Source organism: Glycomyces harbinensis (assembly GCF_900101745.1).
Lineage (GTDB): Bacteria > Actinomycetota > Actinomycetes > Mycobacteriales > Micromonosporaceae > Glycomyces > Glycomyces harbinensis.
Genome location: NZ_FNAD01000022.1, coordinates 1 through 56,540 on the forward strand (window position 1 = coordinate 1; position 56,540 = coordinate 56,540).

Below are 56,540 nucleotides of genomic sequence, written 5' to 3' on the forward strand. Positions count from 1 at the left end.
GGGGGGTGAGGGGGTTCCGGCGGCTCGGGCGGGTGCGGGGGGTGCGGAGGGTGGGGAGGATGCGGCGGATTCGGGGGGTGCGGCGGGTGCGGAGGGTCCGGGGGGTTGGGCGCGTCGGGTTCGGGCGGTTCGGGATAGCCCGGGTACGTCGGATAGGTCGGGTCGTCGGGATATCCGTGGCCGCGCTCGGCCTCGGTCCCCTGCGCGGTGTCGGTGCCGCCGTCGAAGGCCAGCGCGAGCGCGGGCAGCACCGTGAGCGTCACGGCCGCGATGACCAGGGCCAAAAGGCGCCTCATGAGGCCCCCATACCCGTTTCAAGGTGTTCATTAGGATTCACGGTGATTATTCTGCTTTACGAAGTTTGGTGAAATCAATGGCCATTTGGTGGCAAGGGTTGCTCTTCGCTCTCGTGGTGGTCGCGGCGGCCAGCGTCGTCGTGGCGCTGCTCCAGCGTTTCGCTCCGCCGACGACCCGGGGGCACAACAACGAGCTCGGCACGACGCTGTTCGAGCTGCTGACGGTCCTGTACGCGATCGTGCTGGCATTCGTGCTGATCACGGCGTGGGAGGACAAGAACGAGGCCGGGCACGTGACCTACAAGGAGGCGAACGAGCTGGTCGACGTCTACTGGTCGGCCGCGGCGCTCGAACCCGACCAGCGCGACGACGTGCGCGCGGCGGTGCGGGCCTACACCGACGAGGTGATCGCGGTCGAGTGGCCCGCGATGCGCGACCAGGACCCGATCACCTCGGAGGGCCTGATGCTGCTCGACGCGATGCGGGCGCCGGTCGCGGCGGTGCAGACCGACGAGGACGCGGTCCAGGCGCGCCTGGACACCACGCGGGACGGCGTCCTGTCGGTCGAGGAGTACCGCACGGAGCGGCTCTTCCAGGCGCAGCGCGGGCTGGGGCCGGTCATGTGGACCGTGCTGGTGCCCGGGGCGCTCCTGGTGTTCGCGGTGATGCTCACGCTAGGCACGCCGACCCGCAAGTACCAGTACGTGCTGGTGGGGCTCATCTCCGGGATGGTCGCCCTGATGCTGTTCGCGGCGTACCAGCTCGAGTACCCGTACAGCCGCAGCGGGGCCACCGACCCGGCCGCCTACGAGGCGGCGATCGACCGGTTCGACGTGATCGATGAGCAGTATACGCATTGATGACCCGTCTGGGTGAAATTTTCGATTTCGTCCCCATAACGAGTTAACATGCTAGATGAGATATAACCGCCTCAACGTGAGGAAGTGTGCAACATGACCGATGCCGTTGTCGAAAGCACTCCCGCAGTACCTGAGCAGGCCGCGAACGGGCAGCACCCCGCCACCAGCCTCAGCACCGCCGCAGCGCGGAACCTCGCCACCACCACCAAGTCCGTCCCGCAGATGCAGGAGATCACCTCCCGGTGGCTCCTGCGGGTCCTGCCGTGGGTCCAGACACAGGGCGGCGCCTACCGCGTCAACCGGCGCCTGACGCACACCGTGGGAGACGGCCGGGTCGAGTTCACCACCGAGGGCGACGCCGTGCGCGTCATCCCGACCGAGCTGGGCGAGATCGCGCAGCTGCGCGGGATCGACGACGAGGAGGTGCTGTCCGCGCTCGCCGACCGCTTCGAGCAGCGCGAGGTCGGCGCCGGGGAGCGCATCGCCGAAGAGGGCCGCCCGGTCGACGGGATCCACCTCATCGCCCACGGCCGCGCCGAGCAGTTCGGCTCCGGCCCGTTCGGGGACCAGTCCTCGCTCGGCCGCCTGGTCGACGGCGACCACTTCGGCGAGGAGCTCCTCACCGAGGACGCGCCGACCTGGGACCACGACGTCATCGCCGCGACCCCGATCACCGTCCTCACCCTCCCGGCCGCCGCGGCGGCCGAGCTGGTCGACCGCATCCCGGCGCTCGCCGCGCACCTGGAGCGGTACAAGGCGGGCCGGTCGGCGAAGGCCAACAAGCACGGCGAGGCCGCCATCGCCATCTCGGCGGGCCACACCGGCGAACCGGACCTGCCGACCACGTTCGTCGACTACGACCTGGCGCCGCGCGAGTACGAGCTCTCCGTGGCGCAGACGGTCCTGCGGGTCCACACCCGCGTCGCCGACCTCTACAACCAACCGATGAACCAGATGGAGCAGCAGCTGCGGCTCACCGTGGAGGCCCTTCGCGAACAGCAGGAGGACCAGCTGCTGAACAACCGCGAGTTCGGGCTCCTGCACAACGCGGCGCTGAGCCAGCGCATCCCGACCCGCTCGGGCGCGCCCACGCCCGACGACCTGGACGACCTGCTGAGCCGCCGCCGCGACACGCAGTTCATGCTCGCCCACCCGAAGGCGATCGCCGCGTTCGGACGCGAGCTGAACAAGCGCGGCCTGTACCCGACGCCGACGCTCGTCGAGGGCCGCGAGGTCCCCGCCTGGCGCGGCGTCCCGATCCTGCCGTGCAACAAGATCCCGATCAGCTCGGCGCGCACGACTTCGATCATCGCCATGCGGACCGGCGAGGACAACCAGGGCGTCGTCGGCCTGCGCCAGGTCGGGCTGCCCGACGAGTACGAGCCGGGCCTTTCGGTGCGGTTCATGGGGATCGACGAGAAGGCCGTCATGTCCTACCTGGTCAGCGCCTACTACTCGGTCGCGGTCCTGGTCCCCGACGCGCTCGGCGTCCTCGAGCACGTCGAGATCGGCCGCTAGGCCCCGAGGCTCCGGGGCGGCCGCGAACGCACCACCGCGGCCGCCCCGGACCCGTACGACGCGCCCATCGATGCCGTTCCCTCCGAACGACCTGCCGCCCAGGGAGGCCCCATGACCGTGCTGACCGACCGCTTCAGTGCCAACCACACCGCCGAACGCGACGCCATCGACGCCGGGCTGCGGAACGCCGCGGCCAGGCTCCCCGCCCCCGCCGCGCGGATCGCGGCCTACCACTTCGGATGGACCGACGAGGCGGGCGAACCCGCGCACGCCAGCTCGGGCAAGGCCCTGCGCCCGCTGCTGACGCTCCTGGCGGCGAAGACCGTCTCGGGCGACTGGCGCTCGGCCGTCCCGGCCGCCGTCGCGGTCGAGCTGGTCCACAACTTCTCCCTCATCCACGACGACATCATCGACCGCGACTGCCTGCGGCGACACCGCCCGACCGCGTGGAAGGTCTACGGGGTCAACGACGCGATCCTCGTCGGCGACGCCCTGCACGCGCTCGCGTTCGAGGTGATCGCCGAGGCCGGCGGCGACCGGGCACCGGCCGCCACGGGCCTGCTCGCCCAGACCGTGCGGGCCCTCATCGAGGGGCAGCTCGCCGACACCCGCTTCGAGGAGCGCGACCATGTCGCGCTCGACGAGTGCGTGGCCATGTCGGAGGCCAAGACCGCCTCGCTCATGGGCTGCGCGACCGCGCTCGGGGCCCTGTTCGGCGGCGGCACGCCGCAGCAGGTCGACGCCCTGCGGGACTTCGGGTGCCGCCTCGGGCTGGCCTTCCAGCACGTGGACGACCTGCTCGGGATCTGGGGCGACCCGGACGTCACCGGCAAGGCCGTCTACTCGGACCTGCGCAACCGCAAGAAGTCGCTGCCGGTGACCGCCGCGCTCGGCTCGGGCCGCCGGGAGGCGGCCGAGCTCGCGAGCCTCTACGGCGCCGCCGGGCAGTTGAGCGACGCCGAACTGCACCGGGCCGCCGAACTCGTGGAGGCCTGCGGCGGCAGGGAGGCGAGCCAGAGCGCGGCCGCGTCCCTCACCGAGGCGGCCGCCGGCGTCCTCATGGCGCAGCGCCTCCGGGGCGAAGCGGTCGAGGAGCTCACCAGTCTGGCCGCGAGCACGGTCGGCCGGGTCTGGTGACCGCGGTCCGCCGGGTGCTCCTGCCCGCGCCGCGGTCGTTCTGCGCCGGGGTGGAGCGGGCGATCGAGATCGTGGAGCGGCTCCTGGAGCAGCACGGCCCGCCCGTGTACGTGCGCAACCAGATCGTCCACAACACCCATGTGGTGGCCGACCTGGAGTCGCGGGGCGCGGTGTTCATCGCGGAGCTGGACGAGGTCCCCGAGCACGCCGTGGTGGTCTTCAGCGCCCACGGGGTGGCCCCGGCGGTCGAACGCGAAGCGGCCGAGCGGGGCCTGGACGCGGTCGACGCGACCTGCCCGCTGGTGGCGAAGGTCCACGCCGAGGCGAAGCGGGCGGCCGACGCGGGGGACACGGTGATCCTCATCGGGCACGAGGGCCACGAGGAGGTCGTCGGAACGCTGGGGGTCGCGCCCGAGCGGACGGTGCTCGTCGAGAGCGCCGCGGCCGTGCCGGCCTTGGAGGTCGACGACGCCGCGAAGGTCACGTACCTGAGCCAGACCACGCTGTCGGTGACCGAGGTGGAGCAGATCGCCGGGGCGCTGAAGGACCGCTTTCCGAACATCAAGGGGCAAGGCGCCGAAGACATCTGCTACGCCACCAGCAACCGCCAGGCGGCGGTCGCCGCGGTGGTGGCGGAGGCGGACCTGGTCCTGGTGGTGGGCTCGGCGAACTCCTCGAACTCGAACCGCCTGGTGGAGCTGGCGGCCGAGGCGGGCGTGGCGGCCCACCTGATCGAGGACGCCGGGCAGATCGAGCCGGCGTGGATCGAGGGCGCGCGGACGATAGCGGTGACGGCCGGGGCGTCGGCGCCGCCGGCGCTGGTGGACGAGGTCGTGGCCGCGATCGGTGCGACGGGCCCGGTCGAGGTCGTGGAGCGGCCGGTGACCGAGGAGACGCAGGAGTTCCTGCTCCCCCAGCGGCTCCGGTCAGACGATCGGCGAAGGCTCGGATCGGCCGGCGCCCGCGACGAGTGAAGGGCCGGCGGTCGAGGTGCACCGTGCCGCGGTCCTCGTCCTGAAGGCTCGAGCCGCGGCGATCGGATCATCGCTGGTGAAACCGCACGGGGCCCGGCCGCGCATGGCGCGGCCGGGCTTTCCGGTTTCCTGAGTGTGGCTTACGGGTTGTGGAACTGAAGCTCGGGCCATGCGTCGCTCGGGCCGCACAGGATCGGTTCGCGGTCGCCCCTCAGGTGCTGGTCCACGAAGGCGGTCACGAGGGACCGGGAGATCTCGTTGCTGCGGAAGCCGTCGAGTTCGTCCTGGTTGAGTCCGGCCTGCTCGCCGAGCGGTCCGAAGTCGGTCATGGAGCTGTGGGTGGTCCCGTCGACGGTGATCCAGCGCTTCCAGTCGTCGAGGCGCTTCCAGGCCTTGGACCAGGTCTTGTCGTCGCCGGGCTGGCCGTGGACTTCGGCGCCGACCATCATGAAGGGCCGGTCGAGCTTGTGCGGGTCGAGGGCGAAGAAGGTGCCGTCGAGGTTGAAGCCGGCGTCGAAGCGGTCGTCGTCGGCCATGACCCGGTGGCTGCCGGCGCCGCCGATCGAGTGGCCGCCGACGGCGATGCGGTCCTCGTCCACGCCGAGGCCCTCGGGTGCGGGAGTGTCGTCGCCGGTGAGCCGGTCGACCACGAAGGACAGGTCCTCGGAGCGGTTCGGCACCAGGGTCTCGGTGTCGAGGTCCTCCTGAGTGCAGGTGAGGCATTCGGTGGTGCGGCCGTCGGGGAAGGTGATGGGCGCTTCGTAGTTGTGGCCGACCGCGGCCACCGCGTAGCCGCGGCTGGCCAGCTCCTCGCCGAGTCCGGTGAGCGTGGCGCGTGGGAACGAGAATCCGGGAGACAGGACCACGAGCGGCAGGTCGCCGGCGTCGGCGAGCGGTTCGGCGCCGGTCACCGAGTTCGTCTCGACCGAGGCGAGGAGTTCGCCGGGCAGTTGCAGCTGGGCGCCGAAGAGCGCGCCTTCCTCGGGGGTCATGTACGGGGCGGTCGCGCCCTCGGTCTGGCCGGTCGGGTACCACATGGTGACCATGAGCTCCCGGTCCTCTTCGGGGACCCACACGTCGGCGCGGTCCTCGTCGACGAGGCGGAACTGGGTGGTGCCGGTGGCGTACTCGCCGCCCGGTTCGGGGACCGCCAGCGCGGCGGTCTCCTGCGGGTCGGCGGTCTCGGCCGTGGCGGCGTCGAGGGTGAAGGCTCCTGTCCCCGCGGCGAGTGCCGCTGCGGTCGTTCCCAGGAGCGCGTTTCGCATCGAGCGTCTCAAGGATGCTTCCTATCCGGTGGGAGGTGGCGCGGGCCCGAATCGGGCCCGCTCCTCCACGGTAGGTGCGCGGGGTCCTTGTCCCCCTGGGTAATTCGACCAGAGTGGGTAGGTCTTTCTACCGATCTTTCGGGCCCGCCGGCCCTGAAGGCCTAGGGGGCGGGGGCGATCTTGACGGCGCAGACCTTGAACTCGGGCATGCGGCTGATCGGGTCGAGCACGTCGGAGACGGCGGCGTTGACGTTGGCCGCGCCGGGGAAGTGGAACGGGCTGAACACCGTGTCGGGGCGGATGTCGGCGGTGAGGCGGGCGGGGGCGGTGTAGGAGCCGCGGCGGGAGGTGATGCGGACGCGGTCGCCTTCGCCGATGCCGTGGCGCACGGCGGTGTCGGGGTGGATCTGGAGGAACTGCTCGCTGTCGGGGGTGTCGCCGAGGGCGTCGATGAGGCGGGTCTGCGCGCCGGACTGGTACTGGGTGAGGACCCGGCCGGTGGTGAGGTAGAGCGGGTAGACGCTGTCGCGGCGTTCGGCGGGGTGGCGGTGGTCGACGGCGCAGAAGCGGGCGCGGCCGTCGGGGGTGGGGAACGTGAGGTCGGCGAACATGCGGGGCGTGCCGTCGTGGCCGGGACCGGGTACGGGCCACTGGAAGGTGCGCTCTTCGAGGCGGTCGTAGGTGATCCCGGAGTAGTCGGCCTTGCCGCCCGCGGAGGCGCGGCCGAGTTCTTCGAAGATCGCCTCGGGGTCGGTGTCGTAGGTGCCGGGGGCGTCGAGGCGGTCGGCGAGCTCCTTCATGATCCACAGGTCGGAGCGGACGCCGTCGGGGGCGGGGCGCAGGGTGCGGCGGCGGATGACGCGTCCTTCGAGGTCGGTCATGGTGCCGTCCTCTTCGGCCCACTGGGTGACGGGGAGGACGACCTCGGCGAGGCGGGCGGTCTCGGACATGACGAAGTCGAAGGAGACGAGGCAGTCGAGGTCCTTGAGGCGGTCGGCGACGCGGGCGGCGCGGGGTGCGGAGACGACCGGGTTGGAGCCGAGGACGAACAGCATCTTGACCTCGTCGCCGCATTTGCGCAGCAGTTCGACCGCGGAGACGCCGGGACCGGGCAGGGTCTCGGGGTCGACGCCCCAGACGGCGGCGACGTACTCGCGGGCGGCCGGGTCGGCGATCAGGCGGTAGCCGGGGAGCTGGTCGGCCTTCTGGCCGTGCTCGCGCCCGCCCTGGCCGTTGCCCTGGCCGGTGAGGCAGCCGTACCCGGAGGAGGGCCGGCCGGGTAGGCCCAGGGCGAGGGCGAGGTTGATCCAGGAGGTCACGGTGTCGACGCCGTTGGCGTGCTGCTCGGAGCCGCGCGCGGTGAGGATGACGGTGCGCTTGGGCCTCGGCGGTGCTTGCGAGCCGGAATGCGGCACGGCGATGAGGCGGGCGGCGGCGTAGAGGTCGGGGACGCTGACGCCGGTGATGCGCTCGACGAACGCGGGCCAGTAGCCGGCGGCGGTCTGGCGGGCCTCGTCGAAACCGGTGGTGTGCGCGTCGATGTAGTCGTGGTCGAGGTGGCCCTGCTCGATCGCGATGTGCAGGAGGCCGTTGGCGAGCGCAAGGTCGGTGCCGGGCGCGGTCTGGAGGTGCAGCTGGGCGGCCTGGGCGGTGGCGGTGCGGCGGGGGTCGACGACGATGAGTTCGGCGTTCCGGAGGAACCGCATGAACGGCGGCATGGTCTCGGCGGGGTTGGCGCCGACGAGGACGACGACCTCGGCGTCCAGCAGGTCCTCTTTGGGGAAGGGGAGGCCGCGGTCGATGCCGAAGGAGCGGTTGAGGGCGCCGGCGGCCGAGGACATGCAGAAGCGGCCGTTGTAGTCGATGTGCTTGCTGCCGAGGGCGAGCCGGGTCCATTTGCCGAGCTGGTAGACCTTCTCGTTGGTGAGGCCGCCGCCGCCGAAGACGCCGACGGCGTCCTTGCCGTGGGCGGACTGGACGGCCTTGACCTTCGCGGCGACGTGGTCGAGCGCCTCGTCCCAGGAGACGGGTTCGCCGCGCAGGAGCGGGCCGGTGAGGCGCTGCGGGTGGTCGAGCAGGTCGGGCGCGGTCCAGCCCTTCTTGCACATGCCGCCGCCGCGGGGGGAGGCGGTGACCTTGCCGTCGGTGTCCTCTTCGAGCCGCATGCCGCACTGCAGGGCGCAGTAAGGGCAGTGGGTGTCGGCGGTCCGCAGGATCGGCAGCGCGGCGCGCGAGGGGTCGGGCGCGGCGGAGCCGTCGGAGTCCGGGGAAGCGAGCGCAGCGAGCGGCTGGGCGGGGCGACGGGTGCTGGCCATGCGGCGAGTGTGCCCACGGGTCGTTTCGTCGGCACGTGGGGCATGTTTCCGGGATGCTAAGTGGCCCGCAATCGCGCCGGGGCGGCGATTGCGGGCCGGAAGAGCGACACTGCTCGATCGATATGCGGGCGGCGGGTTCAGACCTTCGCGTAGGCGAGGCTGGGGGCCTGGTCCACGAAGACCTTGCGCTGGTAGAACCACCAGTTGAGGGCCAGGAAGACCACGTAGCCGCCGAGGAAGACGTACATGGCGATGACGACCGAGCCGGTCTGCTCGTTGGAGATCCGGAAGCCCTGGTTGATGAGGAACCCGCCGAAGGCGCCGATCGCCGAGATCCAGCCGAGCGCGGCGGCGGTGAGCTTCTTGGCCTGCAAGACCTCGGCCTCAGAGGTCTCGCGTCCGGCAGTCGCGGTGGCCTCGGCCTGGAAGATCGCCGGGATGGACCGGTAGGTCGAGCCGTTGGCGACCCCGCTCATGAGGAACAGGACCATGAACGAGACGAAGAACAGCGCGAACGAGCCCGTGTCGATGCCCGCGATGGCGCCGAGGACGCCGGCCCCCATGAGGATGAACGAGAGGCTCGTGATGGGCGCACCGGCCCACTTGTCGGCGAGCCAGCCGCCGAACGGGCGCGAGATCGAGCCGACCAGGGGGCCGAGCGCGGCCAGCCACAGGGAGCTGAACTCGGGGAACTCGATCTTGATGACCAGCGGGAACGCGAAGGAGTAGCCGATGAACGACCCGAACGTCCCGATGTAGAGGACGCTCATGATCCAGGTGTGCTTGCGCGCCAGCGCCGGGACCTGCTCGCGGATCCGGGTGCGCGAGACCGACAGGTTGTCCATGTAGCGCCAGGCCATGACCGCGGCGAAGAGCGCCAGGAGCATCCACAGCAGCGGGACGTTGTGCAGCCAGATGTCCGCGCCCGCCTCGTTGACGCCCTGGGAGGCGCCGAGGACGCCGACGGCGATCACGAACGGGCCGACGAACTGGACGGCCGGGACACCGATGTTGCCGCCCGCGGCGTTGACGCCGAGGGCCGTGCCGCGGTACCGCTCCGGATAGAAGAAGGAGATGTTCGCCATCGAGGAGGCGAAGTTGCCGCCGCCGAAGCCGGCCGCGACCCCCGCGACGATGAACAGCCAGTACGGGGTGCCCGGCGTCATCAGGCAGTAGGCCAGCAGCGTGGTCGGGATGACCAGGAGCGCGGCGGAGATGATGGTCCAGTTGCGTCCGCCGAAGACCGCGACGGCGGCGGTGTAGGGGATGCGCAGGAACGAGCCGACCAGGTTCGGCACCGCCGTCAGCCAGAACAGCTGGCTGACGGTGAACTCGAACCCGGCGGCGGCCAGATAGGGGGTGATGATGCTGAACATGACCCAGACGGAGAAGCCCAGGTGTTCGGCGAGCACCGACCACAGGAGGTTGCGCCTGGCGACCTTGCGGCCGGTGGACTTCCAGAAGGCCTCGTCGTCGGGTCGCCAGTCGGTGATCCAGCCCTTGCGTCCGGGGGCGGTGCCGGTCGGTTGCGTCAGTGTCGCTGTCATGGCCCCACATTCGGGCAGCGGCATTGCCTGGAGGTGCGGCACCTGTGCCGGGGCCGTGAAGTTCGGCTCACGGTCCTGTTACGGAGGGTGTGAAAGCGGCGCGGGCGCGTACGCCAGCAGGCCGAGAACCCGGTCACATCGCGCGATGGCCTAGCGTTAGCGGCTATGGACGCCGCCATCGAGGTCGCCGACCTCCGCAAGACCTACCGCGGCCGCAGGACCGGTGAGGTCCGCGCGGTCGACGGCGTGAGCTTCCGCGTCGAACGCGGCGAGTTCTTCGGCATCCTCGGCCCCAACGGGGCCGGGAAGACCACCACCCTCGAGATCGTCGAGGGCCTGCGCCGGCCCGACTCCGGGACCGTGCGCCTGCTCGGGCGGTCCCCGTGGCCGCACTCCCCCGAGCTCACCGGCCGCGTCGGCGTGCAGCTCCAGGCCTCCGCGTTCTTCGAGTTCCTCTCCGCCGAAGAGCAGATCGAGACGTTCGCCGAGCTCTACGGCGCGTCGAAGACCCGCGGCGCGGAGATGCTCGAACTCGTCGGCCTCGCCGAGCACGCGAACGTGCGCTGCGAGAAGCTCTCCGGCGGCCAGCAGCAGCGCCTGTCCATCGCCTGCGCCCTCGTCGGCGACCCCGAGCTGGTGTTCCTCGACGAGCCCACCGCCGCCCTCGACCCGCAGGCGCGGCGCAACCTCTGGGACCTCATGCGCGCGATCAACGCCGAAGGCCGCACCGTCGTGCTCACCACGCACTACATGGAGGAGGCCGAGGCGCTCTGCGACCGGGTGGCGATCATGGACGCCGGGAAGATCCGCGCCGTCGACTCCCCCGCCGGGTTCGTCAAGGGCCTCGACGCGCCCACGCGCGTCACCGTCGCGGCCGGGCAGCTCACCGGCGAGCGCATCGACGAGCTCGCGGCGGGCGAGGCGGTCAGCGCCGACGAGACCACCGTCGTCTTCGAGACCCGCGACCCGCGGAAGCTCCTGACGGCCCTGGCGTCCGACGGGGCCCTGGAGGGCCTGGCGGTGCGCACGGCGAACCTCGAGGACGTGTTCCTCCACGTGACCGGACGGGAATGGCGCGCATGAGCCTCGACACCGAGACGATCCCCGACACCGCGCCGCCGAAGGGCCGGGCGTTCCTGAGCCTGTTCAAGGCCCTGGGCCGCGGCTGGCTGCGCGACCGCAGCCAGGTGTTCTTCACGATCCTGCTGCCGCTGATGTTCATGGTCCTGCTGTCGAGCGTGTTCGGCTCCACCGGCGACTCGGCCTCGCGGATCCTCGCCGTGGGCGACGTCCCGGTGCTCGAGGGCGCCGACGCCGACGACTTCGACGTGGCCTCGGCGCCCGACCTGGACAAGGCGCTGGCGCTGCTGCGCGAGGGCGAGGCGGACGCCGCAGTCGTCCAGGACGGCGACACGGTGCTCGTCTACCCGTCGCCGACGAGCTCGACCTCGGGTGCGATCGCGGCGGGGAACCTCTCGGCGCTGGTCGACGACGTGAACGTCGAGGTCCTCTCGGCGGCGGCCCCGGGCGAGCCGGTGCTCCGAACCGAGGTCGAGGAGGCCGACGGCGGCTCGCTCAGGCCCATCCAGTACCTGGCGCCGGGCATCCTGGCCTGGGGGATCGCGATCTCGGGCGTGTTCGGGGCGGCCGGCACGATCGTGGACTGGAAGCGGGACAAGCTCCTGCGGCGCCTGCGGTTGACGCCGGCGTCGGTGTCGACGTTCCTGGGCGCGAAGGTCTCGGTGAACCTGGTGGTCGCGATCGCGCAGACCGCGGTGTTCCTGGCGGTGGCGGCCCTGGGGTTCGGGCTGGAGCTGTCGGCGTGGACGTGGTTCGCGGCGCCGCTGGTGCTGCTGGGGACGCTCGCGTTCCTGGCGATCGGGGTGGTCATCGGCGGCATCGCCAAGACCAGTCCGGGCGCGGCGGGCCTGAGCAACCTGGTGACGATGCCGATGGCCTTCATCTCGGGCGCGTTCTTCCCCCTGGCCCTGTCGCCGGAGTGGGTGCAGACGCTGTCGTACCTGTCCCCGATGCGGTACCTGAACGAGGCCTTGCAGTCGGTGGTGGTCTACGGGGAGCCGCCGACGGCGGTCCTGCCGCAGATCGGCTTCCTCGCGGTCTTCGCCGCGGTGGTCGCCCTGATCTCGTGGAAGACCTTCAAGTTCGACGAGTTGTGAGCGAAGCTCACTGAGCTTGCGCCGCTTGGGTTGTCGGACCCCGCGTGTACTATTGCGCCAGGGGTCACTTAAGGGGTATATATCACGATAAATGCGGAAATAGGCGCCTTTGGCTATCGCCTGGTGCCGCTCAGTTCGCCTTGAGGACCGCGTCGTAGACGTCCCTTCGGCTCACGCCGTAGCGGACCGCCACCTCCTTCATCGCCGTCTTGCGCTCGGTTCCGGCCGCCTCCAGGGCGGCCACCGCCGCGGCCATCGCCTCCGGGGTCGCCTCGCTCGCGTCCGGGCCCGTCCAGCCCGAGACGACGAGCGTGATCTCGCCTCGCGGCGGGTCGGCCTCGGCGCCCTCGGCCAGCGCGCCCAGGCCGCCGCGCCGGACCTCCTCGTGGGTCTTGGTCAGTTCCCGGCACAGCGCCGCGGGCCGGTCCTCGCCGAGCACCGAGGCCATGGCGCGCAGCGTGTCCGCGACGCGGCGCGGCGACTCGAAGAACACCATGGTGCGCCGCTCCTCGGCGAGCTCGGTGAACAATCGGCGGCGCTCGCCGTCCTTGCGGGGCGCGAAGCCCTCGAAGCAGAACCGGTCGCACGGCATCCCCGACAGCGCCAGCGCCGTCGTCACCGCGCTCGCGCCCGGCGCGCAGGTGACCGCGATCCCGGCGTCGACGGCGGCCCTGACCAGCCGGAATCCGGGATCCGACACCGACGGCATGCCCCCGTCGGTGATGACGGCGACCCGCTTTCCGTCGTACAATTGTTCGAGAAGGGTCGCCGTTTTCCCGCTCTCGTTCGCCTCGAAATACGACGTGATCGCAGCTGTTGGAACGACTCCGAGTTCGCTCAAGAGCCGGCGGAGCCGCCGGGTATCCTCTGCGGCGATGACGTCGGCCCGGGCCAGCTCGGCACGGAGCCGAGACGAGGCGTCCTCTGGATTTCCCAGCGGCGCACCGAGAAGCACCAAAACGCCTGTTGATGATGTCGACACCCGGCCAGTATCCCCCACCGCCTCCGGCGGTGAACCGGCTCGGTGAACGCGCCGCGACGGGCCGCACATGCAGGATGCCGATCCATGCTGTCGGGTACCGGACATTGACCTTACGCGTGAGCGAACGGTAACGGATACTCGTAGTCACAACACAGGCGACATAACGCCAGCCGCCTCACGGCGACGCTTGCAAGCCGTAAATCTGTCGAGCCCTCTGAACCAAGTGGAGGCCGCCTTGTCCGTGATACTCAGAGTTGGAGCGGGAATCGCCGCTCTCATCCTCGGTTACCTCGTTCTCGGATTCATAGCGGACCATTGGGCCTGGTTCGCGTCGGTGGCGATCCTGTTGGGGGGCACGACCCTCGCGGGTTGGTTCCTGTTCCGCAGCCGCGGCCACGAGCACCGGGACCGGGCCCTGACCGCCGAGCGGCACGCGCTCATGCGCGACGTCGACAGGATGAACATCCCCGACTTCGACGTGATGATCGGCCGCCTGCTGGTCGGCCTGGACGCCAAGCGCGTCAAGAAGTTCGGGCACCGCAAGAACGACCTGGGCTGCAACTACGTGGTCACCTTCTCCAACGGCAAGCGGATCATCGTGCGCGCCAAGAAGGACGACCGCGCGATGCGCAGCCGCAACGGCAACCGGCACGTCCAGATCCTCGGCGGCGAGATCAAGCCGCGCTGGGACTGCGACGCGGGCGTGCTCATCACCAACGCCAACCTGCACTGGATGCACCACGCCTCCCGCAACGAGGCGGTGGCCGCGCAGCTGGGCGTCCTCATCGTCGACCGGATCCGCCTGGCGGAGTGGATCGAGACCGGCGAGGCTCCCGTCGAGCTGCGTCCGGTCCGCGCCGCGATCCCGGCGAGCAGCGCGACGGCCGTGCAGTGAGCGGCATGAAGTGGTGAAAGGCGCGGTGCCGGGAGCGGCACCGCGCGGTGAGACTCCGCCGCGCCGGGAGGCAGCGCTCCGCGGCGCGGCGACACGACCGCGGCCCCGGGCTCTGAGCCCGGGGCCGCGGTCGTGTCCGGGAGGTCAGGAGGCGGCGAGGGTCGCCGTGGTCTCCTGCTCCTGCTCGTCCCTGGAGTAGGTGATGGCGATCTCGGTGCCCGAGGCGGTGCCCTGGACGGCGGCGACCACTTCGGAGGCGCTGGTGATCGGCTCGCCGTTGACGGCGGTGATGATGTCGCCCTCCTGGAGCCCGGCGGTCTCGGCGGGCGAGCCGCCTTCGACGCTGAGGACCATGGCCCCGTTGCCGTCGGTGTCGGCCACCGAGACGCCGAGGTAGCCCTGCTCGACCGAGCCGTTCTCGATGAGCTGCTCGACCGTGTTCTGCACGGTGTTGGACGGGATCGCGAAGCCCAGGCCGATCGAGCCCGAGTCGGTGGTCGCGATCGCGGTGTTGATGCCGATGAGCTCCCCGTTGCCGTTGACGAGCGCGCCCCCGGAGTTGCCGGAGTTGATGGCCGCGTCGGTCTGGAGGAGCCCGGTGAGGGTCTGGCCCTGCTGCTGGCCCATGCCCTGGGACTCCTCGCCGGCGACGGTCATGGACCGGTCGAGGGCCGAGACGATGCCGGTGGTCACGGTGCCTTCCAGGCCCAGCGGGGAGCCGATGGCGAGGGCCGCGTCGCCCACCTGGATGCCGTCGGAGTCGCCGAAGGCGATCGGCGTCAGGTCGTCGACGCCGGAGACCTGGATGACGGCGAGGTCCTGGGTGTAGTCGGTGGCGATGATCTCGGCTCCGGCGGTGGTGCCGTCGGAGAAGCGGACCTCGACCGACTGCGCGCCGTCGACCACGTGGTTGTTGGTGACGATGTAGCCGTCGTCGGAGTAGACCACGCCCGAGCCCTCGGCGGAGTCGGTCACGATGGTGACCACCGAGGGGCTGACCTTGTTGACGATGTCGGTGTAGGTCATGCCGTCGCCGGCGTCCATCGAGACGGACTCCACGACGGTGGTCCCGCCGCCCGAGTCGTTGAGGAACCATCCGGCGATGCCGCCCGCGCCGCCGGCGGCGAGTGCCAGGACGAGCGCCCCGGCGACGAGCTTGCCGCGGCCCCGCGGCGCGACGGGCACGCCGGGCTGCTGGTACATCGGGGGGACGGGCGGCCCGGCGGGAGGCCAGCCGGGGGCGGTCCCGGGCGCGGCCATCTGCGGGACGCCGTGGGGGGCGTGCGCCCCCTGGAGGACGCGGGTCTGCTCGGTCGGCGCGGCCGCGGGAGCGACGGGCCCGGCGTGGTTCGGGAGTCCGGAGGGGCCGGCGGGCGGTCCGGCGGGCTGCGGTGCGGCGGGGTGGGCGGCCGGGGCGCCGTGGCCGACGACGGCCGTGTCGCCGGGGCTCACCGGGGGCAGGCTCGACTCGCCCGCCACGGGCAGGTTCGGTTCGGCCAGGAGGTCCGGCTGCTCGGCCGGCGGGGCGGTCTCAGGGGCGGAAGGCCCTTCAGGGCCCTGCGGTGCGGTCCCCTCGGGGGCCTTCTCAGTGCTGCTCATGTACGCAGCATGCAGGTCGCAGCTCTCGGCCCGCTGCGAAAACGCCTTAAAACCCTTTAATGAACCGAGGCGGGCCCAGGCCCGGGCGCACTGGTCAGACGGGTCGGACCTGCGCGGCGGCGCCGGGGAGGCCCCGCTTTGGACCGGCGCTTCCTTAGAGAAGCCACAAGACGTCCCGGCGCTCATTCGGCCGGCGGCTCGGCGGTCGGCTCGGCGGTCAGCCGCACCGTGAACTCGGTGCCCTCGCCGGGCTCGGACGCGACCTGGACGGTCCCGCCGTGGGCCTTGACGATGGCCGCGACGATCGCGAGGCCGAGCCCCGACCCGGAGTGCACGACCGCGTCGGAGCGGAAGAACCGCTCGAAGACCCGCTCGGCGGTCGCGGGCTCCATGCCGGGCCCGTCGTCGGTGACCGTGGCGCGCACCGTCTCGCCCTCGGCGGCGATCTCGACGCTGACGCGCGTGCCCGCGGGCGTGTGCCGGACGGCGTTCGACAGGAGGTTGTCGAGGACCTGGCGCATGCGGGCCCGGTCGGCCGCGACGACCGTGGAGCCGCCGGGCACGTACGCGAAGCTGAACTCGTGGTCCTCGGACATGACCGCGTGGGCCGCGACGGCCTCGTGGCCGAGCACGGCGAGGTCGACCGGTTCGGTCTCCACCGGCCGCTCCTGCCCCAGCCGCGCCAGGTGCAGCAGGTCCCCCACGAGCAGGCCCATGCGCTTGGCGGCCTCCTCGATCTGCCCGATGTAGTGCTGGCGGTCGGCCTCGGGCATCTGCGGGTTGGTGCGCACCAGCTCGGCGTACCCGCGCACGCTCGTCAGCGGGGTCCGCAGCTCGTGCGAGGCGTCGGCGATGAACTCCCGCATCCGCTCCTCGGAGTCGTGCGCGCGCTCCTCGGAGTACTCGCGGGCCCTGATCGAGCCCTCGATCTTGGTGAGCATCGAGTTGATGGCCCAGCCGACGCGCCCGACCTCGGTGTTCGGGTCGTGGTCGGGGACGCGCCGCGAGTAGTTCCCGGCCGCGATCATCGCCGCGGTGTTCTCGATCTGGCGCAGCGGCGACAGGCTCGCGCGCACCAGGCCCACGCCGATCGCCGCGAGGCCGGCCAGGACGCCCGCGCCGATGAGCAGGTCGACCCACACCAGGCCGGCGACGGTCTTGTCGAAGTGCGCGAGCTTGTAGGAGAGCACGTAGTAGGCGTCGGCCTGGAGGTTGTGCTCCTCGGGGTCGTACTCGGGGTCGCCGGTGCCGACCTCGGTGCCGCGCACGCCCAGCACCCGCCAGCGCGTGGTGCCGTCCTCGCCGAGCGCGGTGAAGGCCTCGCCGTCGGCGGCCTCGAGGTCGTCGTAGTCGAACACGGGCATGTCGTGGCGGTCGTCGGGCCCGTCCAGGCGGTTGCCGTCGCTGCCGAGGATGCTGAAGATGTACTGCTCGGGGCGCAGCCCGGGGGCCTCGTCGGAGTCCTCGAAGATCGTGACGTCGAACATGTCGGGCTCCCAGCTGAGGAGCTGGGTCTCGAGCTCTTCGTCGACGGTGCCGAGGAAGTAGGCGTGCAGGGCCATGATCGTGGAGACGCTGATGAGGATGAGGGATCCGGCCACGAGGACGAGCACGGCCGCGGTGAGCCGGACCCTCAGGGGGGTGCGGTCCCACTTGTCGCGGACGCCTTCAACGACGCGCGGTGCGCTCAACGATGCTGCTCCCGCAGGACGTAGCCGATGCCCCGCAGGGTCTGGATGAGCTTGGGCTCGCCGGTGTCGACCTTGCGGCGCAGGTAGGACACGTAGGATTCGACGATGCCGTCGTCGCCGCGGAAGTCGTAGCGCCACACGTGGTCGAGGATCTGGGCCTTGGAGAGGACGCGGCCGGCGTTGATCATGAAGTAGCGCAGGAGCTTGAACTCGGTGGGCGAGAGCTGGACGGCCTTGCCGGCGCGCCAGACCTCGTGGGTCTCCTCGTCGAGTTCGAGGTCGGCGTACTGGAGGCGGGAGGGGCGGGGCAGTTCGCCGGAGGAGCGGCGCAGGACGGCGCGGATGCGGGCGACGACCTCTTCGAGCGCGAAGGGCTTGGTGATGTAGTCGTCGCCGCCGACGGAGAGGCCGGTCACGGTGTCGGCGGTGTCGTCGCGGGCGGTGAGGAAGAGCACGGGGGTGTGGTCGGAGCCCGAGCGCATGCGGCGCACGACCTCGAAGCCGTCGAAGTCGGGGAGGTTCACGTCGAGGACGACCAGGTCGGGGCGGTGGCGTGCGATGGACCGCAGCGCCTCGTCGCCGGTGCCGACGGCGTGGACGGCGAAGCCCGCGTAGCGCAGCGAGGTCGCCAGCAGCTCGCAGATGTTCTCCTCGTCCTCGACGACGAGGAGGGTGGCCTCGGTCTCGGTGCTCGGCTGGCCAGTCGAAAGCGGCATAGGCCTCTCACAGGGTCGGCGGGTCAGGGCTCCGCAGGTCACAGATGGTTCTGAAGCATACGCCTGCGGCACTGGCGCGCCAAGCCGTCGCGGAACGGCACTGTCGCGCGCAAGCTCGCCTACGGCTCGCGAGCATCGCCGAGGCGGCGGACGGCGCGTGACCGTGCGCACGGGGCCGCGACACGGACGAGTGACCTTTATCCGAGTAGTGCCCGGGTTTGCGGGAAACGGTCGCGCGCGAGCTGTTTTCCGTCGTGACCGTCGGATAGACTTTGTGTCGCAGCCGAGACCGTGTTCGAGGACATCGACGTGCTCGGGCCGGGGCACCCTACCGAATCAGGTGAGTTCATGACGTTGTCAATCGAGACCGCCACGACCGACGCCGGGGTCGTCACCGTCGAACTGGCCGGCGAGGTCGACTACGCGACCGCGCCCCAGATCCGCGAGACGATCACCAACGCCCTCGAAGCTGGCGGAGCCACCGCCATCCGGGTCGACGTCGCCAAGGTGACGGTCCTCGACTCCACCGGTATCGGCACCATCGTGGTGGCCTACCGGATCGCCCGTGAAATGGGCGTGGCGCTGGCGGTCGTCAATCCCAACCGCTTCATCACCCGACTGTTCACCGTCGTCGGCGCCGAGGAGCTCCTGGAAGAGCCCACCGAGACGTTCTCGAGCAAGGAGCGTTCCGCGGCCGGCTAGTCCGCGCCGCCGCTCGAACTCCACACCGAAGTCCGCCGCCGTGCGGCGCTCAGGCCATGACCGCCGGTCCCCGCTGGGGGCCGGCGGTCGCGTTCGCGGGCTTGCGGGAGGGCGCGAAACGCCGCTGTGGCGAACCAGACTCGGGGCCGCTTCCGCCTGCTGCGCAGCACCTTCGCATCGTCCCGAGTGATCGGCTCCGCAACGGCGTTACCGGTACTACACTTTCTCCTCCCCCCGGTTACCCTTGAGTCCGGGGACTGCCGTCCCCTTCCACGCAGCGTCAAAGAAGAGGCGATTCAGTCGTGTCGAGTGCGACTCCGGGCAATCCGTTGACCGATTTCGGTGCCAATGAATGGCTGGTCAACGAGATGTATGAGCGTTACCGCGAAAACCCCGACAGTGTGAGCGCCGGGTGGCGCGAGTTCTTCGGCGGCGATCCGCAGGCCACGCAGTTCGGCGACGAGCGGCCGTCCGCGAACGGGGCGAAGAGCGAGCCGGTCCCGGCGGCGCCCGCCGCCGCCGAGAAGCCGGTCGAGGCCGCCCCGAAGCCGGCCCCCGAGCCGAAGCCGGAGCCCGCTCCCGTCCCTGCCGCTGCGGCACCCGCACCAGTCTCACCGAAGAAGGCGGACCCCGTCGTGAACGAACCCGGCACCAAGCCGCTCAAAGGCGTCGCGGCCAAGGTAGCCCAGAACATGGACGCTTCCCTGGAGATCCCCACCGCGACCTCGGTGCGGGCGGTCCCCGCGAAGCTCCTGTTCGACAACCGGATCGTCATCAACAACCACCTCAAGCGCGGCCAGGGCGGGAAGGTCTCCTTCACGCACCTCATCGGCTACGCGCTGGTGCAGGCGGTCAAGGCCCACCCGGGCATGAACGCCTCCTACAAGGAGGTCGACGGCAAGCCGCAGCTCGTCACCCCCGAGCACGTGAACCTCGGCCTCGCGATCGACCTCGCCAAGCCCGACGGCACCCGCACACTCGTGGTGCCCTCGATCAAGAACTGCGAGTCGATGGACTTCCGCGAGTTCTGGCAGGCCTACGAGGACCTGGTCCGCAAGGCCCGCGGCAACAAGCTGACCATGGAGGACCACGCCGGGGCGACGCTGACGCTGACCAACCCCGGCGGCATCGGCACCGTCCACTCCGTGCCGCGTCTGATGAAGGGCCAGGGCCTCATCGTCGGCGTCGGCGCCATGGAGGTGCCCGCCGAGTTCGCCGGAGCCTCCGACGAGACCCTCTCCGACCTGGGCGTCTCCCGGATCATGACCGTGACGTCGACCTACGACCACCGGATCATCCAGGGCGCCGAGTCCGGCCAGTTCCTCGCCACGCTGCACCGGCTGCTGCTGGGCGACGGCTTCTTCGACGAGGTCTTCCGCTCGCTGCTGATCCCCTACGAGCCCGTGCGCTGGGTCCGCGACGTCTCCAAGACGCACGAGGGCCAGATCGACAAGAACGCCCGCGTCATCGAGCTCATCCACGCCTACCGGGTCCGCGGCCACCTCATGGCCGACACGAACCCGCTGCACTACGAGATCCGCCGCCACCCCGACCTCGACATCCTGTCGCACGGCCTCACCCTGTGGGACCTGGACCGGACCTTCCCGGTCGGCGGCTTCGCCGGGCAGCAGCGCATGAAGCTGCGCGACATCCTCGGCGTCCTGCGCGACTCGTACTGCCGCCGCATGGGCGTGGAGTACATGCACATCCAAGACCCCGAGGAGCGCGCCTGGCTCCAGCGCCGCATCGAGGTCCCGTTCGAGAAGCCGAAGGTCGAGGAGCAGAAGCACATCCTCGGCCGCCTCAACGCCGCCGAGGCGTTCGAGACGTTCCTCCAGACGAAGTTCGTCGGCCAGAAGCGCTTCTCCCTCGAAGGCGGCGAGTCGCTCATCCCGCTGCTGGACCGCGTCCTCAACGAGGCCGCCGGCGCCGAGATCGACGAGGTCGTCATCGGCATGCCCCACCGCGGGCGCCTCAACGTCCTGGCCAACATCGTCGGCAAGAAGCTCTCCAAGATCTTCACCGAGTTCGAGGGGCACATCGACCCCAAGAGCATCGGCGGCTCCGGCGACGTCAAGTACCACCTGGGCCTGACCGGCAAGTTCACCTCCCCCGACGGGAAGTCCGAGACCGTCGTGTCGGTCGCGGCCAACCCCTCGCACCTGGAGGCCGTCAACCCGGTCCTCGAAGGCATCGTCCGCGCCAAGCAGGACCGCCTCAACCTGGGCGAGCAGGGCTTCACCGTCATGCCCGTGGCGATCCACGGCGACGCGGCCTTCGCGGGCCAGGGCGTCGTGGCCGAGACGCTGAACCTCTCGCAGCTGCGCGGCTACCGCACCGGCGGCACCGTCCACGTCGTGTGCAACAACCAGGTCGGCTTCACCACCGCCCCGACGCACTCGCGCTCGAGCCTGTACTGCACCGACGTCGCCCGCATGATCCAGGCGCCGATCTTCCACGTCAACGGGGACGACCCCGAGGCCGTGTGCGAGGTCGCCAAGCTCGCGTTCGCCTACCGCCAGCAGTTCCGCAAGGACGTCGTCATCGACATGGTCTGCTACCGGCGCCGCGGGCACAACGAGGGCGACGACCCGAAGATGACCAACCCGCAGATGTACGAGGTCATCGACGGCAAGCAGTCCGTCCGCAAGCTCTACACCAGGGCGCTCATCGGACGCGGCGACATCACCATGGAGGACGCCGAAGAGGCCCTCGCCGACTACCAGGCGCAGCTCGAGCGGGTCTTCCGCGAGACCAAGGAGGCCCTGTCGGGCCAGACCGGTCCGCTGCCGTGGCGCCACCAGCCCGAACCGGTGGCCGACATCGACACCGCCGTGGACGCCGAGACGATCGCGATGATCGGCAAGGCCCACACCACGCTCCCCGAAGGCTTCGCGCCGCACAAGGCGGTCCGCCGGGTCCTGGAGAAGCGCAGCGAAATGTCCGTCTCGGGCACCGTCGACTGGGCCTTCGCCGAGACCCTCGCGTTCGGCTCGCTCCTGATGCAGGGCAAGGCCGTCCGCCTCGCCGGGCAGGACTCGCGCCGCGGCACCTTCGTGCAGCGCCACGCCGTCGTCATCGACCAGGCCACCGGCGACGAGTACACGCCGCTCGCGCACCTGGGCGAGCGCACCGCGAAGTTCTTCATCTACGACTCGCTCCTGAGCGAGTTCGCGGCCCTGGGCTTCGAATACGGCTACTCGGTCGAGAACCCCGAGATGCTGGTCGCCTGGGAGGCCCAGTTCGGCGACTTCGTCGACGGCGCCCAGACCATCATCGACGAGTTCATCTCCTCGGGCGAGGCCAAGTGGAGCCAGCACTCCGGGGTGACCCTGCTGCTCCCCCACGGCCACGAGGGCGCCGGACCGGACCACACGTCCGGCCGCATCGAGCGGTTCCTCCAGCTGTGCGCCGACGAGAACATGCGCGTGGTCAACTCCACGAGCCCGGCCAACTACTTCCACCTGCTGCGCCGCCAGGCCCTCGACCCGGTCAAGAAGCCGCTGGTCGTGTTCACGCCGAAGTCACTGCTGCGCCACAAGGCCGCGGTCAGCCAGCTCGACGAGTTCACCGGCGGCCGCTTCCACCCGGTCATGCACGACCCGGCCGTCGCCGACGGCCGGATCCGGGCCGAGGACGTCAAGCGGGTCCTGCTGTGCTCGGGCAAGGTCTACTACGACCTGGCCGCCGCCCGCCAGAACCGCGGCGTCACCGACACCGCGATCCTGCGCGTCGAGCAGCTCTACCCGCTGCCGGCCGAGGAGCTCAAGAGCGCCCTCGGCGCGTTCCCGAACGCGACCGACACCGCTTGGGTCCAGGAGGAGCCGGCGAACCAGGGCGCCTGGTCGCACATCGCGCTCAACCTGCTCGAGCAGCTCGGCGGGGTCCACCTGCGCCGCATCTCCCGCCCGGCCGCCGCCGCGCCGTCCACCGGCTCGCCGAAGGTCCACGAGGTCGAGCAGCAGGCGCTGGTCGACGTGGCGGTCCCGCAGCCGCAGTAGCGAAGACGAGAACGACGGGGGAGGCTCGCGCCTCCCCCGTTTCGCGTCCCCGGGCGGCGGGAACGGGACCTGGGGCGCCACACCCGCCACACTGGTAGTGGTTTCATGTATTCACACTCTTGACTCCTGTGATGAGAGCGATAACAATGACGGGACGGCCCACCCTCACCGGGCCGTCTTGACAAAGAATCACATTGGAGTGATGCATTCATGCCGAACCATCCCTCGCCACCTGGCCCCTTCTCCAGGCGGGCGCTCCTCACCGGCACGGCGGCGGCCGCCGGGATCGGCCTGGCAGGATGCGGTTCCGCGTCCGAGGCGTTCAGCGATCAGACCACGGTCAAGCAGTGGAACCTGCTCGCCGGCTCCGACGGCGCCATCATGACCTCCATGCACGACCAGTTCATGGAAGAGACCGGGACCAACCTCAAGGCCACCACGTTCGCCTGGGGCACCCCGTTCTACACCAAGCTCGTCATGGGCGCCTCGGGCGGCAACGCCGCCGACGTCGCCACCATCCACCTCTCGCGGCTCGAGAGCCTCTCCCCCGCGACCCTGCTCGACGCGATCGAACTCGACGAGCTCATCGACGCGGGCCTCGACCCCGAGGACTTCCCGCCCTCGATCTGGGAACGCTGCTTCGTCGACGACCGGATCTACGCCGTGCCGATCGACACCCACGCCCTGGTCAACTACTACAACCGCGGCATCTGTGCGGAGGCCGGCGTCCTCAACGCCGACGGCACGCTGTTGGAGACCCACGGCGTCGAGGAGTACTTCGACCTCCTGCGCGCCGTCAAGGACGTCACCGGCGAGTACGGCACCTCGCTCGACACGAACGCCGGCTGGCGGCAGTTCTGGGCCTGGTACCGCCAGCAGGACGGCGAGTGGACCTTCCACGAGGACGGGTTCGAACTCGACGACGACAAGGCGTTCAACGCCATCGACACCATCTACCGCATGGCCGAAGAGGGCCTGTGCCCGCGCATCTCCGACGGCGGCGCGACCGCGGCCAACTTCGAGAACGGCCTCGGCGGCCTCGTCCAGGTCGGCAACTGGGAGATCACCCGCTTCCGGGCGTTCAGCGAGGCCAACGGCCTCGACTTCTCCATGGCCGAGATGCCCGACTTCTTCGGCAACCGCCGCACGCAGGGCGACTGTCACTCCTACGTGCTGCCCCGCCACAACAGCTGGAACCCCGAGGTCCGGGCCGCCACGATCGAGTACGTCTCCTGGATGCTCCAGCACAGCTTCGAGTGGGGAGCGGGGGCCGGGCACACCCCGGCGTACCTGCCGGTCACCGAGAGCGCCGAGTACCAGGAGCTGGAGCCCAACGCCGAGTACTCGGGCGTGGTGGACAACGTCCAGTTCGACCCCAAGGTCTGGTTCGCCGGCTCGGCGGCGCGCCTGCCGGACGAGGTGGCCGCGGTGCTCGCCGGCGTGTACGCGGGCAACACCGACCCCGAAGCCGCGCTCGAGGGCATCAAGGAGCTCGCGCAGACGCTGGTCGAACTCCCCAACCCGATCGATTAGAACGATTCAAGGGACCTCTCTCATGACTACTGAAACCGAAACGCCGGCCGCGGCGCCGACGGCGGAGCAACCGCCGCCCCCGGCCGCGCGGGCGCCCAGGCGCCGCTCGTGGCTGGGCCTGTGGTTCGTCCTGCCGTTCGCCGCCGTCTACGCGGTCTTCATGCTCTGGCCGATGCTGCTCGGCCTGTACTACTCCTTCACCGACAAGAGCCTCACCGGCCGCCCGGTCTCCTGGATCGGCCTGGAGAACTGGTCGGAGGCCTTCGGCGACGCCAAGGCCTGGGACTCGCTGTGGAACACCGCGTGGTTCACGATCCTCAGCACCCCGCCCCTGGTGGTCCTCGGCCTCGCGTTCGCGCTCCTGGCCCACCGCGCCCGCAAGCTCGGCTGGTTCCTGCGGCTGTCCTTCTTCGCGCCGTTCGTCATCCCCGTCTCGGTCGTCACCATGGTCTGGCTCTGGATGTACCAGCCGGCCGGCGGCCTCATCAACCACTACCTCGGCGAATGGGGCCTGGGAGGGGACCGCCTGTGGGCGTTCCAGGCCGAGTCGATGGGCTCGGTCGTCATCACCACGGTGTGGTGGACCCTCGGCTTCAACTTCCTGCTCTACCTCGCGGCGCTCCAGACCATCCCCCAGGAGGTCTACGAGGCCGCCGACATCGACGGCGCCAACGCGTTCCAGAAGCTGTGGGGCATCACCCTGCCGCTGCTGGGGCGCACCACCGCGCTCGTCGTCGTGCTCCAGCTGATCGCCTCGCTGCGCATCTTCGACCAGTACTACCTGATGGCCGGGGGCGCCTCCAACCTGTCGCCGGAGAACGTCTTCATCCAGTACATCTACAACTCCGGGTTCGTCGGATTCCGGGTCGGCTACGCCTCGGCCCTGTCCTACATCCTCTTCTTCTTCATCCTGCTCGTCGCCCTCGTCCAGTTCCGCCTGATGTCGAGGAGGGAGGATTAACATGACCGCCTTGCAAACGAGGACGCCCTCCTCCGAGACCGGACCGCGCACCGTCAAGCGCAGGCGCGGCAGGATCACGGCCGGGACGGCGCTGGTCTACTTCGCGGCCTTCTTCCTGGCCGTGCTGTGGCTGGTGCCCCTGCTGTGGGCGCTGTCCACCTCGTTCAAGACCGAGACCGAGGCCAGCCTCGGCCAGCCCATCCGGTGGATCCCCGACGAGTGGTCCGTCGAGGGGTACCGGGTCCTGTTCGAACGCGGCGACCACGTCATGTGGATGATCAACTCCACACTGGTCTCCGTGATCGTCACGGTGCTGACCCTGGTGCTGTGCGTGCTCGCCGCGTACGGCTTCTCGCGGCTCGACTTCCCCGGCAAGAAGGTCGTCTACGCGGTGATCCTGGCCGGGATCATGGTGCCGCAGCAGGCGCTCATCATCCCGATGTTCGACGTCGTCAGCGCCCTGCGGATGGTCGACACCTACTGGGGCCTCGCGCTGCCGCAGGTGGTCGCCCCGGTGATGATCTTCATCCTGAAGCGGTTCTTCGACGCCATCCCCCGCGACTACGAGGAGGCCGCCCGCATCGACGGCGCCGGACACCTGCGGACGCTGTGGAGCGTCATCCTGCCGCTGTCGGGCCCGATCCTCGCCGCCGTCGGCATCTTCACGTTCATCGGGTCGTGGAACAACTTCCTGTGGCCGCTGCTGGTCGCCAACGACCCGTCGATCATGACCCTGCCGGTCGGCCTGGGCGTCGTCGCCGGGGGCTACGGCCTCCTGTACGCCCAGAACATGGCCGCCGCCGTCCTGGGCGCGCTGCCGCTCTTGATCGTCTTCATGCTGTTCCAGAAGCAGATCGTCAAGGGCGTCGCCGGCGTCGGCCTGAAGTAGGCTCCCCCCGGTGAAAGAGGCGGGACGCGAAGGTTCGCGTCCCGCCTCTCGGCGTCCTCACCGCGGCGTCCGCCGCCTCAGATCCGGCGCTGTCACAGCACCCCTTCCTTGGCCAGGCACGAGGCCGGCGCGTAGCCGACCGCGTCGCCGGACTGGATCCGGATCCACTCGGTCTCCCACTGCAGGCCGCCGCAGCCGATCGTCTTGCCGCCCTCGACCGCGTCGCACGCCCCGTTGACCCCGGTGTGGTTGTGCAGGCGGATGAGGCGCCGCGCGCCCATGTCGGTCTCGGTGAAGATCGAGACGCCGAACGTCGCCTTCACGGTGTACCTGCACGTCAGCAATTGCTCCTGGCCCCAGCCCTCGGAGAGGATCGCGTGCTGCGCCGCGATCGGGCGCGCCTCGGTCCCCGAGGCGCCCGACCCGGCGCCCTCGGACGCGACGCTCTCCCCGTGCCTGGCCAGGGCGATGGCCACGACCATGATGGCCGCCGCGATCGCGACCCGCACCAAGAGCTTCTTGGTGACGCCCCACGTGCTTCCGGCGGCGGACTTGAGCCCGCCCTTGACCCGACCCATAACCGACATGGCCGCTTCTCCCCTTGCCCTCGGCGCTCGAAACCCCGTTGGCGAGCGCTCGGCGTGATGCCGGCGGGCGCAGGCGCGCACCGCGGTGACATCCATTACAGGGTGAGGGCGCCGGGGCCGGCCGGAGGCCGAACCGGCCAGAAACCGGCCCCACTGTCGCTCATTTGACGCGGCCGCGGTTACGGCCGTGTGGTTCGCGGCGGGTCGACGGACCCCTTAGCGCAGCACGACGACCTTCCCGAACGAGTCGCCCGAGGCGAGCCGTCGCAGGGCCTGCTCGGCGTCCTCGAGCGCGTGGGTCGAGTCCACGACCGGCCGCAGGCCGCTCTCGGCGCAGAACAGGAGCAGTTCGACCAGCTCCTCGCGGGTGCCCATGGTCGAGCCGAGGATCTCCAGCTGCTTGAAGAAGACGTGGCGCATGTCGACCTTCGGCGCATGGCCGCCGGTGACACCGCAGTTGACCAGGCGCCCGCCCGGTTTGAGCGACTTGATCGAGTGCTCCATGACCGGCTCGCCGACCGAGTCGATCACGACGTCCACCCGTTCGGGCAGGCGGCCGTTCGCCTCGACGGGGACCGCGCCGAGCTCGGCGGCCCGCTCGCGGCGCTCGGGGCTGCGCCCGGTGGCGTACACGCGGGCGCCGAGGGCCTTCGCCAGGACGATCGCGGCGGTCGCGACGCCGCCGCCGGTGCCCTGGACCAGCACGGCGCCGCCGGCGGGCAGCCGGCCCCGCGTGGTGAGCATCCGCCAGGCGGTGAGGTACGCGGTCGGCAGGCACGCGGCCTCGGCCGCGCTCCAGCCCTTCGGGACCGACAGGAGGTTGCGCGCGGGCACCGAGACGTACTCGGCGAGCGTCCCCGGGTGGAGCTCAGACAGGAGCGTCCGCTTCGGATCGAGCGTCTCGTCCTTGAGCGAGGCGTCGGCGATGACGGGGTAGACGACGACCTCGTCCCCCGATTCGGTGCGCCCGACGGCGTCGGTGCCGAGGATCATCGGGCACTGCTCGGCGCGCAGGCCCACGCCCGCGAGCGACCAGAGGTCGTGGTGGTTGATCGAGGCGGCGACGAGCTCGACGCGCGTCCAGTCCTCGGGCACGGCCGGGGGTTCGATCTCACCCACCGAAAGGGCCGAGAAGGGGTCTTCGGGGTTCACGTTGCGGGCGTAGGCGGCGAGCATCGGGTTGACCTCCGGTCTTGGCGCAGCTGGCGAGCCGTCGATTGGCAGAGCGTCGATCTCACTGTCCATCATGGTGTTCGGTGAGAAACAGTGTCGCGTCCCTAACTCTAGGGGCCGGGCCGAAATCGGCCTCCGGAGAGGTAGGGTCGGCGGTGGAATCACAACCCAACCAAAGAAGCTGGAGGGGCTATGTTCAAGCCTCTGTTCAAGCGGTTGCTGCCGCAGGTCTCGGCTTCGGCTCACTGCGACCTGCCGTGCGGGGTCTACGACCCGGCCCAGGCTCGCATCGAAGCGGAGTCGGTCAAGGCCATTTCCGAGAAGTACCAGGCCAACGAGGACCCTGAGTTCCGCACTCGCGCCCTGATCATCAAGGAGCAGCGTTCGAACCTGGTCAAGGAGCACCTGTGGGTGCTGTGGACCGACTACTTCAAGCCGCCGCACTTCGAGAAGTACCCGCAGCTGCACACCCTCGTCAACGAGGCGACGAAGCTCGCGGGCGCGGCCGGCACCAAGGGCCACGCGGACCCGAAGGTCGCCGACGACCTGCTCGCGAAGATCGACGAGATCGCGACGATCTTCTGGGAGACCAAGAAGGCCTAGCGCCGCAGACGTCAGTGAAGCGCCCGCCACCGCGGTCAGCGGCGGCGGGCGCTTCGCCGTCTCAGGGGCCGGTCCGCGGGGTCGGGTGCTCGCCGGGAAGATCGGCGTCCGGGCGGGCTGCGCGGCACGGGCGAAGGCCGGCGCTGGGGCGCGATTCCAGGGTGGTACCCGTATGTCGGGGCGTCCCACTATTCTGTAGAGCGAGAGGGCGGAAGTCCTTCGGCCCCTCGATCACAGGAAGCGGCGATGACGGTGAGCGAAGAGCGCGAGGACGTCCTGCTGCTCGATGTGCCCTCGACGGGCGACTACCTGTCGGTGCTGCCGACCGCCACGGCCGCGGTGGCGACCAGGCTCGGGTTCTCGCTGGACGAGATCGAGGACCTGCGCGCGGCGGTGAACGCCGCCGTGGCGCTGCTGATCCCCACGGCGTCGAAGCCCGCGGAGTCGGGGAGGCAGCGCCCGTTCCGAAGGAAGCCCGGCGAGCCGCTGCGGTGCCGCCTGGAGGTGGGCGTCGAGGCCCTCCAGATCGTGCTGAGCCGCCCGAAGGGCGAACCGCTGCCCGATGCGGGGACCTACCAGTGGCAGGTGCTCAAGGCCCTCACGGACGAGGTCGAATCCGAGATCGAGGGCGGTACCACCACGATCAGGATCCGCCAGCGCCGCCCGGCCACCGAAGCGGACGCCGACACCGAACGCCACCAGATCAACTGACCCGCCCGAAACTGTCACACCCCCGAGGCACCATCGAAACCGGGGGCCTTCCCCAGGGCCGTCAATGGGTCTTCGCGGTGCCTTCGAACAGCGCCCGCCGAAACTGTCGTACCCCTCGGGCACGATGGAAATCGGGGGCCTTCCCCGGGGCCGCCGATGCGTCTTCGGGCTGCCCGGACCCCGGACAGCTTGAAGGCCCGGCCGCCGGGCCGGGCCTTTCAAGCTTCTGTCGTCGCAAATTCGAGGGATGGACTACATCAAGGGATTGCGCGTGCTAGCCGACGACCTGGGTGGCGAGCGTGCGCACGGCACCGGAGCGGCGCTTGAGCTCGCGGCGCTCGACCTCGCTCATGCCGCCCCAAACACCGGCGTCCTGGCCGCTCTCGAGCGCCCACCGCAGGCACTCCTCGATCGCGGGGCAGCGCCGGCAGACGTTCTTGGCCTGCTCGATCTGTACCAGTGCCGGTCCGGTGTCCCCGATCGGGAAGAACAGTTCGGGGTCCTCGTCGCGGCAGATGGCCTCGTGGCGCCAATCCATCAAAACATCTCCTTGCTAAGAATCAAGCTTGTTGATTACACGGTGTTATGAACAGTTCTTGCGTTTTCGGGCGTAGCAGGGCCCGGCAGCGGGCCGTACGGGCGTTTCCGTCGCGCTTCGCGTCAGTGCCGCTCGGATTCCGCCACGGCTTCCGTGTGGCGGTCGCACCTCGCGGGCGGCACTGGTGAGCACTCAGGACGGATATCGGTTCCCAGCAAGGGGAATCGTTGTCACCGCGATCGCGGAGGGCTCCCGCATCGCTTCAGCGCCATTGCTGAACGCCGGGGCATCGGGAGCTATCGCACCTTGCGGCGTCGGCCGTCCAAGTGACGGCCGGGCAAGCCGCAAACATACAACTCCGCAAGTGTCGCAGCGACCGGCTCGCACCTGAACCCGTCTCCCTTGTGAATACTTTCACAAGGATGGGATTTGTCAAGGGTTCGACTCCGGAAATGCGCGCTAAGTGAGTGAACTCACCGCGCTACCTCGAAGAAGACTCGGGGAACACTTCCTCAACGCCGCCGGGACCCCTACCGCGGATCCTCAGAGCGGCCTCCGCCACACTCCCCCGAACTGAAAACACCGGGGTCGGTGACAGCGAGTCGAACCGGTTTGACACACTGGTACTCAAGGTTGGCCGACTCACCACGCTCGGAAGTCTCGCCAGGGCTTGACCACATTCTTGGCTCGCAAGCTTCGCCAAGACATAAGTACCCACACCGTGCCTGGTCTATACGCACCGAAAAGACGATATTCGGTTGTAAGTCTCGCGCCGTCCCTGTAGGGATGGCGAAATCAACCTTGCCTGCTCACGGGCGAGTTGTCAACACCCACTCCGAGGTTTTCCCAAGTTGTTAGCAGGCCACCCGCAGTGCCTCTGGGACCGAGTCGAGATCCAGTTCGGTCAGCTCACCGAGGTAATCCCCGTCGAGTTGGAAGGCTTGCGGGAGCGACGCGCGCAGCCGAATCCTGGAGAGATCGTGATGCGTCACCGCGTGTTTGCCGTCGGGCCCGTCCCGACCGACCAGCAGTGAAGCGGCGGTCATCGCGGCGTCCGACAGACCAAGTTTACGCAGAATCAGGACATCAAGTCCAGCATTAAAGGATGCCCGCGCGTTGAGATTCACCGGAAGGGCGCCCATGTAGGTCCACGGTGCGCAGTTCTGCACCACGGCCATACCGGTGGAGAGGTCCGTCTCGCCCGTCGACATCTCGACCTCGATCGAATCGCCTTCCACACCATGCTCATTGAGCTCCGCCATCACCGCGCGCGCATAGTGGGCGCCGAGATTGCGCTTCTTTCGGTACGACTCCACCTTCTTGATGATCGACGCGTCCCAGCCGATTCCGGCGCAGAAGGTGAAGAGCCGGTCGGTGTCCTCGGCCCTCGCCCGGCCCAGGCTCACCGTGCGCACCCGCGACTCCTCCAGTGCGGCCACGATCGCCATCGAGGCGCGGCGGCGGTCCCAGGGCAGGCCCAGGGCCCGTGCGAAGACGTTGGTGGAACCGGCCGGGATCGGCGCGAACACCGGTGCCTCCGCGGCGGTCCGGCCGCCGGCCAGCAGCCCGTTCACGACCTCGTTCACCGTGCCGTCGCCGCCGAGGCTGAGCACGACGTCGTAGCCCCGGTCGGCGCCGCGCGTGGCGAGCTCCTCGCCGTGGCCGCGCCGGTGGCTCAGCTCCACGTCGAGGTCGAGCACGCTGCCGAGCTTCTTCCTCACCCAGCGCGTGCGGCGACGCGAGCCGGTGGAGGCCTTCGGGTTCACGATGAGCAGACCACGCTGTGGCGCCGGTTTCAGGTCGCGCATAGGCGCAGCGTAGCCCGGGATACGGTTGACGTGTGAACGAAACCGATGCCGGAATGGGCGCGGTCACCGAAACGCACGGTGACGATCCGCGCCCTTGGACCCTCACCGTGGCCGCGGGCCTGTTCTGGCTGCTCGCAACAGGACTCGTCGCGGCGGGAGCATGGGGTCTGATTCAGCTGGTGACCGGCGACGTCGACACCGCCGGCGGTGCGATCGGCATCGCGCTGCTCGCGTGGCTGGCGGCGCTCTACTACTGGTTCATCGGCCGGCGGCTGCTCCAGCAGCGGGACGTCATCGCGCAGGCGGTCTTCCAGGCGCTCATCTGGCTTCCGGTCGGGTACTACCTCCGAGAGGCCGCGCATCCTGTGATCGGGATCGCGGCGTGGGCGCTGGCGGCGGCGCTGGTCGGACTGGTCCTCAGCGGACCGACGCGGCGGGCCGTGGGCTTCGGCGAGCGGCGGCCCTTCGGCGAGGCCGAATAGCCGGCTCAGGGGCGGAGCCGAACAGCGCACTCGGTATGACCGACGAATGAGCTCGGCCGCACTTGAGTCGACGACCTCCTGGACCGCAACCGAGCGTTCGACCGGCTGAGCGGATTCAGGCCTCGGCGGCGCGGCGCTCGATGAGGGCGATGAGTTCGGGTGCGGCGCCGAGGGGTTCACCCTCATGGGCGATGCCGGCCTCGCGGGCCGATTCCAGCGCGGCGTCGCACAGCAGTCCCGGTGCGATGAAGTAGCAGACCGCCGCGATGCGCTGGGCCCCTTGGTCTTTCAATGACTTCACGGTCTCGCCCGCGCGCGGGCCGGGGCCCGAGGCGAAGCCCGGTCCGGCCGGGACGCCCAGCAGGCGGCCGGCTTCGGCCGCCACCGCGGCGACATGCGCGCGGCCCTCGTCGACGCGGGTGCCCGCGGCGCAGACCACCACTCCGTCGATGCCGTAGGGCAGGTCGCGGACGAGGACGTTCGCGAGCGACAGGTCCCCCACCGGGCGCGCCACCGCGACCGCGAGTCCCGGCCGGGACTCCTCGGCCCGCTTGGCGACCTCCGGGAGATCGGTGCGGGAGTGGTAGGCGTCGGTCAGCAGCAGGGGCAGCGCGACCGCGGCGCTGACGCCGGTGTCGGCGATGCCCCGCAGCACCTCGACCGGGTGCGGCTCGTTGAACTCGAGGAAGCCGACGTCCGCCCCGGCCGCCCGCGCGATGGCGCGGACGGCCTCCGGGGAGCGCGGATCGGGGCTGCCGTGCGCGACCAGCACGATCGGCCGCAGCGGCGGTTCGGGCCCCGAACCGGTGGGCGCGCGAGCACTCGCCGCGGCCGCAGCCGCGCCGGGTTCGCGCACCGACCGGTCAGACATGCAGCCCGCACTCGGTCTTGTCGAACGCGGCCCAGCGGCCGGCGCGCGGGTCCTCGCCCGGCGCGGTGCGCCGCGTGCACGGCCAGCAGCCGATCGAGCGGAAGCCGTCCTTGAGCAGCGGGTTGACCGGGATGTTGTAGCGCTCGATGTACGCCTCCTGGTCGGCCTCGGTCCACTTCGCGATCGGCGAGACCTTGACCTTGCGGCGGGACAGGTCGAAGTCGACGACCTTCGTGCCGGCGCGGGTCGGGCCCTCGTCGCGGCGCAGGCCCGTGGCCCAGCCGTCGTAGTCGGCCAGCGCCCGGTTGAGCGGGAGCACCTTGCGCAGGGAGCAGCATTCGTCGGGGGCGCGGGAGAACAGGCGGGGCCCGAACTCGGCGTCCTGGGACAGCACCGACTGGTCGGGCTGGATGGAGCGGACGTTGACGTCCATGGTGGAGGCGACGAAGTCGCGGACCTGGAGGGTCTCGGGGAAGTGCAGGCCGGTGTCGAGGAAGACGACGTCGATGCCGGGGGCCACCTGGCTGGCCAGGTGGACCACCGCGGCGTCGGCCATGGATGAGGTCACACAGAAGCGCTCGCCGAACTCGCCGACCGCCCACTCGATGATCTGGTGGGCCGTGGCGTCTTCGAGGCGCGTCCCCGCTTCCGTGGCGAGGTCACGGAGTTCGAACGGGTCTCGTTGATTCCCTGTGCTGCTCATGCTGCTTCACTCCGATCGGGGTGTTACTCGGGCTGAGGGCCCGTTGTGGGCGGCGCCGCGTAAACCGGTGCGGCGGCCATCCCGTGGTACTTGACGGCGAAGACACGGGTGCAGTCCGCGCAGTGCCATCCGCCCTTGATCTCGACGTCGCTGTCGGGCTCGGGCGCATAGGGTCTGATGTCCTCCCCGCCGCAATAGGGGCAGAGGTAGGGGACGACGCGGCCGCTCACTGGAGTGCCGTCTCTTCGGCGCGGTGGACCCATTGGGCGAAGGTCTCGCCTTCGGTCCTGGTGTCGAGGTAGCGGCGGGTGACGCGTTCGACGTAGTCGCCGAGGTCGGCGGAGGCGACCTTGAGGCCGCGGGACTTGCGGCCCAGGCTCGCGGCGGAGGCGTGGCCGCCGCCGAGGTGGACCTGGAAGCCCTCGACCTGCTGGCCGTCGACGGTGACGAGCTGGCCCTTGAGGCCGATGTCCGCGGTCTGGGTGCGGGCGCAGGCGTTGGGGCAGCCGTTGACGTGGATCGAGATGGGCGTGTCGAGTTCGGGGACGCGCTTCTCGAGTTCGGCGACGAGGTCGCGGGCGCGGTCCTTGGTGTCGACGATGGCGAGCTTGCAGAACTGAATGCCGGTGCAGGCCATGGTGGATCGGCGCCAGGGGGACGGGTTGGCCTCCAGGCCGATGGCGCGCAGGTCCTCGACGGCCTCGTCGACGCGGTCTTCGGGGATGTCCAGGAGCAGGAGCTTCTGGAGCGGGGTGGCGCGGATGCGGTCGGAGCCGTACTTCTCGGCGATGTCGGCGAGCTGGTCGAGGATCGTGCCCGAGACGCGGCCGGCGACGGGGGCGACGCCGATGAAGTAGTTGCCGTCGTTCTGCTTGTGGACGCCGATGTGGTCGAGGAGCTTCTCGGGGACCGGGGGCTGCTCGAGGTCGGGGAGCTTCCGGCCGAGGTAGGCCTCGGATTCGAGGACCTCGCGGAACTTCTCGGCGCCCCAGTCCTTGACGAGGAACTTCAGGCGGGCGCGGGTGCGCAGGCGCCGGTAGCCCCAGTCGCGGAAGATGCGCACGACGTTGACCCAGACCTCGACGATGTCGTCCTGGGAGACCCACACGCCCAGGCGCGGGGCGAACATCGGGTTGGTGGAGAGGCCGCCGCCGACGTAGAGGTCGAAGCCGGGTCCGAGTTCGGGGTGGTGGGCGCCGATGAGGGAGATGTCGTTGATCTCCCAGGGGCTGTCGGGCAGCCAGCCGATGGTCGACTTGAACTTGCGCGGCAGGTTGGAGAGGGTGCGGTCGCCGATGAAGCGGTCGTAGATCTCCTGGATCTGCGGGGTGGCGTCGATGACCTCGTCGGTGCTGACGCCGGCGACGGGGGAGCCGAGGATGACGCGCGGGCAGTCGCCGCAGGCCTCCTGGGTGTCGAGGCCGACGGCTTCGAGGCGGCGCCAGATCTCGGGGACGTCCTCGACGCGGATCCAGTGGTACTGGACGTTCTCGCGGTCGGTGACGTCGGCGGTGTCGCGGCCGAACTCCTTGGAGATGCCGGCGACGGTGCGCAGCTGTGCGAGGCTGAGCTGGCCGCCGTCCATGCGCACGCGCATCATGAAGAACTTGTCGTCGAGCTCTTCCTCTTCGAGGATGCCGGTCTTGCCGCCGGCGATGCCGGGCTTGCGCTGGGTGTACAGGCCCCACCAGCGGAAGCGTCCGCGCAGGTCGGCGGGGTCGATGGAGTCGAATCCCCCGTGGGCGTAGATGCCCTCGATGCGCTGCCGAACGTTGAGCGGGTTGTCGTCCTTCTTGGACTGCTCGTTCTTGTTGAGCGGCTCCCGGTGACCCATCGCCCATTGGCCTTGGCCTTTGGGGCGGGACGGTTTGCGCGTTGGCGTTGGCACGGTACTCCTCATCGCGGACACGGGTGTGGCATGGTTCGACGGCAGACAGCCGGAAGGAATTAAGCGCACATGCGACAGGCGGCGCTGAACACACGGCAGAAGTCGACGTGGCGGCGTGCCACCAGTCGGAGCCCGTGTGTGCGAGACATGCCTAGAAGCATGACACAGGTTCAGGCCCGCTGCGGGTGACGTCCCGCTCCATGGACATCAGGTCACATGAGGGTTACACGCGACCGGCCGGGTTCCACGGGGGAAGTCCGGCCGGTCGTCAGCTGGTGCTACGGCTCCTACTGGAGGCCGAAGTCGACGACGGCCTCGGTGCCGCCTTCGGCGCGGGGGCGCATGTCGATGGTGCCGCGCAGCTCCCCGGTGACGAGGGTGTGGACGATCTGGAGGCCCAGGCGCGTGGAGTCGGCGATGCGGAAGCCCTCGGGCAGGCCCTTGCCCTGGTCGGAGACGGTGACGCGGAAGCGGTCGCCGTCGCGCTCGACGCCGATGACGACCTCGCCGTCCTGCCCGGGCGGGTAGGCGTGCTCGACGGCGTTCTGGATGAGCTCGTTGACGACCATGACCAGCGGCGTCGCGTACTCGCTGGGCAGGACCCCGAAGGTGCCCTCGCGGCGCAGCGTCACCTTGGACTCGGCGACGGAGACCTCGACGGCCATGGAGGCGACGCGGTCGACGATCTGGTCGAAGCCGACCGACTCGTCCGAGGACTGCGAGAGCGTCTCGTGGACGAGCGCGATCGAGGCGACGCGGCGCACGGACTCCTCCAGTGCGAGCCGGGCCTGCGGGGACCCGACGCGGCGGGCCTGGAGGCGCAGGAGCGCGGCGACGGTCTGGAGGTTGTTCTTGACGCGGTGGTGGATCTCGCGGATGGTCGCGTCCTTGGTGACCAGTTCGCGGTCGAGGCGCCGGACCTCGGTGATGTCGCGGACGAGCACGAGGGCGCCGGCGGCCTTGCCGCCCGGGCGCAGCGGCAGGGCCCGCATGAGGACCGTGGCGCCCTTGGCCTCGATCTCCTTGCGGCGCGGGGTGCCGCCGGCGAGCGCGTCGGCGATGCGGCGGGCAGCGTCGGCGCCGACGTCGGCGCTGGAGGGGAGGCTGCGGGTGAGTTCGGCGAGGTCGCGGTCCCGCAGGTGCCCGGTGACGCCCATGCGCCGGTAGGCGGAGAGCGCGTTCGGCGAGGCGTAGCGGACGAGGCCGTCGGAGCCGATGCGCACGAGGCCGTCGCCGATGCGCGGCGCCGTCGTGGGCTCGCCGGGCAGCAGCGGGGGCGGGAAGCCGCCGTCGGAGAGCATCTGGACGAGGTAGTCGGCGGTCTTGAGGTAGTTGAGTTCGAGGTGGGAGGGGCTGCGCGTGTCCGAGAGGTTGGTGTCGCGGGCGGCGACGGCGATGATCTGGCTGCGGTCGCGGCGGCGCACGGGGATGGCCTCGTGGCGGGCGGCGACGTCGCCGCGCCAGACCGGGTCGCCCTCGCGGAAGATGCGGCCCTCGGTGAAGGCGACGTGCAGGTGCTTGGCGTCCTCCCCTTCGAGGAGGCGCCCGACCTGGTCCTCCTCGTAGGCGGTCGGGCCGGTGGTGGGCCGGACCTGGGCCAGGCAGACGTAGCTGCCGGGGTGGTCCTTGACCGCGCCCCACAGCAGGAAGTCGGCGAAGGAGAGGTCGGCGAGGAGCTGCCATTCGGCGACGAGCCGCTGGAGGTGGGCCGCGGAGTTCGACGTCAGGTCGGTGTGCGCGCTGATTACGTCACGGAGTGTGGACACCCGATCAATGGTAGCGGCGCCCTGGAGCCGGGGCCCCTTTCCGATCGCGGAACGGGCCAGGTCACGGGCGGCGAAAACGCCCCGTCGCAGTCGGCGGGGCGTTCGGTACAGGCGGTTACGGCAGTGTCATGTCCGGCTTATCGAGCTCTTCGACGTTCACGTCCTTGAAGGTCAGGACCCGGACGTGCTTGACGAAGCGGGCGGGGCGGTACATGTCCCAGACCCACGCGTCGCTCATCTCGACCTCGAAGTAGGTCTCCGCGTCGGCGCCACGGACGTGGACCTCGACCGCGTTGGCCAGGTAGAACCGCCGTTCGGTCTCGACGACGTAGGTGAACTGCCGCACGATGTCCCGGTACTCCCGGTACAGCTGCAGCTCCATGTCGGTCTCGTACTTCTCGAGGTCCTCGGCGCTCAACGCTCCTCCTTCTCAACGACGGTTCCCACGATAGTGCGCGAGTGCCCCGCCCCGCGCAGGGCTGGCCTTCGCGGGTCCGGGATTCACCCTGCGAGGCCCCGGCAAACCCGTATCAGGTCGGGGCGGGTACGGCGTGCACGGCGACATTGGCGTACGAGAGGCGGTGCTGCTCGCACGGTCCCCTCGCGCGCAGGGCCGCGTCGTGGGCCGCGGTGCCGTATCCCTTGTGGACGGCGAATCCGTATCCGGGGTGGTCCAGGTCGAGCTCGGCCATGAGGCGGTCGCGGGTCACCTTGGCGACCACGCCCGCCGCCGCCACGCAGGCCGCGGTCCGGTCGCCCTTGACGACGCCGAGGCTGCCGGGCAGGCCGGGGACGGGGAACCCGTCGGTGAGCACGAACCCCGGGCGCACGGGCAGCCGCGCCACGGCGACCCGCATGCCCTCCAGGTTGCACACGCCGATGCCGCGCCGGTCGATCTCCCGCGGACCGTAGAGGACGACGCTCATCGCGGCCTTCGCCCGCCGCAGCCGCTCGAAGACGCGCTCGCGCGCGGCCTCGGTGAGGAGCTTGGAGTCGTTGAGCTCGTCCAGCCGCGCGTTCGGCGGCAGGCATACGGCCGCCACGGCCAGCGGCCCGGCGCACGCGCCGCGCCCGGCCTCGTCGGTGCCCGCCACGGGGCCGAGGCCTCGCCGCGACAGCGCGGCCTCGAGCGCGTAGAGGTCGCCGTCGCGGCGCATCCGGGAAGGGGCGGGCCGCAGCATGGTCAGGACGGTTCGGGGACGTCGTCGAAGGTCGAGGGGACCGAGAACCAGTTGAAGTCGTTGAAGGGCCAGAACAGCACGAAGGCCTTCCCGATGACCGCGTCGACCGGGATCGTCGAGGACTCCACGTCGCCGCCGGTGCGGATGAAGCGCTCGCGCGAGTCGCCCGAGGCCGAGCGGTGGTCGCCCATGACCCACAGGCGCCCCTCGGGGACGACCACGTCGAACGGGTCCTGCGAGGGCACGTCCTGCTCGCCGGTCAGCGGGTTCGTGTACAGGTAGGACTCCTCTTCGAGGGGTTCCCCGTTGACCGAGATGTTGCCTTCCTCGTCGGCCACCACGTGATCGCCGCCGATCGCGATTACCCGCTTGATGAACTCGTCCTCCTCCATGACCGAGCGCCACGACTCGGGTGCGGTGAAGACGATGATCTCGCCGCGCTCGGGTTCGGAGAAGTCGTACACGAGCTTGTTGACGAGCACTCGGTCGTTGATCTGGAGGGTGTTCTCCATCGAGCCCGAGGGGATGTAATAGGTCTGGACGACCCAGGTCCGCACGACGATCGCCACCAGGATGGCGACGCCCAGGAGGATGGGCAGTTCTTTCCAGAACGATCCCTTCTTCTTGGGCTGCTGCTTTTCGGAGGATTCCTCGGCGCGCTCGCCGTCGGCGCCGGGCGCTTGCCCTTCTTCGATCACGGTGCGAGTCTACGCGCTCGCGCTCCGGCCCCAGGCCCGCCCGTCCCGGTGGCGGGCAAGGCGGGCGGCGGGTTCCAGTAGGTGCCCCAGGCGGCGGGGACGCCTTCGCGCACAGCGCCGTCGGCGGCGGGTTCGCCCTCTTCGGCGGCGGTCCCGGAGGTGCCTTCGAGGACGTCGAAGGCCGCGGGGATCTCCAGTTCGGTGGCGCGGTCGGTCGGCCAGACCAGGGCGATCGCGCGGCCGATGATGTTCTCCACCGGCACCGGGCCCTGGCAGCGGGAGTCCTTGGAGTTCCCGCGGTGGTCCCCCATCACCCACACCTCGCCCTCGGGCACGGTGACCTCGTCGAACAGGCGCGAATGGCAGGTGCCGGGCGCGACGTCGAGCGGCGCGTCGTCGTAGACGTAGTCCCCCTCGTGGAGGGACACGCCGTTGACGACGACGTTGCCGTCGGCGTCGCAGCACGTGACGGTGTCGCCGCCGACGGCGATCACCCGCTTGATGAAGTCCTTCTCGTCGGGCTCGGCCAGGCCGATGAGGTCGAGGACGCCGGTGGTGAGGTCGCCGACCAGGCCGTCGTCGCCGCCGGCGGGCCGGTACTCCGGGTCCCAGCTGTCGGTCCCGCGGAAGACGACCACCTCGCCGCGCTGGGGGCTGCGCAGCGTCGTGGTGAGTTTGAGGACCAGGACCTTGTCACCCTCCTGGAGGGTCTGCTCCATCGAGCCGGAGGGGATGTAGAACGGCTGCACGGCGAAGGTCCGCAGCAGCACGGCCGCGGAGAACGCGACGACCAGCAGCAGCGGCAGTTCGATCCACAGCGACAGGTACTGGCGCTTGTGCGGCTGCGAGAGGCGGCTCTCGGACTCCTTGGCGGCCTTGTGCTCGCCGGAGTCGTCGCGCCCGGTGCCGACGTGGTCGTGGGCGGCCGACACGCGGTCGTGGGCCGCGCTGACGCGGTCGTGGGCGGCGGACACGCGCTCGCGTTCGGCCGTTACCCGGTCCACCGGGGGCGGGACGCGGTCGCGCGGGCCGGTCGGGCCCTCGGTCCTGCGGAGAGGGCGGGTCGCGTCCAGGCCGGGCACGAGCGGTCCGGTGGCCCTGGGCGCGCCCGCGACCGGGCCGCTGGGCAGCCTGCCGGGCGGCGGGCCGGAGCACCGCGGATTCGCGGGCGGCGGGGACCCGTCCCCGCCGGGACCGGGGAGTCGGCTCCAGTCGATGCGGCGGGCGCCCTTGTCCCCGCCGGGAGAACCAGGACTCATGTGCTGAGGGTAGCCGAATCCGGCGCGCAATGAAAAACCCCGGGCGAGTGCCCGGGGCTTCCAGAAGTCTTGCGGCGGGCCCGTTCAGGGCCCGCGGAGAGCGCCTTAGAGTTCGCGCTTCTCCTTGATCTTGGCGGCCTTGCCCTTGCGGTCGCGCAGGTAGTACAGCTTCGCGCGGCGGACCTTGCCTCGCATGGCGATCTCGATCGAGTCGACCATGGGGCCGTGGACCGGGAAGGTGCGCTCGACGCCGATGCCGTAGCTCAGCTTGCGGACCGTGAAGGTCTCGCCGATGCCCGCGCCGTGGCGGCGGATGACGACACCCTGGAAGACCTGGACACGGGACCGGTTGCCTTCCTGGATCCGGACGTTCACCTTGACGGTGTCGCCGGGACGGAAGTCCGGCAGGTCGGCGCGCATGGAGGCGGCGTTCAGCTCATCCAGAATGTTCATTGGTTGCAACCTTTGTTGATACGGAAGTTCAGAAGTCCTGCCGGGAGAGGTACCGCTTGAACGAACGGCACGTCACGGGAACTCACCTACTCTGCCACACCCTGCTCGGGAAGGGCGAGCCCGGCCCCTTCGAGTAGGCGCCGGTCACGTTGATCGAGGCTACCCGGGTCCAGGCGCTCCAGCAAATCCGGACGGGCCGCCGCGGTGCGAAGGAGGGCCTGGTCACGGCGCCAGCGGTCGACCTTGCCGTGGTCCCCCGAGAGGAGGACCGGCGGGATCGCGTGGCCGCGCCACTCGGCGGGCTTGGCGTACGCGGGCGCCTCGAGGAGCCCGGCGTTGTGCGACTCGTCGTCCAGGGACGCGGCGTTGCCGAGGACCCCGGGCACCAGGCGCGCCACGGCCTCGACGATCGCCAGGACGGCGACCTCGCCGCCGAAGAGCACGTAGTCGCCGATGGAGACCTCGGTGACCTCCATACGATCGGCCGCGTAGTCGACCACCCGCTGGTCGATGCCCTCGTAGCGGCCGCAGGCGAACATGAGCCACGGCTCGGCCGCCAGCTCGCGGGCCATCGCCTGCGTGAAGGGCCGCCCGGCGGGGCTCGTCACGAGCAGCCGCGGGCGCGCCTCGCCGGCGTCGAACACGAGCTCGTCGAGGCACTCGCCCCACGGCTGCGGCTTCATGACCATCCCAGCCCCGCCGCCGGCGGGGGCGGCGTCGACCGAGTGGTGGACGTCGTGGGTCCAGCGGCGCAGGTCGTGGACGCCGAGGTCGATCAGGCCCTTCTCGCGGGCGCGGCCGATGAGCGAGAGGTCGAGCGGCTGCAGGTACTCGGGGAAGACGGAGACGACGTCGATTTTCATGAGAGCTCCGAACGCATCACAGCTCCAGCAGGCCCGGCGGCAGGTCGACGGTGATGATCCCGGCCTCGACGTCGACCTCGCGGATCATGTCGGCGACGAACGGGACGAGCGCCGGCGTCCGCCCCTTGCGCTTGACCACGAGCGTCTCGTAGGCCGCGCCGTGGTCGACGCGCTGCACGGTGCCGATCTCGGCGCCCTCGAGGTCGGCGACGATGAGGCCGATGAGCAGCGTGTCGTGGACCTCGTCCTCGTCGGCGACCAGCTCCTCCTCTTCGACCTCGACGCTCAGGACGACGCCGCGCAGCAGCTCGGACGCGTTGCGGTCCGAGTGGCCCTCGAAGCCGATCATCGGCCGGCCCTGGTGCCAGCGCACCGTCACGGCCGTGAGCGGGGCGCCCTTGAGCTGCCCGCCCTTGGTCCGGTATTCGACGCCGGGCTGGAACCGGGCCTCGGGATCGTCGGTGCGGACTTCGACGACGACCTCGCCGCGCAGCCCGTGCGGGCGCACGATGCGGCCGACCACCAGCTCTGTCATGGGAACCTCTCTCCAGTGCCGACGCGGCGCGCAGGCTTCGCGGGGGGACAGCGCAACGGCCCCGAGGATGATCCTCGGGGCCACTCACGGCGCAGCTTGCAAGCCGTGAACTTGTCTAGCGGATGACTCAGTAGGAATCGACGACCTCGACACGAATGCCCTTGCCGCCGATCGAGCCGATGACCTGGCGCAGCGCGTTCACGGTGCGGCCGCCACGGCCGATCACCGTCCCGAGGTCGTCCGGGTTGACCCGGACCTCGAGCCGCTTGCCGCGGCGGGAGTCGACCAGGCGGACACGAACGTCGTCCGGATGGTCGACGATGCCCTTGACAAGGTGTTCAAGCGCCGGTCGCAGCACGATTACTCCCCTTTGGTCTCAGAGGCCTCGTCGGCGGGGGCCTCGACCTCTTCAGTCTTAGCCGATTCGTCGGCCTTGGCGGCGGACTTCTTCGACTTCGGCGCGGCCTTGACGGCCTCCTCCGAGACGTACGCCTTCGAGGGGTCGATGCCCGACTCCTTGAGGGCGGCCACGTAGAGGGTGTCCTTCTCCGGCTTCGGCTCGGCGACCTTCAGCGGGGCCGGCGCGGGCAGGCCCTTGAACTGCTGCCAGTCGCCGGTCTTGCGGAGGATGGCCTTGACCGTGTCCGAGGGCTGGGCGCCCACGGAGAGCCAGTGCTGGATGCGGTCGGACTTGACCTCGATCCGGGACGGGTTCTCCTTCGGGTGGTAGATCCCGACGTTCTCAATGACCTTGCCGTCGCGCTTGACGCGCGAGTCGGCGATGACGATGCGGTACTGGGGAGTACGGATCTTCCCCATTCGCGTGAGGCGAATCTTCACTGCCACGTTTTGTTACTCCTGTTGTAAGGATCACGTAGGCGCGCACGTTTTCCAGGGGAATCACTCCGGATTGCGTTCACGCCGAAACTTGGCCTTGCGTCACGGTAGTTGAGAGGGCTTCCGTCCCAAAGCTCATGTACAGCGTCAGAGTCTAGCGCACCGGGCGATCAGTACGACCGGGCCAGGTACGCGATGAGACCGGACTCATCCAGGGAGTCGGGCACGGTGCCGTCCTCGCGCTGCAGGACCCGGACCGTGACGGCCGAGCCGGCCGCCCGCTTCTCGCCCTCGACGCCGCAGGCGTCCCACGGCAGGCGCGCGTAGCCGTGCTGGGCGGCCTCGATCGCCTCGTCCACCGTGGCGGCGTCGGTCGTGTGCGTCTCGCGGAACTCCAGGGCCTCGTCCCACAGCTTCATCTGGGCGGCCTCGAGCGCGGCGGCGACGGCCTCGGCGAGCATCCCGAGCGGGATGGTCTGCTTCGTGCCCTCGATGCGGCTGACCACGGTCGCCTCGCCGTTCTTGAGGTCGCGGGGGCCGATCTCGATGCGGACCGGGTAGCCCTTGAGCTCGGCGTCCACGGCGCGGCGGCCGAAGGCCACGTCGCCGCGGTGGTCGAGCTTGACGCGCAGGCCGTCGCCCTTGAGCTCGTCGTAGACCTTCTTCGCGGCCGACTGGACCTCGTCGGAGTCCTTGACGACCATGACGAGGACCTGGACGGGGGCGAGCCTCGGCGGGACGCGCAGCCCCGCGTCGTCGCCGTGGCCCATGATGAGGCCGCCGACCATGCGCGTCGAGGTGCCCCAGGAGGTCGTCCAGCCGAGCTGCTGCTTGCCGTCGGAACCCTGGAACCGGATGTCGAAGGCCTTCGCGAAGTTCTGGCCCAGCTCGTGGGAGGTGCCCATCTGGAGGACCTTGCCGTCGCGCATGAGGACCTCGGCGCCGAAGGTGTTCAGGGCCCCGGCGAAGCGCTCGGCCTCGGTCTTGATGCCGCGCAGCACCGGCAGCGCGAGCACGTTCTCCATGAAGTCGGCGTAGACGTCGTGGAGGATGCGCAGCGTGAAGGCGTGCGCGTCCTCATAGGACTCGTGGACCGTGTGGCCCTCCTGCCAGAGGAACTCCGAGGAGCGCAGGAACAGGCGGGTGCGCAGCTCGTAGCGCATGACGTTGCACCACTGGTTGAGCAGTAGGGGCAGGTCGCGGTACGAGTTGACCCACTTCGCCATGTACTCGCCGATGATGGTCTCCGAGGTGGGGCGGATCGCGAGCTTCTCTTCGAGCTCCTTGCCGCCGCCGTGCGTGACCATCCACAGCTCGGGCGCGAAGCCCTCGACGTGGGCCGCCTCCCGCTGGAAGTACGACTCGGGGATCAGCAGGGGGAACGAGGCGTTCTCCGTGCCGGTCTCCTTGATGCGGTCGTCCATCTCGTCGACCATCCGCTCCCACAGCGCGAACCCGGTCGGTCGGATCACCTGCGAGCCCTTCGCCGGACCGTTCTCGGCCAGCTCGGCTTTGGCGACGACGTCCTGGTACCAGCGAGGAAAGTCCTCGCCCTGCGGTGTGAGTACATTGGCCATGGTCAGGGATTCTACGGGCCGCACCCCGCCGGGGCGCAATCGGATTCGCCCGCGTGGGGGCCGTCTCGCCTCGGCCGGAAGGAGGAGGCCCGAAACGGGACCCTCGGTCCTTCGGCGGTGATACATCACGGCATCTGTCGCATAAGCTGTCGACGTGACAACACCCATGCTGGCAGGTGACCGGGGCCTGACCGCCGCCGAGGTCGCCGAGCGCATCGAGGCCGGAGACGTCAACGAGGCGAAACGCCACACCAGCCGCCCGCTCTCGGCGATCCTCCGCGCGAACCTCTTCACCCCGCTCAACGCCGTCATCGGCGTGCTCGCCGCCATCGCGATCGGCTTCACCGCCATGGAGGAAGGCCTCCTGGAGGGCCTGAAGCAGGGCCTGTTCGCCGGCGTCATCATCGCCAACATCCTCATCGGAACGATCCAGGAGCTGCGCGCCAAGCGCACCCTCGACAAGCTCTCGCTGATGAACCGGTCGAACGCGAAGGTCCTGCGCGACGGCGAGGTCCAGGAGATCGAGCCGAACCGGATCGTGCGCGACGACCTGGTCTACGTCGAACCGGGCGACCGGATCGTCGTCGACGGCCCCGTGGTCGAGTCCCGCAACCTCGAGATCGACGAGTCGCTGCTGACCGGCGAGGCCGACCCGGTCGCGAAGACCCCCGGCGACGAGGTCCGCTCCGGCTCCTTCGCCGTCGCCGGCACCGGACTGTTCCGGGCCGAGCACATCGGCGCCGACTCCTACGCCGCCAAGCTCGTCGAGGAGGCCAGCAAGTTCACCCTGGCCCGCTCGGAGCTGCGCGAGGGCATCAACCGCTTCATCAAGCTCATCAACTGGCTCATCGTGCCGATCGCGCTGCTGCTCATCGTCAGCCAGCTCGCCGACGCCGCCAACTGGCGCGAGATCATCGTCCGCACGGTCGCCGGGATCGTGCCGATGATCCCCGAGGGCCTCGTGCTGCTGACCTCGGTCGCGTTCGCCGTCGGCGTCATCCGCCTCGGCGCCCGCAAATGCCTCGTGCAGGAGCTGCCCGCGATCGAAGGGCTCGCCCGCACCGACGTGCTGTGCCTGGACAAGACCGGGACGCTCACCGAGGGCGGCATGGACGTCGACGAGATCCGCCCGATCGACGGCGCCGACGGGGACTCGGTCACCGACGCGCTCGCCGCCCTGGCGGCCGCCGACGACAGCCCCAACCCGACCATGCAGGCCGTCGCCGCCCACCTCGGCGAGCAGGGCGCCCCCGATCCGAACTGGCGCGTCATCGACGTCATGCCGTTCTCCTCCGCCCGCAAGTGGAGCGGCACCCGCTTCACCGACCACGGCACCTGGCTCCTGGGCGCGCCGGACGTGCTCCTCGACGCCGGCGACCCGATGGCCCTCGAAGCGGACATGCTCGCGGCCCAGGGCCTGCGGGTGCTGGCCCTGGTCACCGCCGAGTCGGCCTCGACCACCGGCGGCGTCACGGGCGTCAAGGCCCAGGCCCTGGTGGTCCTGCGCCAGCGCCTGCGCTCGACCGCCGCCGCGACCCTCGCCTACTTCAAGGACCAGGGCGTCGCCGTCAAGATCATCTCCGGGGACTCCCCCGCCGCCGTGGGCGCGGTCGCCGCGCAGCTCGGCGTCGAGGGCGCCGCCGACACCGTGGACGCCCGGCGCCTCCCGGAGGACCCCGAGGAGCTCGCGGACCTGCTGGAGCGGGCCACGATCTTCGGACGGGTCAAGCCGCACCAGAAGCAGGCGTTCGTGAAGGCGCTCCAGTCGCGGGGCCACACGGTCGCGATGACCGGCGACGGCGTGAACGACGTGCTGGCGCTCAAGGACGCCGACCTCGGCATCGCGATGGGCTCGGGTTCGGCCGCGGCCAGGTCGGTCGCGCAGGTCGTGCTGCTGGACGACGAGTTCGCGACGCTCCCGCACGTGGTGAACGAGGGCCGGCGGGTGCTGGGCAACATCGGGCGGGTCTCGAACGTGTTCTTGACCAAGACGGTCTACGCGATCGCCTTGGCGCTGTTCATCGCCGTGGGCGCGATCTCGGCGTGGATCGCGGGCAGCGACCCCCTGCCGTACCCGTTCCTGCCGATCCACCAGTCGCTCATCAACCTGTTCACGATCGGGCTCCCGGCGTTCTTCCTGGCGCTGGCGCCGACGTTCGACCGGGCCCGGCCCGGGTTCGTCAAGCGGGTCCTCAAGTTCGCGATCCCGGCGGGGATCTGCTGCGCGGTGCCGACGTTCGTGGTCTACCTGGCGGCGCTCGCGCACGACGGCTACGACTCGCAGCTGCCGCAGACCACGGCCGCGATCACGCTGTTCTGCCTGGCGCTGGCGGCGCTGGCGATCGTGGCGAAGCCGTACACGTGGTGGAAGGCGCTCCTGGTGGGCGGCTGCGCGGCGGCGTTCCTCGTGGTCTTGGCCGTGCCGCCGTTCGCGCGGTTCTACGAGCTGGAGCTGCCGGGCGCGTGGAACACCACGGCGGCGGCGATCGGCGTCGCCTCGGGTGTGGGCGCGCTCCTGTTCTGGCTGGTGGTGCGCCCCAAGCACCTCAAGGACTGACGTTCGCGTCGCGCTTCGGGGAGGGCCTTCGGGTCCTCCCCTTCGTCGTCCCGCCGCCGCTACATCGGATGTAGCGGCGGACGTGGCGGGCGTGTAGCGCCTTCCGGGTGAGAGCAACGCTAACGATCATCCAGGAGGCGAACATGTCGCAGCGCGACCTCGCGATCCGAGCCGAAGGGCTCGTCAAGCACTTCAAGGACGTCAAGGCCGTCGACGGCGTGGACCTGGAGGTCCCGGCCGGCACGGTGTACGGCGTGCTGGGCCCGAACGGCGCCGGCAAGACCACCACGGTGCGGATGCTGGCCACCCTGCTGCGTCCGGACGCCGGGAACGCGACCGTGTTCGGCCGCGACCTGCTCGCCGACGCCGCCGCGGTGCGGTCCCAGGTGAGCCTCACCGGGCAGTACGCGTCGCTGGACGAGGACCTGACCGGCATCGAGAACCTGATCCTGCTGTCGCGCCTCTACGGGTACGCGAAGCCGGCCGCGCGGGAGCGCGGCGCGGAGCTGCTGGAGGCGTTCGGCCTGTCCCATGCCGCCGGCAAGCAGGTGAAGGCCTTCTCCGGGGGTATGCGCCGCAGGCTCGACATCGCCGCGTCGATCATCGTGACGCCCAAGCTCCTGTTCCTGGACGAGCCGACGACGGGCCTGGACCCGCGCAGCCGCAACCAGGTGTGGGACGTGGTCCGCACGATCGTCGCCGAGGGCACCACGGTGCTGCTGACGACGCAGTACCTGGAGGAGGCCGACCAGCTCGCGGGCCGCATCGCGGTCATAGACACCGGCCGGGTCATCGCCGAGGGCACCCCCGGCCAGCTCAAGTCCTCGGTGGGCGCGGGCTCGATCCGGGTGCGCCTGCACCACGCCGACCAGCGCGTGCACGCGCAGAAGGTCCTCGCCGAGGCGCTGGGCGCCGAGGTCGAGCTCGACGACGACCCGGTGTCGGTCACGGCGCGGCTCTCGCCCGGCCGGGACACGGCCGCGCAGGGCGCCGAAGCCCTGGGCGAGCTGGCCCGCGCCGGCGTCCTCGTGGACGACTTCTCGCTGGGCCAGCCGAGCCTGGACGAGGTGTTCCTGGCCCTCACCAACCGCGTTCAAGCCTGAGCCGCACGGACTTCAAGGAAGGAAAACCGCAATGACCGTTACGCAGACCGATACCAAGTCCGATGCCGATGCTCCGGCCCCGGTCGAGAAGGAGCACCTGAAGCGGCTCCTGGCCACGGGCGAGCGCCCGCCCGCGCCGAGCGCGTTCACGTCGGCGAGGGTGTTCGCCTGGCGTTCGATGCTGAAGATCAAGCACGTGCCCGAGCAGCTGATCGACATCCTGATCTTCCCGATCATGATGCTGCTGATGTTCACGTACCTGTTCGGCGGGGCGATCGCGGGCGGCACCGTCGACTACCTGCAGTTCCTGCTGCCGGGCATCATGGTGATGAGCATCGTGATGACCACGATGTACACGGGCATGAGCGTGAACATCGACATCAACAAGGGCGTGTCGGACCGGTTCCGGACGCTGTCGATCTGGCGGCCCGCGCCCATGGTCGGGTACCTGCTGGCGGACCTGTTCCGCTACGCCGCCGCCGGGGCGATCATGTTCGGCACGGGCATGGTCATGGGCTACCGGCCCGATGGCGGCGCGGCGGGCGTGCTGCTGGGTGTGGCGCTGCTGCTGGTGTTCTGCTTCGCGTTCTCGTGGGTGTGGACGTGGCTGGGCCTGATCACCCGCTCCGAGAAGACCGTCATGTCCATCTCGATGTCGATCATGTTCCCGCTGACGTTCCTGTCGAACATCATGGTGGACCCGTCGACGATGCCCGGCTGGCTCCAGCCGGTCGTGAAGAACACGCCGATCAGCCAGCTGGTCGACGGGGTGCGGGGCCTGTTCGACGGGAACGTCGACTCCGGTTCGGTGCTCACGACGCTGATCTGGTCGGGCGGGTTCATCGCGGTGTTCGGGTTCCTGACCATCAGGGCCTACAACCGCAGGTAGGGCTTTACTGAAAACACCCGGCGAGGCCGGGCGGGACTCGATGCTCGCGACGTGAGCATGAGCAGTCCCGCCCGGCCTCTTCGCTTGCGCGGGTGTCAGAGCCGCCAGTCGGGGGCGTCGGCGCCGGGGCGGTAGACGCAGGCGGCGCCGGTGGCGACGGCGGCCTTGAGGTGGTCGGCGAGGGCGGGGTGGCCGTCCTCGATCTTCTTGAGGGTGTTGCGGATGCGGTTGGTGACGCTCTTGCGGGCGCGCTCGTGGTTGTCGCCGAGCCTGCGGGAGCGCCCGCCCAGGCCGGTGGCGGCCTTGAGGTGGTCGATGAGGGCCTGGCGTTCGGCGTCGAGCGCGGCGGTGCGGGCGTCGTCGCCGAGGGCCGCGGCGGTGTCGATCTGCTCGTCGAGGGTCTCCAGGTGCTCGCGGTAGCGGGCGCGGGCCTCGGGGTCGAGGAGGTCGTCGCCGCCGAGCCTGGCGTCGGCGGCCACGGTCTCGCCGCCGTGGTCGCCGGAGTATCCGGCGAGCAGGTCGGCGGCGGCGGCTTCGACGCCGGGCTGCGAGAGGAGGCGGTGGAGGTCGGCCAGGCCCTTGGTGTGCGGGAGGTGGACGACGCGCCCGGCGTAGGCGAGGGTCCACGTGGATCCTTCGCGGCGGAAGACCGCTCCGTTCGCGGTGGCCTGCGGCGCGGGCGGGACCGCGAGCTCGGCGGCGGCGGCGCGGGCGATCTCGGCCCAGGGCGCGGCGTCGAGCAGGTCGGCCTGTTCGGCGGCGGCCTTGAAGTGCGCCGCGGCGCGGCCGGTGTCGCCCGCGGCCGCGGCGAGCGTGCCGAGCCAGTGGCTGACGGGCCCGCTGATGCTGGTGCCCCACATGGCGACGAGCCATTCGCCCTCGTGGGGCGCGAGGCGTTCGCGGAGCCGCGCGACGGCTTCGGCGTCGCCTTCGGCGACGGCCAGTTCGGACGCGAAGCGCAGCCGCAGCGACTCCCAGGAGCCGTACAGGTCGGCCTCCGGTTCGAGGCGGTCCCTGACGCGGCGGGCCCGGTCGATCTCGCCGCGCTGCAGCGCGGTGATGCCCGAGAGCAGGTCGGCGTGCCACACCCCGAAGGAGGAGTTCACGTGGTCGGGCGCCAGTTCGGGCGCCTCGCCGCGCGCGAGCTGGAGCTCCCAGCGCAGGTGGTTCACCAGGTCGGTGTAGGAGCGGTCGCCTTCGGCCATGTAGTGCGAGTGCTCGATGTGGTCGGCGGCCTCGTCGTAGCGGCCCTGGAGCATGGCCACGATGGCCCGGTCGATGTGGGCGCCGCCGTGCCAGCGCTCGGAGTCGCTGTTCTCGGCGAGCGCGCAGAACTCGGCGAGCTGCCCCCGGTAGGCGGGGTCGCCCTGTTCGAGGAGCACGACCCAGCGGAGCGAGGAGGCGAGGAGGCGCATCTCCATGTCGCCGGTGCGGCGGGTGATCTCCGTGAGCTCCTCCACGATGGACTGCCGCTGGGCGGCGGTGCCGGGGCCCCAGTTGGAGGCGTGGGTGGCCCACAGCCCGAAGGAGATGTCCTCGTCGGAGCCCGACCGCCGGGCGGCGACCATGTACTGCAAGAGCAGCTTGCGGGTGAGTTCGTCGTGGTCCAGGCCGGGCTCGGGGGCCTTCCCGGCCAGGCCCTCCAGCGCGTCGGCCTTGAGGCGGGCGAGCTCGTCGAGGCGCTGGTCCTGGGGGACGTCCATCACGGCGCGGGTGAGCAGCATCGGGTCGCCCGACTCCTCGGCCTCGTCGAGGGCAAGGTCGTAGATGCGCCGGGCCTCGTCCTCGCGACCGAGCCACCGCACGGCCCCGGCCAGGTCGAGGCGGAGCAGGACCCGCCTGCGGCGCATCGCGGGAGTGCAGCGCTCGACGGCGCGGCGGTAGTACTTCTCGGCGCCGCCGATGCTGAGGCAGCTGTTCGACTCGACGCCGGCGCGGGCCAGGAACTCGACGGCGGTCTCGGGGTCGAGGTCGTCGCCGGCGAGCCAGGCGTGGTGGGCGATCTCGGTGGTGAGCATGAGCTTCTGGAGCGATTCGTCGGCGACGAGGGCGCGGACGACGCAACCGTGGTGGTGGGCGGCCTCGGCCCCGCTCATGGTGTTGTAGAGGGTCTCGCGCACGAGGTCGTGGACGAAGACGTACCGGTCGGGTTCGCGGCGCACGAGCCGGGTCTGGCAGGCGGCGTCGAGCGCGCCCTCGATCTCGTGGAGGTCGAGCCCGGAGGCCTGGGACATGACGGCGGCGTGGAATTCGCGGCCGCCGATCGAGGCGAGGGTGAGCATCCGGACGAGCGGCCGGGGCAGCTGGTCGATGCGGCGCTGGAGGGCGTCGCGCATGCCGGCGGTGGTCGCGTCGACGGGCTGGCCCGAGGCCCACAGGCGGGCGGTCTGCTCGACGAAGAACGGGTTGCCGCCGGTGCGGCGGGTGATCTCGGCGACGGTGGCCGCGTCGGGGGCGTCGCCGACGGTGCTGCGCACGAGGGCGGCGACGCCGTCCTCGTCGAGCCCGTCGAGGCCGATCATCGTGGCCTTGGCGACGAGCGGGAGCATCCGGGCCCGCAGGCGGTGGCCGGGGTCGATCTCGGAGTCGCGGTAGGTGCCGACGAACAGGATGCGCTCGAAGAACGTGTGCTGGCAGGCGAACTTGAGCAGTTCGATGCTGCCGGAGTCGGCGAAGTGGAGGTCGTCGAGGACGATCAGGAGCGGGCCGCGCTGGGAGGCGCCGATGAGCAGCTGGGTGACGGCGTCGTGGAGTTCGAAGTCGGCGGGCGGGGCGCCGTCGCCCCGGCCCAGGAGCGCGTCGACGGCGGGGGCGGGGTGCAGGGCGCGCCAGTCCTCGTCGCCGAGGCGGGCGCGCAGCGAGCGCAGGACCTGGATCCACAGCCAGTGCTCGGGGACGGCTTCGGACTCCCAGGAGGTGGCGAAGAGGACGGTGAGGTCGCCGCGGTGGGCCGCGGCGACGTCGGTGACGAGGGCGGTCTTGCCGATGCCGGCCTCGCCGGTGATGAGGGCGAGGCCGCCGTGGCTGGCCACGGTGCGTTCGACGGTCGTGCGCAGTGCCGCGGACTGGTGCGCGCGGCCGATCAGGAGCGATTCGGTCACTCGACCAGTGTCGCCGACCCCACCGACAACCGCCACGGGGTTCTCGGTTGATTGTCGACTATCGGACGTTGGACACGCGGTCCTGTTCCCGCTGGTCGAGGGGGCGAATATGTTCAAATTGCGACTTTGGTGACGTCCGGTTTCACCGAATCCACACGAGACTTCACCGTGAGTGATTAAGGTCCTTCGGAAAGTAGACGTCTCGGCGTCGAAGGGCGGCCGGACCGCCCCCACCGGCGGTCCACGAGGCCGCACCTGAGCCGAGAGCCGACGAACCAGGGAGCAATCCTCATGGCCGAGTCCATGTTCAAGCAGTCAACCACCACGAAGTCACGGACGACCTGGCGGATGGTCGTGATCGGGGCGGCCGTCCCGTTCGCGATGCTCGCCGCCGCGCCGGCGGTGAGCGCCGCCGAGGTCGAGCAGGTCGAGACGGTGAGCAGCGAGCAGCTGCCGCCGCTGCCGGTCGATCCGCCGGCCGGACTGCCCGACCCGCAGGCCCTGCTGGACCTTCAGCAGTGCCTCACCGACGTGCAGGCGCTCCTGCCCGCCGACGCACCGGTTCCGGACCTGCCCGCGGAGGCCGAGCAGCTGCCGCCGCTGCCGGGCGCGCCGCTGCCGGCCGTGCCCGACGTGGGGGCGCTGAACGACATCTGCCAGCAGGTGCTGACGGTGCTCCAGGACCAGGCTCCGGACCTTCCGGTCGACCCGCCTGCCGACCTGCCGCCGGCGCCGCTGCCGGCCGAGTAGCCGAGGCAGCCGTGAGCGGGGCCCGCAGCATCCTGCTGCGGGCCCTGTGCCGTGCCCGACGTTGTTCCGGACGGTGTCGCGAGCGCGCGCTCGGCATCGCTTCAAGCGCTACTTCAAGCGCTGCGCGGCCTCCGCGAGCGCCTCGTCGGTCGCCGTCAGGGACAGCCGCACGTGGCGGTTCCCCTTGGCGCCGTAGAACTCCCCCGCCGCGGCGAGGATGCCGCGCTCGGCCAGCCAGGACACGGTGTCCCAACACGGCTCGTCGCGGGTGGCCCACAGGTACAGGCCCGCGGCCGAGTGGTCGATGCGGAACCCGGCGGCTTCGACCGCCCCGCGCAGGACGTCGCGGCGCCGCTCGTAGCGGGCGCGCTGCTCGATCGCGTGCGACTCGTCGTGCAGGGCCGCGATCGTGGCCTGCTGGACGGGCCAGGGGACCATGAAGCCCGCGTGGCGCCGGATCTCCAACAGGTCGGCGATGAGCTCGGGGTCCCCGGCGAGGAACGCCGAGCGGTACCCGGCCAGGTTGGAGCGCTTGGACAGCGAGTGCGCGGCGAGGAGGCCGGTGAGGTCGCCGTCGTTGACGCGCGGGTCCAGGACGGACACCGGCGGGTGCTCCTCGTCCCAGCCGAGGGTCAGGTAGCACTCGTCGCTGGCGAGGACCACGCCGCCGTCGCGGGCCCAGCGGACCAGCCCGCGCAGGTGCTCGACCGAGGCGACCTCGCCGGTCGGGTTGGTCGGGTAATTGATCCAGGCCAGTCGCAGCCGCGAGCCCGCGGCGTCGCGCGGGTCGGCCACGGGCAGCGCCTGGGCCTTGGCGAGGATCGCGCCGATCTCGTACGTGGGGTAGGCGATCTCGGGGTAGGCGACGGCGTCGCCGGGGCCGACGCCCAGCTGGAACGGCAGGTTCGCGACCAGTTCCTTCGAGCCCACGGTGGGCAGGACCGCCACGTCGTCGGCGACGCCGGTGTGGCGGTGCAGCCACGAGCGCATCGCCTCGCGCAGCGGTTCGGGGCCGGCCACGGTCGGATAACCGGGCCTCGCGGCCGCCTCGGCGAGCGCCTGCCTGACGACCTCGGGCACCTCGTCGACCGGGGCCCCCACGGTGAGGTCGACCAGGCCGCCGGGATGGGCCGCCGCGCGTTCCTTGAAGGGGGCCATGCGGTCCCAAGGGAAGCGCGGCAGCCGCCGTGCCGGGGAGGCGCTGTGGAGGCGGCGCAGCGCCATCGCGGCTACTCCTCTTTCGCGGGCAGTTCGGCCACGAACGGGACGTCGCTGTCGATCTTGCCGACCTTGGAGGCCCCGCCGGGGCTGCCGAGGTCGTCGAAGAAGTCCACGTCGGCCTTGGTGTACGGGGCCCACTCTTCGGGGACGTCGTCCTCGTAGAAGATCGCCTCGACCGGGCACACCGGCTCGCAAGCACCGCAGTCGACGCACTCGTCAGGGTGGATGTAGAGCTTCCGGTTGCCTTCGTAGATGCAGTCGACCGGGCATTCTTCAATGCAAGCCTTGTCGAGCAGGTCCACGCACGGCTCGGCGATTACGTAAGTCACGAGTCGTCCTTCCTACAGCGCGCAATCGGGCGGACTGCGCTGAGATGAGCCTAAACCCTAGCGCCTGCCCCTCAGACGGGTCCTCCTGTCGGTTCGGATGGTGAGAGCCGCCCCTTGGTTCATCTTTTACATACAGGTGGAGTAACCTGTAAAGGTGATCGAGTCGAGGATGCGGGCGTACCGGTTTCGCTGCTACCCGACGCCGGAACAGGCCGATAACCTGATGCGGACGTTCGGATGCGTCCGCCTCGTCTACAACAGGGCCCTTGACGCACGCACCAAGGCCTGGTACCGGCGCAGGGAACGCGTCAACTACGCGCAGACCTCGGCACTGCTCACCAAGTGGAAGCAACGGAAGGATCTCGCCTTCCTCAACGAGGTCTCTTCCGTTCCACTGCAACAGGCGCTCAGGCATCTCCAATCCGCGTACGCGGGATTCTGGGAAGGCCGCACGAACTATCCGCGTTTCAAGAGGAAGCGCACTGCCGGGTCAGCCACGTACACCCGGTCGGCATTCACCTGGCGAGACGGGGGCTTGAAGCTCGCCAAGCACTCTGAGTTCTTGCGACTGAAATGGTCTCGGCCACTCCCACGTGCGTCGGCGCCGTCGATGGTGACGATCTCGCGGGACAGCGCCGGGCGCTGGTTCGTGTCGCTCCTGGTAGAAGCCGACGTTCCTACTCTGCCCGAGCACACCGAGGCGGTGGGCGTCGATGCGGGGCTTTCGAGCCTGTTCACCCTCTCCACCGGTGAGAAGATCACCAACCCCCGGCATGAGCGCCGCGACCGCGAACGCATCAAACACCGCCAGCGGGAACTGGCACGCAAGCAGAAGGGCAGCAAGAACTTCCAGAAGGCGAGACTGCAGCTCGCCCGCGCACATGCGCGGATCGCCGACCGGCGGCTCGACACCATGCATAAGTTCACCACTCGACTGGTTCGCGAAAACCAAGTGATCTGCATCGAGGACCTGAACGTGCGCGGCATGATGGGCGACCACAGCCTCGCCAGGGCGATCGCCGACGCCTCGTGGGCGACCTTCCGACGCCTCCTGGAGTACAAGTGCGAGTGGTACGGCCGCGAACTGATCGCGATCGACCGCTTCTACCCGTCGTCCAAAGTCTGCTCCGCTTGCGGCACCGTCAACGCGGCCGTCTCCTTGGCTGAGCGGACATTCAAATGCCGAGACAACAGCTGCGGACATGTCGAAGACCGCGATGTGAACGCCGCAAAGAACATTCTGGCCGCCGGACTGGCGGTTGCAGCCTGCGGAGACGGTGTAAGACCAAAGCGCTCCTAGCGCGGCGGCAACCGTCGTTGAAACAGGAAAGCCGATCGGGCGACCGATCGGAACGCTCCCTCCTCGGAGGGAGGGGAGGCCAATGCCATTTGTAGACCCGAAGGCTTGGGGTGCGCCAGATGCTGGGACCGGAACATATAGGCCGTCGCGTGGCGGTTCGGATCAGGTTGGACGGCGTGGGACCGGGTCCCCGGTTCACGGACATCACGGGCGAGCTTATCGAGGTCGGCGCGGAGCGCTGGCGCGTGCTGCCCGCCACAGGGGCAGCCGTCACCATTGACGCCGCGGCGGTGGTCGCGGCCCGGCCGATCCCGCCGAAGCCGACCCCGTTCTCGGAGATCATCGGCCTCGAGCGGGCGCTCGCGGCGACCTGGCCCGCGCCCGAGACCGCCGACCTGGGCGGCTGGCTCCTGCGCTACGCCGAGGGCTACACCAGGCGCGCGAACTCGGCGCTGGCGCTGACGGCGCCCGAGGGCGGGACCGACGCGGCGCTCGCGGCGGTGGAGGCCTGGTACGGCGAGCGCGGGGCGCGACCGCTCATCGCGACGGCCGGGCCCGTGACGAAGCGGCTCGACCAGGAGCTCGCCGCGCGCGGCTGGGAGGCCGAAGCCGAAACGGCCGTCCTGGTCCGCCCGATCGGGCCGGTCGCGTACGGCGGCGAGGCCGTGGTCCGGGACGCGCCGAGCGCGCGGTTCCTGG

49 protein-coding genes and 1 pseudogene (1 of these 50 running past the window's edge) are annotated in these 56,540 nt (G+C 70.3%); 21 read left to right on the top strand and 29 right to left on the bottom strand.

The genetic code is table 11. From position 1 onward, the window contains the following. Positions 1-296, bottom strand: a pseudogene (locus tag BLQ63_RS28095) (hypothetical protein); the annotation flags it as partial. Positions 297-394: 98 nt separating this feature from the next. Between BLQ63_RS28095 and BLQ63_RS25160 the strand changes: the two are divergent. The 4 genes from BLQ63_RS25160 (at position 395) to ispH (ending at position 4,785) form a co-directional block, all read left to right on the top strand. After that, entirely contained in the window at positions 395-1,156 is a 762-nt protein-coding gene (locus tag BLQ63_RS25160; protein ID WP_177155101.1) for a bestrophin-like domain, read from the top strand. A 93-nt stretch (positions 1,157-1,249) separates the two neighbouring features. Next, positions 1,250-2,674, top strand: a complete 1,425-nt coding sequence (locus tag BLQ63_RS25165; RefSeq protein ID WP_091040298.1) for a family 2B encapsulin nanocompartment shell protein — start codon at positions 1,250-1,252, stop codon at positions 2,672-2,674. 111 nt (positions 2,675-2,785) lie between these two features. Next, on the top strand, positions 2,786-3,811 hold the full coding sequence (locus tag BLQ63_RS29460; RefSeq protein ID WP_091040299.1) for a polyprenyl synthetase family protein: 1,026 nt from the start codon (positions 2,786-2,788) through the stop codon (positions 3,809-3,811). Continuing rightward, entirely contained in the window at positions 3,808-4,785 is a 978-nt protein-coding gene (gene ispH, locus BLQ63_RS25175) for a 4-hydroxy-3-methylbut-2-enyl diphosphate reductase (RefSeq protein ID WP_177155100.1), read from the top strand. Before BLQ63_RS29460 ends, ispH begins: the two co-directional genes overlap by 4 nt. A gap of 140 nt (positions 4,786-4,925) precedes the next feature. Here the strand turns inward: ispH and BLQ63_RS25180 are convergent, their stop codons facing one another. From BLQ63_RS25180 to BLQ63_RS25190, 3 genes are all read right to left on the bottom strand, one after another. Then, entirely contained in the window at positions 4,926-6,062 is a 1,137-nt protein-coding gene (locus BLQ63_RS25180) for an alpha/beta hydrolase family protein (protein WP_143015084.1), read from the bottom strand. A 149-nt stretch (positions 6,063-6,211) separates the two neighbouring features. Further along, the gene (locus BLQ63_RS25185) at positions 6,212-8,365 is read right to left on the bottom strand and encodes a molybdopterin oxidoreductase family protein (protein ID WP_091040301.1); all 2,154 of its coding nucleotides are present in this window, start codon (positions 8,363-8,365) and stop codon (positions 6,212-6,214) included. Between the two features lie 137 nt (positions 8,366-8,502). Then, entirely contained in the window at positions 8,503-9,912 is a 1,410-nt protein-coding gene (locus BLQ63_RS25190; RefSeq protein WP_177155102.1) for an MFS transporter, read from the bottom strand. A gap of 165 nt (positions 9,913-10,077) precedes the next feature. Between BLQ63_RS25190 and BLQ63_RS25195 the strand changes: the two genes are divergently transcribed. Both BLQ63_RS25195 and BLQ63_RS25200 read left to right on the top strand, forming a co-directional pair. Next, positions 10,078-10,995, top strand: coding sequence for an ABC transporter ATP-binding protein (locus BLQ63_RS25195; RefSeq protein WP_091040303.1), 918 nt, complete (start codon positions 10,078-10,080; stop codon positions 10,993-10,995). Next, positions 10,992-12,089, top strand: coding sequence for an ABC transporter permease (locus tag BLQ63_RS25200; protein ID WP_091040366.1), 1,098 nt, complete (start codon positions 10,992-10,994; stop codon positions 12,087-12,089). Before BLQ63_RS25195 ends, BLQ63_RS25200 begins: the two co-directional genes overlap by 4 nt. A gap of 130 nt (positions 12,090-12,219) precedes the next feature. Here the strand turns inward: BLQ63_RS25200 and rsmI are convergent, their stop codons facing one another. After that, entirely contained in the window at positions 12,220-13,071 is an 852-nt protein-coding gene (rsmI, locus tag BLQ63_RS25205) for a 16S rRNA (cytidine(1402)-2'-O)-methyltransferase (RefSeq protein ID WP_342673980.1), read from the bottom strand. Positions 13,072-13,405: 334 nt separating this feature from the next. On the opposite strand from rsmI, the gene BLQ63_RS25210 reads away from it, so the two are divergent. Continuing rightward, the gene (locus BLQ63_RS25210; protein WP_177155103.1) at positions 13,406-13,966 is read left to right on the top strand and encodes a restriction endonuclease; all 561 of its coding nucleotides are present in this window, start codon (positions 13,406-13,408) and stop codon (positions 13,964-13,966) included. Positions 13,967-14,110: 144 nt separating this feature from the next. Here BLQ63_RS25210 and BLQ63_RS25215 read toward each other — a convergent pair whose 3' ends face one another. The 3 genes from BLQ63_RS25215 to BLQ63_RS25225 all read right to left on the bottom strand — a co-directional run bounded on the left by BLQ63_RS25215 (position 14,111) and on the right by BLQ63_RS25225 (position 17,972). Then, a complete protein-coding gene (locus BLQ63_RS25215; RefSeq protein WP_177155104.1) occupies positions 14,111-15,565 on the bottom strand; it encodes a S1C family serine protease in 1,455 nt (484 codons plus the stop codon). A 182-nt stretch (positions 15,566-15,747) separates the two neighbouring features. Further along, the gene (locus tag BLQ63_RS25220) at positions 15,748-17,256 is read right to left on the bottom strand and encodes a sensor histidine kinase (protein WP_091040307.1); all 1,509 of its coding nucleotides are present in this window, start codon (positions 17,254-17,256) and stop codon (positions 15,748-15,750) included. Next, positions 17,253-17,972 (bottom strand): response regulator transcription factor, encoded by a 720-nt coding sequence (locus BLQ63_RS25225; protein WP_091040308.1) that lies wholly within the window; start codon positions 17,970-17,972, stop codon positions 17,253-17,255. Before BLQ63_RS25225 ends, BLQ63_RS25220 begins: the two co-directional genes overlap by 4 nt. 348 nt (positions 17,973-18,320) lie before the next feature. Between BLQ63_RS25225 and BLQ63_RS25230 the strand changes: the two genes are divergently transcribed. The 5 genes from BLQ63_RS25230 to BLQ63_RS25250 all read left to right on the top strand — a co-directional run bounded on the left by BLQ63_RS25230 (position 18,321) and on the right by BLQ63_RS25250 (position 26,058). Continuing rightward, the gene (locus tag BLQ63_RS25230) at positions 18,321-18,674 is read left to right on the top strand and encodes an STAS domain-containing protein (RefSeq protein ID WP_143015085.1); all 354 of its coding nucleotides are present in this window, start codon (positions 18,321-18,323) and stop codon (positions 18,672-18,674) included. 302 nt (positions 18,675-18,976) lie between these two features. Beyond that, entirely contained in the window at positions 18,977-22,675 is a 3,699-nt protein-coding gene (locus BLQ63_RS25235; protein ID WP_281188224.1) for a multifunctional oxoglutarate decarboxylase/oxoglutarate dehydrogenase thiamine pyrophosphate-binding subunit/dihydrolipoyllysine-residue succinyltransferase subunit, read from the top strand. A 210-nt stretch (positions 22,676-22,885) separates the two neighbouring features. Beyond that, positions 22,886-24,208 carry an extracellular solute-binding protein gene (locus BLQ63_RS25240; RefSeq protein WP_091040310.1) on the top strand — a complete coding sequence of 441 codons (1,323 nt, stop codon included), beginning with the start codon at positions 22,886-22,888 and terminating at the stop codon, positions 24,206-24,208. A gap of 22 nt (positions 24,209-24,230) precedes the next feature. Further along, positions 24,231-25,169 (top strand): carbohydrate ABC transporter permease, encoded by a 939-nt coding sequence (locus BLQ63_RS25245; protein WP_091040311.1) that lies wholly within the window; start codon positions 24,231-24,233, stop codon positions 25,167-25,169. 1 nt (position 25,170) lies between these two features. After that, complete coding sequence (locus tag BLQ63_RS25250) at positions 25,171-26,058, top strand: carbohydrate ABC transporter permease (RefSeq protein WP_091040312.1); 888 nt, start codon at positions 25,171-25,173, stop codon at positions 26,056-26,058. A 92-nt stretch (positions 26,059-26,150) separates the two neighbouring features. Here the strand turns inward: BLQ63_RS25250 and BLQ63_RS25255 are convergent, their stop codons facing one another. Further along, positions 26,151-26,645: a hypothetical protein gene (locus BLQ63_RS25255; RefSeq protein ID WP_143015086.1), complete on the bottom strand. Its 495-nt coding sequence runs from the start codon at positions 26,643-26,645 to the stop codon at positions 26,151-26,153. A gap of 216 nt (positions 26,646-26,861) precedes the next feature. Then, positions 26,862-27,821, bottom strand: coding sequence for a zinc-binding dehydrogenase (locus BLQ63_RS25260; protein ID WP_091040314.1), 960 nt, complete (start codon positions 27,819-27,821; stop codon positions 26,862-26,864). A gap of 189 nt (positions 27,822-28,010) precedes the next feature. Here BLQ63_RS25260 and sodN point away from each other — a divergent pair, with 189 nt between their 5' ends. Both sodN and BLQ63_RS25270 read left to right on the top strand, forming a co-directional pair. Then, positions 28,011-28,421, top strand: coding sequence for a superoxide dismutase, Ni (sodN, locus tag BLQ63_RS25265; protein WP_091040315.1), 411 nt, complete (start codon positions 28,011-28,013; stop codon positions 28,419-28,421). Positions 28,422-28,667: 246 nt separating this feature from the next. Next, the gene (locus BLQ63_RS25270; protein WP_091040316.1) at positions 28,668-29,132 is read left to right on the top strand and encodes an ATP-binding protein; all 465 of its coding nucleotides are present in this window, start codon (positions 28,668-28,670) and stop codon (positions 29,130-29,132) included. Positions 29,133-29,406: 274 nt separating this feature from the next. Here the strand turns inward: BLQ63_RS25270 and BLQ63_RS25275 are convergent, their stop codons facing one another. Both BLQ63_RS25275 and BLQ63_RS25280 read right to left on the bottom strand, forming a co-directional pair. Further along, positions 29,407-29,670, bottom strand: coding sequence for a WhiB family transcriptional regulator (locus tag BLQ63_RS25275; protein WP_091040317.1), 264 nt, complete (start codon positions 29,668-29,670; stop codon positions 29,407-29,409). Between the two features lie 854 nt (positions 29,671-30,524). Beyond that, the gene (locus BLQ63_RS25280; RefSeq protein ID WP_091040318.1) at positions 30,525-31,478 is read right to left on the bottom strand and encodes a diacylglycerol/lipid kinase family protein; all 954 of its coding nucleotides are present in this window, start codon (positions 31,476-31,478) and stop codon (positions 30,525-30,527) included. 32 nt (positions 31,479-31,510) lie between these two features. On the opposite strand from BLQ63_RS25280, the gene BLQ63_RS28645 reads away from it, so the two are divergent. After that, positions 31,511-31,960, top strand: coding sequence for a hypothetical protein (locus BLQ63_RS28645; RefSeq protein ID WP_177155105.1), 450 nt, complete (start codon positions 31,511-31,513; stop codon positions 31,958-31,960). A gap of 115 nt (positions 31,961-32,075) precedes the next feature. Here the strand turns inward: BLQ63_RS28645 and BLQ63_RS25290 are convergent, their stop codons facing one another. The 14 genes from BLQ63_RS25290 to proS form a co-directional block, all read right to left on the bottom strand. Continuing rightward, positions 32,076-32,831, bottom strand: a complete 756-nt coding sequence (locus BLQ63_RS25290; RefSeq protein ID WP_091040320.1) for a sirohydrochlorin chelatase — start codon at positions 32,829-32,831, stop codon at positions 32,076-32,078. Continuing rightward, a complete protein-coding gene (locus tag BLQ63_RS25295; RefSeq protein WP_091040321.1) occupies positions 32,824-33,534 on the bottom strand; it encodes a phosphoadenylyl-sulfate reductase in 711 nt (236 codons plus the stop codon). The genes BLQ63_RS25290 and BLQ63_RS25295 overlap by 8 nt, the downstream gene beginning before the upstream one ends. A gap of 226 nt (positions 33,535-33,760) precedes the next feature. Continuing rightward, positions 33,761-35,434, bottom strand: a complete 1,674-nt coding sequence (locus BLQ63_RS25305) for a nitrite/sulfite reductase (protein ID WP_091040368.1) — start codon at positions 35,432-35,434, stop codon at positions 33,761-33,763. A 275-nt stretch (positions 35,435-35,709) separates the two neighbouring features. Beyond that, positions 35,710-37,188 carry a sensor histidine kinase gene (locus BLQ63_RS29730; RefSeq protein WP_091040323.1) on the bottom strand — a complete coding sequence of 493 codons (1,479 nt, stop codon included), beginning with the start codon at positions 37,186-37,188 and terminating at the stop codon, positions 35,710-35,712. 115 nt (positions 37,189-37,303) lie between these two features. After that, a complete protein-coding gene (locus BLQ63_RS25315; protein WP_091040324.1) occupies positions 37,304-37,606 on the bottom strand; it encodes a DUF2469 domain-containing protein in 303 nt (100 codons plus the stop codon). A gap of 112 nt (positions 37,607-37,718) precedes the next feature. Beyond that, positions 37,719-38,369 (bottom strand): ribonuclease HII, encoded by a 651-nt coding sequence (locus BLQ63_RS25320; protein ID WP_091040325.1) that lies wholly within the window; start codon positions 38,367-38,369, stop codon positions 37,719-37,721. A gap of 2 nt (positions 38,370-38,371) precedes the next feature. Then, a complete protein-coding gene (lepB, locus tag BLQ63_RS25325) occupies positions 38,372-39,067 on the bottom strand; it encodes a signal peptidase I (protein WP_218125499.1) in 696 nt (231 codons plus the stop codon). After that, positions 39,064-40,326: a signal peptidase I gene (lepB, locus tag BLQ63_RS25330; protein ID WP_091040370.1), complete on the bottom strand. Its 1,263-nt coding sequence runs from the start codon at positions 40,324-40,326 to the stop codon at positions 39,064-39,066. Before lepB (BLQ63_RS25330) ends, lepB (BLQ63_RS25325) begins: the two co-directional genes overlap by 4 nt. A gap of 105 nt (positions 40,327-40,431) precedes the next feature. Continuing rightward, a complete protein-coding gene (gene rplS / locus BLQ63_RS25335; RefSeq protein WP_091040326.1) occupies positions 40,432-40,779 on the bottom strand; it encodes a 50S ribosomal protein L19 in 348 nt (115 codons plus the stop codon). A gap of 86 nt (positions 40,780-40,865) precedes the next feature. Continuing rightward, entirely contained in the window at positions 40,866-41,642 is a 777-nt protein-coding gene (gene trmD / locus BLQ63_RS25340; RefSeq protein ID WP_091040327.1) for a tRNA (guanosine(37)-N1)-methyltransferase TrmD, read from the bottom strand. Positions 41,643-41,658: 16 nt separating this feature from the next. Next, positions 41,659-42,177 (bottom strand): ribosome maturation factor RimM, encoded by a 519-nt coding sequence (gene rimM / locus BLQ63_RS25345; RefSeq protein ID WP_091040328.1) that lies wholly within the window; start codon positions 42,175-42,177, stop codon positions 41,659-41,661. A gap of 127 nt (positions 42,178-42,304) precedes the next feature. After that, positions 42,305-42,538, bottom strand: coding sequence for an RNA-binding protein (locus BLQ63_RS25350; protein WP_091040329.1), 234 nt, complete (start codon positions 42,536-42,538; stop codon positions 42,305-42,307). Next, positions 42,538-43,023 carry a 30S ribosomal protein S16 gene (gene rpsP, locus BLQ63_RS25355; protein WP_091040330.1) on the bottom strand — a complete coding sequence of 162 codons (486 nt, stop codon included), beginning with the start codon at positions 43,021-43,023 and terminating at the stop codon, positions 42,538-42,540. Before rpsP ends, BLQ63_RS25350 begins: the two co-directional genes overlap by 1 nt. Before the next feature lie 161 nt (positions 43,024-43,184). Continuing rightward, positions 43,185-44,591, bottom strand: a complete 1,407-nt coding sequence (gene proS / locus BLQ63_RS25360; RefSeq protein WP_091040331.1) for a proline--tRNA ligase — start codon at positions 44,589-44,591, stop codon at positions 43,185-43,187. A gap of 154 nt (positions 44,592-44,745) precedes the next feature. On the opposite strand from proS, the gene BLQ63_RS25365 reads away from it, so the two are divergent. The 3 genes from BLQ63_RS25365 (at position 44,746) to BLQ63_RS25375 (ending at position 49,140) form a co-directional block, all read left to right on the top strand. After that, positions 44,746-47,148 (top strand): HAD-IC family P-type ATPase, encoded by a 2,403-nt coding sequence (locus BLQ63_RS25365; RefSeq protein ID WP_143015088.1) that lies wholly within the window; start codon positions 44,746-44,748, stop codon positions 47,146-47,148. A 143-nt stretch (positions 47,149-47,291) separates the two neighbouring features. Next, on the top strand, positions 47,292-48,251 hold the full coding sequence (locus BLQ63_RS25370) for an ATP-binding cassette domain-containing protein (protein ID WP_091040333.1): 960 nt from the start codon (positions 47,292-47,294) through the stop codon (positions 48,249-48,251). 31 nt (positions 48,252-48,282) lie between these two features. Beyond that, entirely contained in the window at positions 48,283-49,140 is an 858-nt protein-coding gene (locus BLQ63_RS25375) for an ABC transporter permease (RefSeq protein WP_091040334.1), read from the top strand. A gap of 95 nt (positions 49,141-49,235) precedes the next feature. On the opposite strand, the gene BLQ63_RS25380 is transcribed toward BLQ63_RS25375, so the two are convergent. Further along, positions 49,236-52,241: an ATP-binding protein gene (locus BLQ63_RS25380; protein WP_143015089.1), complete on the bottom strand. Its 3,006-nt coding sequence runs from the start codon at positions 52,239-52,241 to the stop codon at positions 49,236-49,238. Between the two features lie 291 nt (positions 52,242-52,532). Here BLQ63_RS25380 and BLQ63_RS25385 point away from each other — a divergent pair, with 291 nt between their 5' ends. Further along, a complete protein-coding gene (locus BLQ63_RS25385; protein WP_091040336.1) occupies positions 52,533-52,991 on the top strand; it encodes a hypothetical protein in 459 nt (152 codons plus the stop codon). 108 nt (positions 52,992-53,099) lie between these two features. Here the strand turns inward: BLQ63_RS25385 and dapC are convergent, their stop codons facing one another. Both dapC and fdxA read right to left on the bottom strand, forming a co-directional pair. Then, entirely contained in the window at positions 53,100-54,215 is a 1,116-nt protein-coding gene (gene dapC / locus BLQ63_RS25390; protein WP_091040337.1) for a succinyldiaminopimelate transaminase, read from the bottom strand. Between the two features lie 5 nt (positions 54,216-54,220). Next, positions 54,221-54,541: a ferredoxin gene (gene fdxA, locus BLQ63_RS25395; protein WP_091040338.1), complete on the bottom strand. Its 321-nt coding sequence runs from the start codon at positions 54,539-54,541 to the stop codon at positions 54,221-54,223. A gap of 154 nt (positions 54,542-54,695) precedes the next feature. Here fdxA and BLQ63_RS25400 point away from each other — a divergent pair, with 154 nt between their 5' ends. Further along, on the top strand, positions 54,696-55,841 hold the full coding sequence (locus BLQ63_RS25400; protein WP_091040339.1) for an RNA-guided endonuclease InsQ/TnpB family protein: 1,146 nt from the start codon (positions 54,696-54,698) through the stop codon (positions 55,839-55,841). A gap of 119 nt (positions 55,842-55,960) precedes the next feature. After that, on the top strand, positions 55,961-56,540 hold the 5' portion of the coding sequence (locus BLQ63_RS25405) for a GNAT family N-acetyltransferase (RefSeq protein WP_290428039.1). It continues 338 nt past the right edge of the window; only the first 580 of its 918 coding nucleotides appear in the window; the start codon lies at positions 55,961-55,963; its stop codon lies off the right edge, out of view.

What these genes read in the sequence shown, in the direction of transcription:
- BLQ63_RS25375 (WP_091040334.1), top strand. Translation starts at nt 48,283, where the DNA reads ATGACCGTTACGCAGACCGATACCAAGTCCGATGCCGATGCTCCGGCC.
- BLQ63_RS25190 (WP_177155102.1), bottom strand. Translation starts at nt 9,912, where the DNA reads ATGACAGCGACACTGACGCAACCGACCGGCACCGCCCCCGGACGCAAG.
- BLQ63_RS25185 (WP_091040301.1), bottom strand. Translation starts at nt 8,365, where the DNA reads ATGGCCAGCACCCGTCGCCCCGCCCAGCCGCTCGCTGCGCTCGCTTCC.
- BLQ63_RS25225 (WP_091040308.1), bottom strand. Translation starts at nt 17,972, where the DNA reads ATGCCGCTTTCGACTGGCCAGCCGAGCACCGAGACCGAGGCCACCCTC.
- BLQ63_RS25370 (WP_091040333.1), top strand. Translation starts at nt 47,292, where the DNA reads ATGTCGCAGCGCGACCTCGCGATCCGAGCCGAAGGGCTCGTCAAGCAC.
- BLQ63_RS29460 (WP_091040299.1), top strand. Translation starts at nt 2,786, where the DNA reads ATGACCGTGCTGACCGACCGCTTCAGTGCCAACCACACCGCCGAACGC.
- BLQ63_RS25260 (WP_091040314.1), bottom strand. Translation starts at nt 27,821, where the DNA reads ATGCTCGCCGCCTACGCCCGCAACGTGAACCCCGAAGACCCCTTCTCG.
- BLQ63_RS25230 (WP_143015085.1), top strand. Translation starts at nt 18,321, where the DNA reads ATGACGTTGTCAATCGAGACCGCCACGACCGACGCCGGGGTCGTCACC.
- BLQ63_RS25320 (WP_091040325.1), bottom strand. Translation starts at nt 38,369, where the DNA reads ATGCTGCGGCCCGCCCCTTCCCGGATGCGCCGCGACGGCGACCTCTAC.
- BLQ63_RS25255 (WP_143015086.1), bottom strand. Translation starts at nt 26,645, where the DNA reads ATGTCGGTTATGGGTCGGGTCAAGGGCGGGCTCAAGTCCGCCGCCGGA.
- proS (WP_091040331.1), bottom strand. Translation starts at nt 44,591, where the DNA reads ATGGCCAATGTACTCACACCGCAGGGCGAGGACTTTCCTCGCTGGTAC.
- lepB (WP_091040370.1), bottom strand. Translation starts at nt 40,326, where the DNA reads ATGAGTCCTGGTTCTCCCGGCGGGGACAAGGGCGCCCGCCGCATCGAC.
- BLQ63_RS25290 (WP_091040320.1), bottom strand. Translation starts at nt 32,831, where the DNA reads ATGTCTGACCGGTCGGTGCGCGAACCCGGCGCGGCTGCGGCCGCGGCG.
- BLQ63_RS25385 (WP_091040336.1), top strand. Translation starts at nt 52,533, where the DNA reads ATGGCCGAGTCCATGTTCAAGCAGTCAACCACCACGAAGTCACGGACG.
- BLQ63_RS25240 (WP_091040310.1), top strand. Translation starts at nt 22,886, where the DNA reads ATGCCGAACCATCCCTCGCCACCTGGCCCCTTCTCCAGGCGGGCGCTC.
- BLQ63_RS25250 (WP_091040312.1), top strand. Translation starts at nt 25,171, where the DNA reads ATGACCGCCTTGCAAACGAGGACGCCCTCCTCCGAGACCGGACCGCGC.
- sodN (WP_091040315.1), top strand. Translation starts at nt 28,011, where the DNA reads ATGTTCAAGCCTCTGTTCAAGCGGTTGCTGCCGCAGGTCTCGGCTTCG.
- BLQ63_RS25215 (WP_177155104.1), bottom strand. Translation starts at nt 15,565, where the DNA reads ATGAGCAGCACTGAGAAGGCCCCCGAGGGGACCGCACCGCAGGGCCCT.
- rimM (WP_091040328.1), bottom strand. Translation starts at nt 42,177, where the DNA reads ATGACAGAGCTGGTGGTCGGCCGCATCGTGCGCCCGCACGGGCTGCGC.
- BLQ63_RS25280 (WP_091040318.1), bottom strand. Translation starts at nt 31,478, where the DNA reads ATGCGCGACCTGAAACCGGCGCCACAGCGTGGTCTGCTCATCGTGAAC.
- BLQ63_RS25305 (WP_091040368.1), bottom strand. Translation starts at nt 35,434, where the DNA reads ATGAGGAGTACCGTGCCAACGCCAACGCGCAAACCGTCCCGCCCCAAA.
- BLQ63_RS25245 (WP_091040311.1), top strand. Translation starts at nt 24,231, where the DNA reads ATGACTACTGAAACCGAAACGCCGGCCGCGGCGCCGACGGCGGAGCAA.
- BLQ63_RS25270 (WP_091040316.1), top strand. Translation starts at nt 28,668, where the DNA reads ATGACGGTGAGCGAAGAGCGCGAGGACGTCCTGCTGCTCGATGTGCCC.
- dapC (WP_091040337.1), bottom strand. Translation starts at nt 54,215, where the DNA reads ATGGCGCTGCGCCGCCTCCACAGCGCCTCCCCGGCACGGCGGCTGCCG.
- rplS (WP_091040326.1), bottom strand. Translation starts at nt 40,779, where the DNA reads ATGAACATTCTGGATGAGCTGAACGCCGCCTCCATGCGCGCCGACCTG.
- BLQ63_RS25275 (WP_091040317.1), bottom strand. Translation starts at nt 29,670, where the DNA reads ATGGATTGGCGCCACGAGGCCATCTGCCGCGACGAGGACCCCGAACTG.
- BLQ63_RS25165 (WP_091040298.1), top strand. Translation starts at nt 1,250, where the DNA reads ATGACCGATGCCGTTGTCGAAAGCACTCCCGCAGTACCTGAGCAGGCC.
- BLQ63_RS25195 (WP_091040303.1), top strand. Translation starts at nt 10,078, where the DNA reads ATGGACGCCGCCATCGAGGTCGCCGACCTCCGCAAGACCTACCGCGGC.
- BLQ63_RS25295 (WP_091040321.1), bottom strand. Translation starts at nt 33,534, where the DNA reads ATGAGCAGCACAGGGAATCAACGAGACCCGTTCGAACTCCGTGACCTC.
- trmD (WP_091040327.1), bottom strand. Translation starts at nt 41,642, where the DNA reads ATGAAAATCGACGTCGTCTCCGTCTTCCCCGAGTACCTGCAGCCGCTC.
- BLQ63_RS25200 (WP_091040366.1), top strand. Translation starts at nt 10,992, where the DNA reads ATGAGCCTCGACACCGAGACGATCCCCGACACCGCGCCGCCGAAGGGC.